This window comes from Streptomyces sp. NPDC006872 (assembly GCF_040635845.1).
Classification (GTDB): Bacteria; Actinomycetota; Actinomycetes; order Streptomycetales; family Streptomycetaceae; genus Streptomyces.
The window spans coordinates 83,598-139,094 of the sequence record NZ_JBEYIL010000003.1 but is presented as its reverse complement, the minus strand read 5'-3'; the positions used below and the strand labels follow the sequence as shown (position 1 = coordinate 139,094).

Here is a 55,497-nt window from a genome sequence, read left to right as displayed (position 1 = left end):
CCCCATGCCCCTCCGACTCCGCGGGACCTCCGCCCGACCTTTACGGAACCGGTGCTTCCGCTAAGAGTCGTGGATGAGGACGGTGGAAGGTCGGGGGTGCGCTGAATGCGAGCCATGCGAGACATGGAGCCATATGAGGCATGTGGAGTCACATGGAGGCTGCGGGGCCTGCGGGGCCTGCGGGGGCTGTGTCAGCGGGCGGCCGGGCGCAGATCGGGCAGCAGTGGCACGAGCCGGTCCCACCGCTCGATCTCACAGCCGTTGCTGCGGTAGTACGTGGCGTCGACCGGCCGTCCGGCCCAGCGTCCGGTGACATGGGCGGTGGCCGGCCCGCCGTACCGCATCGTGCAGACCCCGCCGCCCGGCACGGGCGCGAAGGCGTCCCGGCCCCACCGGGTGTTCCGGTCAACGGCCCGACAGGCGCTTCCCACGTCCGGGTGACTGCCACGGCCCGGGTGGCAGTACACCTCGAACGTCCCGTCCGCCCGCCCGCCGGCGTGCCGCACGGTGACCGTGAGGTGATCGCCGACGACCCGGTCCTCGTCCCGGACGGGCGGCGGCGCGAGCGAGACGCCGTCGGTGAGGACGCCGGTGGTCCCGGCGTACGCGACGGTTACGGGGCCCGCGGCGCACGAGGCGACCACGGCGGCGCAGACGGCGGAGGCGGTGACGGCGAGCCGTCGAAGCGGGGTGACCTGGAACATGACCGGACTAACGCCGCGCCGCCGACGACGTTGCGCCCGAAGAACGCCTTTGCCCTGCGGCCCGACTCCCTAGTACCGTGGACGCCGATTGGTGACACGACGCTTGGCTGTGTCATCATCTGCACGCACCACTCGCACACACGTGAGTGGCTGTGCTGGAGGCGTCGCCTAGTCCGGTCTATGGCGCCGCACTGCTAATGCGGTTTGGGACTTCAATCCCATCGAGGGTTCAAATCCCTCCGCCTCCGCGCGATCACCGAAGCCCCGGTCCGACCGACCGGGGCTTCGTCGTTTCCCCCACCCCTCCACGAGGCCTCCCGGAGCCGTTTCCGCAGGTCACAACGGGTACGGCAAACGGATTTCACATGACGGCGGCAGTCATGTAATGTTCTTCCTGTCGCCGCGAGCGGGCCAGAAGGGCCGGGAGCGAAGACAGAAAAACCGAATAAACAAGCACTCGTAGCTTAACGGATAGAGCATCTGACTACGGATCAGAAGGTTGCAGGTTCGAATCCTGCCGAGTGCACAGCAGACCAGAGGCCCCGCCGGTGAATCCGGCGGGGCCTCTGACGTCAACGGTGATGTCAACGCCTCCGGAAGAGGCCCCGGAAGGACTGTTCAGCCGCCGAGGATGCCGTTGGGCAAAAGCGTGCCGAGGGCGTTACCGCTCAAGATGCCCGACAGGATGTTGTTGACCTGCGGGATCAGGCTCCCAAGGGCCGGAGCCTCGGCAGCTTGGGCGCCGGCGACGCCGACGATCAGGAGTCCCGCTGTAAGAACGGCGACTGTCGTTGTGCGTACCGCGGTCCGCCGAGCGACGGTGGGGATGGTCATCTTTCCTCCACGTTGTTACAGGTTGCGGGCGACGTCCGCCCGACCTGATCAACCTGACAACTGTGTTGCGCGCCATGGGTTACTCCGGGCTCCGGCCCGACTCTCGGGTACCGGTTCAGGCGCACCCCTGCGGCCCGCTGATAACCGAGTGGCTCTCAGCGCGGTGAGGGGCAAGGTCCGTAGACAGGTCATCGCGTTGCCGGCGACTCAGCCCGTTCGAGGGTATGGCGCGTAGTAGGAAATGCGAATAAAAGTATTTACGCAGCATTGTGCGCTGTTTGTGTGAGCGGTAATTTCCCCCTGTCTCGTTGATGCCGGAGCAAGGATATTTCTGCTTAATATGCGGCAGCAGTGAAAAGGCTTCCCGGGTGATCGGTAGGGCCCGGTATGCCACGGCCCCCCACAGGAAATGGCCTTTTTATGAAGCTGAAAATCCCTCAAGGAGCTGCCCGCCGCACTCTGTTCGGCGTGCTGGCCTCCGCCCTCGCGGCGACGGTTTCCGCTGCGATGGTCTTCCTGACGCCGACGACGGCGTCGGCCATCGCATTGCCCGTACCTCTGGGCACAGCCGCCAGTTACTCCGTTCTGGCGGGTCAGGGAGTCACCAATACCGGTAACTCGGTGCTCGCCCACGACCTCGGGACGCACCCGAATGGGGCGATCACCGGATTCCCACCCGGCCTGGTGGGAGGCGCCATCCACCCTGCGGACGCTGCGGCCCTCCAGGCCAAGGCCGACCTGCTCGTGGCGTACAACAACGCCGCCGGCCAGGCCGTGGACTTCGCGCTTCCGGCGGGAATCGGCGGAGGACCGGCGCTGCTTCCCGGCGTTTACCACGCCACAGCGGGTGTCGGCATCACCGGCGACCTGGTCCTGGACGGTCAGGGCAGCTCCGACGCGGTCTGGGTGTTCCAGATTCCTGAATCCCTGACAACGGCGACCTCCAGCCGGATTCTCCTCACCAACGGCGCTTCGGCGTGCAACGTGTTCTGGCAGATCGGCGAAGACGCGTCGCTCGGCGTCACCACCAGCTTCGTGGGCACCCTCATGGCCGAGAACGCGATCACCGTGAACCAGGGAACGAACGTCGAGGGCCGGTTGCTGGCCTCAGTGGCTTCTGTGACCCTCAACAACAACAGGATCTTCCTCGGTCCGTGCGCGGCCTCCACCGCTGGTGGAGCGACGGCGGGAGCGACCACCGGCACCACCACCGGTACGACCACCGGTACGACCACCGGTACGACCACCGGTACGACCACCAGTGGGGGCCTCCTCGGCGGCGGCCTCGTCACGGGTGGCGTCCTGGGCGGACCCATTGTCGGAACCGGCGGCACCTCGGGCATCACCGCCGGTAACTCGTCTGGAAACACCGCGGGCAACACCGCCGGGAACAACGCGGGCAACACCGCCGGGAACACCACCGGCGGGAACAACGCGGGCAACAGCGCCGGGAACACCACCGGCGGAAACGGCCCCGGCGGAAACGGCCCCGGCGGGAACGACCACGCGCCGGGCGGACCGGGCGGACCGGGCCACGGTGGCAACGGTGGCAACGGAAGGCCGGATCACGGCGGCAAGCTCGACCTCGGGCAGTACATCCACCCCGGTCAGCCCGACCACGGCAAGTACGACCAGGGCCGGGAAGACCACGGCAAGTACGAGCACGGTCAGGACGATCACGGCAAGTACGACCACGGCCAGGATGATCACGGCAAGCAGTCCGACGAGAACTTCGGCTACGACGACGTGCCCAAGGGCCACGAGGGCCACGAGGGCGACGACCACGCCAAGGACTACGAGGGCTAGGCAGCGCACTGTGATCAGCCCGCTCACCGGATGACGGCGCGCGGCGGAACTCTCATCGAGTCCGCCGCGCGCCGTCGGTGGCAGCCGACGCAGAAAGCAGATGCGAGCAGCTGAAATGAGAAAGACAGGGTACGCGGTGTCGAGCGGAATTGACTCAGCGGATGCGAAGGAAGTTCAGCACTCCGAATCAGGCCCGGTCGGGCAGGAATGTCCTGACGCCACGGTCGCGCCGCCCAAGTTGCCGCGAGGTGCCCGTGCGCTGAAATCCGGACTGTGCACCACCGTTGTCCTGTGCCTGGCGGTGAGTGTCGTCCACGTGATTCTGATGTTTCTCCACGTGGCACCGGCCAACACCGTCTCCAAGCGATACAGCCCGCTGATCAATGCCTGGGTGTACCCCTTCTTCGAGCAGAATTGGCGGCTTTTCGCTCCGGACCCCGAATCCGTCAACCGGCAGATTCTGGCGAGAACCGCGCACACCGGTTCCGACGGATCGGTTCAGGTGAGTCCCTGGTTCGACCTGACCTCCGTGGACCGTTCCGCAGTCGTGCATGATCCGTTCCCGAGCCACACGGCACAGAACATGTTGCGCCGCGCCTGGGCCGGTTACGTCGACTCGCACGGAGGGGACGACAAGGCGCGCACCGAACGCGCCCTGATGATGCAGAAGTACCTGCGCAACATCGCCGCGGACCGCGCCGCCGCCCGCAACGGCGGCACCTTCGACTTCATCCAGCTCCGCGTCGTCACACTGCCCGTCCCCGCGCCCGGCCCCGCCGCCGGCGATCGCCCGCCGACGCCGGTCGACAACCGGCTCCTGCCCTGGTGGAAGGTGACCCGCCATGGAAACTGAGACGCAGAGGACCGCGTTCGCCGGCGCCGGCCGGTGGATCGCCGACCGGATCACCGCCGTGTGGGACCTCCTGACCGGCCGCCCGGTGTCTTTGTACGCGGCGTCGGTGCTGCGCATCGGCTACGGACTGCTCTACCTGATCTTTCTGCTGCGCGAGTTCCCACACCGTGACGAGATCTGGGGTCCGGGTTCCGCGTGGACGCCCGCCCTGGCACACCAGCTCTTCGAGCAGACGGGCTGGTTGAGCGTCCTGGCCCTGTCCGACAGCCGCGCCTACTTCGAGCTCTGCTATGTGCTGGCGCTGGTCACGGCCGCACTGTTCATGCTGGGCTGGCGGACCCGTGTCCTGTCGGTCCTCTTCGCCGTCGTGGTGACCTCGTTCCACGGCCGGGCGATCTTCATGACGGACGGGGGCGACAACCTGGTCCTGCTGATGTCCCTCTACCTCGCCCTCACCGCGTGCGGCCGACGCTGGTCCCTGGACGCGCGCAGAAACAGGCTGAAGGCGGTCGATGCGGGCACCGCGTCGCAGCCGGCCGGGAGTCTCACGCGGCAACTCCTTGATGCCCGGACCACTTTGATCACGGTGGCGCACAACTGCGGCATGTTCGTGATCGCGGTGCAGGTCTGTCTTCTCTACGGATCAGCCGGCCTGTACAAGGTGCAGGGAGCTTTCTGGGGCGGCGGCACCGCGCTCCACTACGTCCTGAACCTCGAACTGTTCCAGCCCTGGCCCGCCCTCTCCCACTTCGTGGACGAGCACACGATCGTGGTCGCCGTCGTCGGCTACATGACCGTGCTCTTGCAGGTGGCCTTCCCGTTCGTGCTCTTCGGCAGGCTCAAGTACCCCGTCCTCGCCATGCTGCTGGGTATGCACATCGGCATCGCCGTGCTGATGGGGCTGCCCCTCTTCTCCGGCGCGATGATCGTCGCGGACGCCGTGTTCCTTCCCGACCGCTTCTACACCTTCCTGCCTCATCTCTGCCGACGAGCGGCGCAGCGGACGGACAGCGGACGGCCGGCGCCCGGAGCAGCGGCAGGCCCCGGAGCCGTACCTGCGCAAGGCGGGCCCGGCGGCGTACCCGGCTCGAAGCATCGAGTCGCGCTCCCGGCCGGACGGAAAGACACCATGCCCGCCGCCGAGCCCGCGTCCCCCAGGCCTCCCTCGACAACGGCTGACTGACCCTGCCACGGCGACAGGGCACGCGTCGCCACCGTCAGTCGCTATCGGCTACTTCGGCCGGGTCATTGACGGCATGGCCCCGGACAGCCGTTTGGCTTGGGCGTGCCACTTGTTACACCGACACTGCTCCGTCGCAGGTCAGCCACGGAGCAAGCCGCAGATGCGCTTGGCTTCCCGAGCTCAGGGCCAACGGCGGGGCAAGCGCTGCCACTAGCCTGGGCCTGTGGTGATGGATCAAGGGGCAGCCGGGGCCCTTCAGGTGAAGTGGGAACTCGTGGGGCATGGTTGGGCGACATGCCGGCTGGTCGATGACTCTCGGACGGCTTCAGTGACCGCCAGTTACTGCACTGACGCGTTGGCGGATCTCGTGGCAGGCACGGGGGAGCTGTACGGGCAGCAGCGCTCGGCCCGGTTCTTCTTCGACGCCGAGCCCCAGGAGTTTCGCTGGGTGCTCCGCACGACGGATGACGCGATCAACGTGACTCTCTACGAGTTTCCCGACGTCGCCGTCAGCCCCGACTGTCCGGACTCCGACGGCACGGTCATGTGGCAGTCGACCCATCCGCGTCCGGTGTTCGCTCACGCTGTGTGGGATGCCGCCGACACCGTACTCAGGGAGCATGGCGAGGCCGGCTATCGCGCCAAGTGGGCGATGCATCCGTACCCCTTCGGACTGGTCCAGGACCTCCGCAGGCTGCATATGCGGGACGACGTCTGCGACCTGCCCCACGACCTGCCATGCCCGTAGACGGTCAGCTGGTGCGAGTGGCGGCAAGCCGCGTTCTCCAGACGTGTCGGGTGTTCGGGACCTCCGGGTGGTCCAGGAGCCAGAGAACATGGCCCGCGTGGAGCTGTGCCCATGAGTTCCCCGAGTCATGGGCCCTGTGGAGCCTGCCGCGCAGTTCGTCTCCGTCTATCGCCCGGGCCACACGTACGTACTCACGGTCCTTGCACCGATAGGGGCGTTGGACGGCGAGGTCGACCAGATCGACGAGTTTGGTTCTCACCTGGTCGTCGTGGTCGGCCGTGGCCAGCTGCCTGATCAGGTACTGCTTCGTACCCCACGCCTTCGCGTGCTGTGTCCACTCCTGTGGATACCGGGCCTCCCATTCCAGGAACAGCAGGGCGAAGGGCAGCCCCGCCCATGTGTTGATCTCCCCGGAGGCAGGCCTGCCGCACAGGGCTTCGGGCAGGCAGCGACTCGCGGCCTCGTCGTAGGCCTTCTGGGCGGCTGCCCGGTCCCGTGCCTTGAACCTCAGCCGAGGGGTCGGCAGCCAAGCCTTCTTGATCCGGAGAAGAGCAGACTCGACCTCTCCTTGGGCACTGGTCAGTCGCTCAAGGGCAGCGGCACGTTCGGCAGGGGTCGGCGCTATCAAGCCGTACGCCCACGCCAAACGCTCGGTCCACCCGTGGTCGTCGTCGACGCCCGAGCCTGCCATCTCTGTCACGCCACAGATCATCGCCTGATCGGCATGCCGGCGCGATCCCTATATAGATGCGGGGTCTCCAGCCGACCCGATCCCGTACCGCGCCCTCGGGCAGCCGCAGGAGGTGCCGCTGGCCAACAGGGCGAGAACTGCGGCAAGTTATCCGTCAGGATGTGAACCGATCCCGTCGCCTTCTGCGTGTATCTGATAGCGGTGCCGGGGCGGGCGGGCTCGCTGTCGAGCGCTGTGTGCGGGGGCACTGGGGTATGGGGATACGGGACAGCTACGCGGGGGCACCATCGGTGATCGCCCCTGCCGCCGCACGAGGAGAGGGAGAGCCGCGCGGATGCATGACAAGGAGGCCGTAGAGGTGCCACCGGACCAGGAGCGTAGGGTCGCGGGCCGCTATCGGCTGCTGTCGCGCCTCGGCGAGGGCGGCATGGGAACGGTGTGGAGTGCGCGCGACGAGACACTGCACCGCGATGTCGCCGTCAAGGAGGTGCGGGCCCCGGCCGGGCTGTCTGCCGCGCACATCGAGAGGATGTACACCCGGCTCGAACGTGAGGCCTGGGCCGCCGCCCGCATCCCCAGCCGCAACGTGGTGACCGTCTACGACGTGGCCACCGACGACGGCCGCCCCTGGATCGTCATGGAACTCGTGCGCGGACGCTCACTGGGAGACCTGCTGCGCGCCGAGGGACCGCTGGACCCGAGGCGGGCGGCGCAGATCGGCGTCGAGGTCCTGTCCGCCCTCCGCGCCGCGCACGCCGAGGGGGTGCTGCACCGCGATGTGAAGCCCGCCAACGTGCTGCTCGGCACGGACGGCAGCGTCGTGCTCACCGACTTCGGCATCGCCATGGTCGAGGGCGACTCCTCACTCACCATGACCGGCGAGGTCGTGGGCTCCCCCGAGTACCTTCCGCCGGAGCGGGCCCTCGGCCGCACTCCCGGTCCCGAGTCCGACCTGTGGTCGCTCGGCGTTCTGCTGTACGCGGCCGTGGAGGGCCTCTCCCCCTTCCGCCAGGACACTCCGCTCAGCACCCTGCGCGCGATCGTCGACGACGAGCCCCCGGCACCGCGCCGGTGCGGCCCGCTCGCTCCCGTCATCGAGGGGCTTCTGCGCAAGGTGCCCACCGAGCGCATGACCGCGGAGCAGGCCGAGCGGCACCTGCGGTCGATCGCGGCGGGCGATACGGCCGCGGCAGGCGATACGGCCGCGACGGCTACGGCAGCTACGGCGGTCTCGAAGCCCCCGACGGCTCCGACGGCCGCCGAGGATGCGCCCACGAGCGCCGCCTTGGATGCGCCCACGGCCGTCGACGCCCTGGAGGCCCCCACGGCCGGTGACGCTCCCACGGTCGGCGAACCCCTCACGGTCGGCGACGCTCCCACGGCCGGTGACGTACCGACCGTCGGCGTCGTACCGACCGTCGATGACACACCGACACCAACGGCGACACCGACACCAACGGCGACATCGGCACCGACGGCGACACCGACACTGACGGCGCACGCCCTGACCGTGACATCGCTCGCCCAGCCCGCCCACTCCCCTCAGCCCGCCCACTCCCCTCAGCCCTCTCAGCCCACCCAACCCGTACCCACACCCCCCGTGGCCGTCCCGGTCGGCGTCTTCGGGCCGCCCATCGGTTTCGAGCCGCCGGTTGCCGACGTCCCGCGCCGTGGTCGACGCACCGCGGCCGTGATCGCGGGCGCGGTCGCGTGTGTCCTGCTCATCGCCGGGCTGAGCTACGCGCTGGTCAGCCGCGGCCAGGACGACGAAGGGGACGACAAGGCCGCGGGCGCGGGCAGTTCGTCGCCGAGTCAGACCCAGCAGGACACCACGCAGAAGGTCCGGGTGACCGTGACCGGCGTCAACACGACCTACGTCGGAGCCTGTTCGCCGCCGGCCGACCAGGCCCCCACCTTCACGGCGACGTTCGCCGTGGACGAGGCGCCGGCCAAGATCACCTATCGATGGGTGTCCAAGGACGGTTCGGTGGTCGATCACGAGTGGCGTTCCGTCACGTTCCCGAGTGGCGGGGACCGTACGGGCCAGGACACCGTGCGGTTGACGGCGTACTCCAAGGCCGGAACCTTCACCAGTGAGATCGGTGTGGAGGTCAAGGGCCCCCTGGGGACGACCTCGAACACCGTGCCCTTCTCGGTGACGTGCGAGTAGCCCCTCGTCGATTTCGATCGCCATGGAATTTCGGTTGCCGTTGAAAAGGAGAACGCAGGTGCCGTCGGTCATCGTGGGACGTACGGGTCCCTTCACTGGTCAGAGTGTGGTTCTGGACGGCACACCGCTGACGCTCGGTCGCAAGGGCGACAACAGCATCGTGCTCGTGAGCGCCAACGCCTCGCGTCTGCACGCCGAGATCGTCACGGAGGACGCCGGGTTCGTCCTGTACGACCGGGACAGCCGCAACGGCACGTACGTCAACGACGAACGCATCACGCGGCACGTGCTGCGCCCCAACGACTGCATCCGAATAGGCGACGAGACCTTCCTCTACGAGGCGCAGGAAGCGATGGAGACGGTCATGGACCTCTCCCTGCTCAACTCGCCGCGCGTCGACCCGAACGCCGACCGCGGCACCCTGCGCGTCACGGTCACCGGCGGCGGGCCGGTCGGCCTCGCCTTCGCCCTGGCGCTGGACGAGCAACTCCCGGGACGTGCGCAGATCACCGTGTACGACGCCCGGTGGCGCAAGGAAGGCTCCGCCGTCGTCTGGAAGGACGAGCGGCACGGCAACGTGCGGCGTCAGCAGGTCGTGACCGTTCAGAGCCGGCAGTACCTGGCGCTGTCCGAGGAGGTCCGCTCGGCGCTGTTCGACGACGCGGACGGCTACTCGGAGATGTGGCCCGTCGGGCCGGACTCCGTGGACGGCCGTCCGCCGCGCAACATCCGCATCGCGCGTGTCGAGGACCAGCTGCTGGAACTGGCCAACAAGCGTGCGGCCATCAGGCTCGTCCCCAAGCGTTTCGACGTGGAGGAGCAGCAGAACCGGATCGCTCAGGACCATGTCCTCGTCATCGCGGAGGGCGGACGTTCCCGCACCCGCGAGCACTACGCCGACCGCTTCGGGGCGGCCGACGCCTCGATCTACTCCCTCGACGGCGAGCACCTGCGGGACGTCGTACTGGGGCTGCGGGTGAAGTCGACGCTGTCGGACCCGATGAGCGTCCTGCTCACCGTGTCCCAGAACCGTTTCCTGCTCAACTCGCTGCGCGGCGAGGGCTTTTTGAACATGCGGCTCACCCGCGAGGAGGCCGAGGACGTGATCGGCATCGATCCGGTCCGCAAGGTCTTCGAGGAGTGCATCGCCGCCCGCCCCTGTGTCATGACCCGGGGTGAGCACAACGAGTTCGTCTGTCCCACGCACGGCACGCTGTTCCTGCCGGCCCTGCTGCAGGGCTCGCCGCTGTGGAAGCGGATCCAGGAGGGGCTGAAGCTGTTCGGGGTGCCCGAGGAGGACCTGTCGGCGGTCACCTCGTTCCGGCTGGACATGGTGCAGCGCCCGCGCTTCTCGGCCCAGCTCAGCCGGCCCACCGCGAAGACCCCGGGGACCTTCGGCTTCCTGCTGGGCGATGCGGCGAACGCCATCCACTTCTGGCCCGGCCGAGGCCTCAACAGCGGTCTGGCGTCGGCCACTTCGCTCGCCCGCTCGCTCAGCCGCGTCTGGCAGGGCCGACCGCTGCGCGACGCCGACTTCATCCGGCACGAGGCGGCGATGTCGATGCTCCAGTACCGGCACAAGTCCCGGGCCTGGAACGCGATGGTGGCCACCGACGACGAGGGCATCACCCGCGCCATCAAGGACATCGTCGCCCGCAGCATGGATCCGGACGACGGCTCCGCGGCCCGCCGCTCCGATCTCGACCTGCTGCTCGACCGTATGAGCGCCATCCGCGAGCGCCTGTCGTCCCGCCTCCCGGGCATGCCGACCGACGACGAACTGCGCGCCCAGCTCGCCACGCTCGCGCCGGAGACGCTGCGCACGCTTCAGGAGAGCGGGGCGTGGGACACCCTGATCGTCAGCGGTGAGGAGGCCGACATCGACATCTTCTACCAGTCGGAAGTCCCCGTCTTCGTGCCCCGGCCTGCCGACCCCCGCACCGACCCCCGCGCCGACCTTCCGGCGAACGTGCCGCAGGAGGCCATGTTCCTCAACCCCCACAACGCGGGCCCGGCCGTCGCACCGTCGTAGGCTCCGCTCGTCGATCTTCAAGCTCTCGGCGTCGGCCTTGCTGAAGACTGCCGGCATGGAGTTCTTCTGCTGTCACCGATCCCGGACGGTGTCTCCCCGGCTCATTCCGCCGTGTCCTCCCGTAGCCGGAGTTCCTCGCGGTAGGCGTTCGCGAGTGTCGTCGCGCGGGTGAACCAGTCCGTGAGGACGGCGATCTCGTCCGGCGAGTAGTCGGCGAAGAGGGCGTCGAGGCGGGCGTAGTGCGGCTCGTAGAGGGCGTAGACCCGGGCCACCGCGGAGGGGACCGCCGCCACACGGACTCGGCGGCGGTCCTGGGGATCGGGGCGGCGGGAGACATAGCCGGCGCGTTCCAGACGGTTGAGGATGCCGGTCACCGCGCCCGTCGTGACATGGACGCGGGACGCGAGGTCGCCGGCGGTGAGGAGGTCCTCGCCGGCCTGGATGACGTAGGCGAAGCAGGTCAGGTCGGTGACGTTCAGGCCCAGGCGCTGGGCCATCTCCTGTTGGCCGACCATGCTGGCCGCGATGAGGTCGTCCATCGCCGAGAGCGCTTGTGCGGGGGTGGCGGCGGGGCGGGGCGGGAAGGGTGGTGGGGCGGGGGTCATCGCGGGGCCGGGTCCTCTCCGGTGCGTTGGTGCTGGGTCCTTGTTATCTGCTTTCCACTTGTCTTACCTTGTAAGAAGTTTTTGTCTCTAACTTCTTAGGTGGTGAGAGATTCTGTGGCTGGGCATCTGTACGACGAAGGGCACACGATCGCCGGGTGGAGCGGGGTGGCCGTCGCGACCGTCGGGGTCTCCCTGATGGGCGTGGGGGTGTGCGCCGTCTCCGTGCCCGCGCTGGTCGGCGGGGGCGTCGTCGCCGCGCTGGGCGCGCTGCTCACCTGGGGGCTGCATCTTGCCGGGTGGGGCAAGCCGCCGGGGGTGCGGCCGCGGGCGGAGTGGGGCATGCGGGTGCGGGATCCCGGGGCCCGGGCGGGGCATTCGGGGTGCGTGGCGTGCCGACTCGCGGGGCGCGGGCGGACGGCCGGGACCGCGTTGTCAGTGCCGGGGCCTACCGTTGCGGGTGATGGCACAGGCATGGAAGTGCGCGGGGCTGCGGTGGTCGGCGGAGAGCCCCGTGCTGATGTGGGACGGGGGGCGTCGTAGCCCGCTGGCCTGGGGGAAGCAGGTCTCCTTCCAGGTGGCGGTGGGGAGTGTGCGGAGTTGCGTCGGGGCCCGGGGGCATGCCTGTCCCCGGGGGACGGGGGTCTCCGGGAGGAGTACCGGGGCCCGGTGCGAGGAGTGCGCGCGGCTGGACCGGGCGCACTCCGTCGCGGCGGACGGGATCGCCGACGATCCGCGGCCGTACCGCGTGTATCTCGCCTGGTTCGGGCCCGGACTCGTCAAGGTCGGGATCACGAGGGTCGAGCGCGGGTCGGTGCGGCTGCTGGAGCAGGGCGCGGTCTCTTTCAGCTGGCTCGGCGCGGGGCCGCTGATGGCCGCCCGGCGCACCGAGGAGCTGCTGCGGGCCGCGCTGCGGGTGCCGGACCGGATTCCGTACGCCGAGAAGCGGGCGGTGCGGGCCGCGTTGCCGGGAACGGAGGAGGAACGGGCCGGTGAGATACGTGAGGTGTACGGACGGGCCGTGGAACTGGGCGGCTGGCCGGAGTCGTTGGAGCGTGCTCCCTTCCAATCCGTCGATCATGTGCGGGCGTTCGGGCTCACGGCAGCCCCGGCCGCCCTCGGGGAGGTGCGCGAGCTCGTCCCCGGCGGCTCGTTGAGCGGGCGGTTGGTCGCGGCCGCCGGGCCCGATCTCCATCTGGCCACCGCGGAAGGGGTGTTCGTGCTGGACACGCGACTGATGCGGGGGTGGGAGCTGGGCCCGGTGGCGGCGGACGCCGACGAAGGCGCCGTCCGCCTTCCCGTCCGCCGTTTCAAAGGCGACGACCATCGGCAGGACGGCCTGTTCTGAGCGGTCGGGCGGGTGCCGCTTCCTGTGCATCGCCCAGGTGGATCACAGGCGTCGTTCGAACGGTCGGCCCATGTGGTTTTCAGACAGGGGCGTCCGCGAGGGCGCAGAAGGTGAAATCTTCGGGCATGTCGCCCGGCGTTGTCGGGGCGGCGCAAGGAGTACCCAGGCGTTGCCTGAGAGGCGCCTGTGCGTTTCTTAGGGAAATCACAGATTAGGGAAAGGGTGTTCTCAGGGGACCCCGACAAGGTGTCCACCATGACCACGACCTCGCCCCAGGGGCGCACCGAACTGCTGAGGCCGGACGGGAGCCCCGTCCGAGTGCTTGTGGTGGACGACGAGCTGTCGATCACCGAACTGCTGTCCATGGCCCTGCGCTATGAGGGATGGCAGATCCGTAGTGCCGGAGACGGCACGGGTGCCATCCAGACGGCGCGGGAGTTCCGTCCCGACGCCGTCGTCCTCGACATGATGCTGCCGGACATGGACGGGCTGACCGTCCTGGGGCGGATGCGCCGTGAGCTGCCGGACGTGCCGGTGCTCTTCCTGACGGCCAAGGACGCGGTCGAGGACCGTATCGCCGGACTCACCGCCGGCGGCGACGACTACGTCACCAAGCCGTTCAGCCTCGAAGAGGTCGTGGCCCGGCTGCGTGGGCTCATCCGGCGCTCCGGCGCCGCCGACCGACGCTCCGACTCCGTGCTCGTCGTCGGGGACCTCACCCTCGACGAGGACAGCCACGAGGTCTCGCGGGCCGGGGACAACATCCATCTGACCGCCACCGAGTTCGAGCTGCTGCGCTTCCTGATGCGCAACCCGCGGCGCGTGCTGAGCAAGGCGCAGATACTCGACCGCGTGTGGTCGTACGACTTCGGCGGCCAGGCCAACGTCGTCGAGCTCTACATCTCCTACCTGCGTCGCAAGATAGACGCCGGTCGCGAGCCGATGATCCACACCCGGCGTGGCGCCGGGTACCTGATCAAGCCCGCCGCGTCATGAGCGGGCGACGACGGCCGCGTCCGCAGAAGCGACGAGCGGGACAGCCGCGCACCCTGCGGACGCGACTCGTCGTCGTGTCCGTGACCCTCATCGCCGTGGTCTGCGCGGTGATCGGCACGGTGACCACCCTGGTGCTGCGCGATCACCTGTACGGGCAGCTGAACGGCTCCCTGAAGGAGGTCGCGGCGCGCGCTTCGGGTGGGCCCGTCGGAGGGCCCGGCGGCAAGGACGGCAGCGACCCCAAGAGCGACGAACTCGACCAGCAGACGACCGAGATCGACAAGTTCGTCACCCAGGGTCCGCAGCCCGGCGGCAGCACGCTCGCAGCGAAGGTCGAGAACGGCTCCATCACCAGCGCCGTGGTCGGCGAGAAGAAGAACGACGACAACAACATCCCGCAGATGAACGCGGACCCCCTCTCCGAGGCCGCGATCAGGGCGCTCGGCTCGGTCGCGCAGGACGGGAAGCAGCACACCGTCGACATCCCCGGTCTCGGCACGTACCGGGTCCAGTACGTCGACGGCAACAAGGGCACCTACTACGTAGGGCTCCCCACCTCCGACGTCGACGGCACCATCAGTACCTTGATCCTGGTCGAGGTCAGCCTCACCGTCTCCGGCCTGATCGCCGCCACTCTTGCCGGCACCGTCATGGTCAGTGTCGCCACCCGCCCCCTCCGCAAGGTCGCCGCCACCGCCACCCGGGTCTCCGAGCTTCCCCTGCACACCGGCGAGGTGAACCTCAGCGAGCGGGTGCCGGAGTCCGAGACCGATCCGCACACCGAGGTCGGACAGGTCGGCGCCGCGCTCAACCGGATGCTGAACCACGTCCACGGCGCGCTGCACGCCCGCCAGGAGAGCGAGATGCGGGTCCGCCAGTTCGTCGCGGACGCCAGTCACGAGCTCCGCACCCCCCTCGCCTCCATCCGCGGCTACGCCGAGCTGACCCGGCGTGGACGCGAGGAGGTCGGACCCGACACCAAGCACGCGCTGGGCCGGATCGAGTCCGAGGCCAGCCGGATGACCCTCCTCGTCGAGGACCTCCTGCTGCTCGCCCGCCTCGACGCCGGACGGCCGCTGCAGTTCGAGCAGACCGACCTCGTCCCGCTCGTCATCGACACCATCAGCGACGCCCGCGCCGCCGGACGCGAACACGTCTGGCGCCTCGAACTTCCCGACGAGCCGGCCCTGGTGTCGGCGGACGCGGCCCGGCTGCAGCAGGTGCTGGTCAACCTCCTGGCCAACGCCCGTACGCACACCCCGCCCGGCACGACCGTCACCGCGCGCGTGCAGCGACGTGGGCCGTGGCTCTGCGTGGACGTCCAGGACAACGGTCAGGGCATTCCGTCCGACCTGCTCCCGCATGTCTTCGAACGGTTCGCGCGAGGCGACTCCGCGCGCTCCCGTGCCACCGGCTCCACCGGTCTCGGCCTCGCCATCGTGCAGGCCGTCGCGACCGCGCACGGCGGCGCCGTGACCGTCGACAGCGTGCCCGGACACACCGTGTTCACGGTGCATCTGCCCGCACTCGGCCCCGCTGTGCCCCAGCCGGCTCCCGAAACGAACTGGCAACTGGACTCACAGGTCGAGCACAGTGCCACCACATGGGTGCAACAGGGCGCCTGAGGAAAGTAGGTGGCATGCGAACCGACTCTTCTCCCGGCACCCTGCCGGCGCGGGAGCACCTCCCGGCCGACACAGCCGGTACGCCTGTCCTGGACGTAGTGATCCCCGTCTACAACGAGGAGAAGGACCTCCAGCCCTGTGTCCAGAGACTCCACGACCATCTGACGCGGACGTTCCCGTACTCGTTCCGCATCACGATCGCGGACAACGCGTCGACGGACACCACCCCGCAGGTGGCGCAGCGGCTGGAGGCGCGGATCCCGGAGGTGAAGAACTTCCGGCTCGAGCAGAAGGGCCGCGGCCGTGCGCTGCGGACCGTCTGGTCCGCCTCGGACGCCCCGATCCTCGCGTACATGGACGTGGACCTGTCCACCGATCTCAACGCGCTGCTGCCGCTGGTGGCGCCGCTGATCTCCGGTCACTCCGACCTGGCGATCGGCTCCCGGCTGGCCCGTAGCTCCCGGGTGGTGCGCGGGCCGAAGCGGGAGTTCATCAGCCGCGCCTACAACCTGATCCTGCGCGGCTCGCTCCAGGCGCGTTTCTCGGACGCGCAGTGCGGGTTCAAGGCGATCCGGCGTGACGTCGCACAAGTTCTGCTCCCCCTGGTGGAAGACACCGGCTGGTTCTTCGACACTGAGATGCTGGTGCTCGCCGAACGTGCCGGGCTCCGTATCCACGAGGTGCCGGTCGACTGGGTCGACGACCCGAACTCCACGGTGCACATCGTGAAGACGGCGACCGACGACCTGAAGGGGGTGTGGCGTGTGGGCAAGGCCCTGGCCACCGGTTCGCTGTCGTTGGACCGACTGACCCGACCGTTCGGCGACGACCCGCGCGACCGGGACATCCAGGACGTGCCCAGGGGTCTGGCCAGGCAGCTCGTCGGCTTCTGTGTCGTAGGCGGCCTCTCCACCCTCTTCTACCTCCTTCTCTACAGCGGTTTCCGCCAGTTCAGCGGCTCGCAGGTCGCCAACGCGCTCGCCCTGCTGGTGTCCGCCGTCGCCAACACCGCGGCCAACCGGCGCCTGACCTTCGGGGTGCGGGGCCGCGGCGGGGCCATCAAGCATCAGGCACAGGGCCTGGTCGTCTTCGGCATCGGCCTCGCGCTGACCAGCGGCTCGCTCGTCGCGCTGAACGCGGCGTCCGCCGACCCCGCGCACTCCACCGAGCTGGCGGTCCTGATAGCCGCCAACCTCGCGGCGACGGTGCTGCGCTTCCTCCTCTTCCGCGTCTGGGTGTTCTCCGACCGGCGGGACGACGGCGAGGAGCCGGCAACGACGTCGGCCACGGCCGCCGCTCACCCCCCGGTCCACGCTCCGGCCCACGCTCCGGTCCACCCCGCGGGCCCGTCCCCGGCGACGTACCCGACCGCGTCCTCGCAGGCCGGCGGCCCCTTCGTGCCGCTGCCGCAGCGCCAGGTCTCCCACCACCCCCAGCACGCGCACCACCCGCACCACCCGCACAGCGCCACCCACGCACACGGCGCCACCGACACGACGACTCAGTTCCGCGCCGGCGAAGCCGCGGACGGCACCTGGAGGGACGCCACCATGCAGCTGCAGCCGGTGCGCCCCCACGACACCGACCCGGGGGACGCCCGATGACCACGCACATCGACCAGCCGACGGCCGATCAGCCGACGGCCCACTGGGGGCCGTCGTCCGCGGCGCCCCCGCAGGAACCGCTCGTCCCGGCCCCCGAGTCGGGTGAGCCGAAGCAGCCCCTGCACCGCAGACTGTGGCGCGGCCGCCCCGAGGACCCCCGCTGGGCGCGCCCGGCCTTCCTCGGACTGCTGGCCGTCACCCTCGTCCTCTACCTCTACAACCTGAGCGCCTCCGGCTACGCCAACTCCTTCTACTCCGCGGCCGTCCAGGCCGGCAGCCAGTCCTGGAAGGCCTTCTTCTTCGGCTCGCTGGACGCGGGCAACGCCATCACCGTCGACAAGCCCCCGGCCTCGCTGTGGCCGATGGCGCTGTCGGTGCGGATCTTCGGCCTGAACTCCTGGGCGATCCTCGCCCCCGAGGTGCTGATGGGCGTCGGCACGGTCGCCGTCGTCTACGCCTCCGTGCGCCGCCGGTTCAGCGCCCCCGCCGGTCTGATCGCCGGCGCGGTGCTGGCGCTGACCCCGGTCGCCGCGCTGATGTTCCGGTTCAACAACCCGGACGCGATGCTGGCCCTGCTGATGGCCGTGGCCTGCTACTTCGTGGCCCGCGCGGTGGAGGACGGCCGGACGAAGTGGCTGGTGTGGGCCGGTGTCGCGATCGGCTTCGCGTTCCTCGCCAAGACCCTCCAGGCCTTCCTGATCCTGCCGCCGCTCGCGATCGTCTACGCGGTCTGCGCGCCGGTGAGCGTCAAGAAGCGGTTCGGGCAGCTGGCCATCGCCACCGGCGCGCTGATCGTGTCCGGCGGCTGGTGGGTCGCGATCGTCGAGCTGTGGCCCGCCTCCTCCCGCCCGTACATCGGCGGCTCGCAGAACAACTCCTTCCTGGAGCTGACCTTCGGCTACAACGGTCTCGGCCGCCTCAACGGCGAGGAGACCGGCAGCGTCGGCGGCGGCGGCACCACCGGCCAGTGGGGCGAGACCGGCTGGGACCGGATGTTCAACTCCGAGATCGGCGGCCAGATCTCCTGGCTGCTGCCGGCCGCGCTCGTCCTGCTGGTCGGCGGCCTGGTCGCCACGCGCAAGCTGAAGCGGACGTCGACCACCCGCGGTCTGTTCCTCGTCTGGGGCGGCTCGCTGCTGATCACCATGGTCGTCTTCAGCTACATGGCGGGCATCTTCCACCAGTACTACACGATCGCCCTCGCCCCCTACATGGCGGCCGTGATCGGCATGGGCGCCGGGATCCTGTGGGAGAAGCGGTCCGAGATGTGGGCCTCGCTCACCCTCGCGGCCTCGGTCGTCGCGGCGGCCGCCTGGTCGTACGTCCTGCTCAACCGCACCTCCGACTACCTGCCCTGGCTGAAGTGGCTGGTCCTCATCGGCGGCCTGGCCGCAGCTCTCGGCCTGGTCTTCGCGGGCCGGATCAACCGTCAGCTCGCCCTCGCGGCGGCCTCCGTGGGCCTGGTGGCCGCGCTGGCCGGTCCGACGGCGTACACCATCAGCACGCTGCAGGAGGGCCACACCGGCTCCATCGTGACCGCCGGTCCGGCCGGCGCGAGCATGATGGGCGGCGGCGGCCCGGGCGGTGGCGGCGGTGGCCGGGGCGGCAACGGCGGCGGCCCCGGCGGCCAGAGCCAGCAGAACGGCAACGGCAACACGCAGAACCAGCAGGGCGGCGGCATGGGCGGCTTCCCCGGTGGCGGCATGCCCGGCCAGAACCAGCAGAACGGCAACGGCAACACCAACGGCAACACCCAGAACCAGGGCCAGGGTCAGAACCAGGGCCAGGGCCAGGGTCAGAACCAGCAGGGCGGCATGCCCGGCGGTCAGACCGGTGAGGGCGGCGGCATGGGCGGCGGCGGTGGCGTCGGCGGTCTGCTGAACGGCGCCTCGGTCACCGACGAGGCCAAGAAGCTGCTGGACGCCGACTCCGGCAAGTACACCTGGGCCGCGGCCGCGATCGGCGCCCAGAACGCCGCGAGCTACCAGCTCGCCACGGGTGACGCGGTGATGGCGATCGGCGGCTTCAACGGCACCGATCCCTCGCCGACGCTGGCGCAGTTCAAGCAGTACGTGACCGACGGCAAGATCCACTACTTCATCAGCAGTGGCTCCGGCGGCGGTATGGGCGGCAGCAGCAGCGGTACGTCCTCGCAGATCAGCACCTGGGTCGAGGCCAACTTCAAGAAGGTGACGGTCGGTTCGGCCACCTTCTACGACCTGACGCAGAAGGCGACCAGCTGACCGTAGTGCTCTGAGTAAGGGCGGTGGCCCATTGCCACCGCCCTTACTCGTATCTCTGTTGTACGGCGTATAGGAACTCTTCTACGGTGTACAGCATGTCTATGTCCTCCCAGGGCCATCCCCGACGCTGGCTGATCCTCGCCGTGATCTGCCTCGCGCAGCTCACCGTGCTGCTCGACAACACGATCCTGAACGTCGCGATCCCCTCGCTCACCCGTGAGCTGGGCGCGACCACCTCCGACATCCAGTGGATGATCAACGCGTACTCGCTCGTCCAGTCCGGCCTGCTGCTCACCGCGGGCAGCGCCGCCGACCGCTACGGCCGGAAGAAGCTGCTGGCCACCGGCCTGGCGCTGTTCGGCATCGGCTCAGTGGTGGCCGGACTCGCCACCACCTCCACCCAGCTGATCGCGGCGCGCGCGGGCATGGGGGTCGGCGGCGCGCTGCTGCTCACCACCACCCTCGCCGTGGCGATGCAGATCTTCACGCCCGAGGAGCAGCCGAGGGCGATCGGCATCTGGGCTGCGGTGAACGCGCTCGGCTTCGCCACCGGCCCGCTGATCGGCGGGTTCATGCTGAACCACTTCTGGTGGGGCGCGATCTTCCTGATCAACCTGCCGGTCGCGGCCCTCGCCCTGGCGGCGGTGGCAGCCCTGGTCCCGGAGTCCAAGAACCCGCAAGGAGACCGTCCGGACCTGCTCGGCGCGGTCCTCTCCACCGTCGGCATGGCCTCGCTCGTCTTCGCGATCATCTCCGGCCCGGCGCACGGCTGGACCTCGTCGCGGGTGCTGGTGAGCGCGGCGGTGGCGGTCGTCGTCCTGGCGCTGTTCGCCTACTGGGAGAGCAGGATCCCGTACCCCATGCTCGACCTGGGGTTCTTCCGTGACCGTGGGTTCACCGGCGCGGTCGCCGGGGCGGTCCTGATCACCTTCGGGATGAGCGGCGCGCTGTTCCTGCTCACCCAGCATCTGCAGTTCGTCCTCGGATACGGACCCCTGGAGGCGGGCCTGCGGACGGCGCCGCTCGCGCTGACCGTCGTCCTGCTCAACTTCAGCGGGGTGGCGGCGAAGCTGACGGTGAGGCTGGGGGCGCCGAGGGCGGTCCTGGCGAGCATGGTCGTGATGTCGGGCGGGCTGGTGTCGATCGCGACGACCGGCGAGGCGTACGCCGGGACCGCGGCCGGACTGGTCCTCATCGGCATCGGCTGCGCGGTCGCCAACCCGGCGATGGCCCACGCGATCATGAAGGCGATACCGCCGGCGAAGGCGGGGGTGGGCGCGGGGATCAACGGAACGCTGGCGGAGTTCGGGAACGGGTTGGGAGTGGCGGTGCTGGGAGCGGTGCTCAGTTCGTCCGTCGCATCGGGGAAGTCGCTGTCGACCGCGCTCGGGGTCGGGCAGGCGGTGGGGGCGGTGGCCGTCCTGCTGGGCGGTGTCGTCGCGGCCGGGCTGCTGCGGCGAGCGGACCGCGCAGAGCAGAAGTCGGTGCTGGCCGCCTAGGTCAGGTCCTAGGACAGGTCCCTAGGTCAGGCCCCTAGGCCAGGTCCTAGGACAGATCCTGGGGAAGTCGCAGATCGGAGCGGTCCCGCGCGTCCCGCCGGCGGGACGCCGCATAGCATCTTCCTCAGCGACCAGTAGTTCAGGAAGGTGCCTCGCCATGGCCGAGACCGCCAGGGAAGCCGCGCACCACAGCGTGTGGGTGGAGGGCAGCGCGCGTCGGCGTGGGCGGGGCGCGGGGCAGGTGTCCGGGCTCGACCGGGACCGGATCACCGAGGTCACCGTGCGGCTGCTGGACGCCGAGGGGCTGGCCAGGTTCTCCATGCGGCGGCTGGCGGCCGAGCTCAACGTGACGGCGATGTCCGTGTACTGGTACGTCGACACCAAGGACGACCTCCTCGAACTCGCCCTGGACGCGGTCTTCGGCGAGATGAGCCTGCCCGACCCGGACTCCGGCGAGGACTGGCGCGGCCAACTGCGCACGCTGGCCCGGGAGTACCGCACCCTGCTCGTCCGCCACCCCTGGGTGTCGCCGCTGGCGGGCACCTTCCTCAACCTGGGCCCGAACAACCTGGCCTTCTCCCGGGTCGTCCAGCACCTCATCCGCCGCACCGGGCTGCCCGTCCACGGTCTGGCGGCGGCCACGTCCTCCGTCTTCCAGTTCGTGTACGGCTTCGGCACGATCGAGGGCCACTTCATCGCCCGCGCCAGAGCCGGGGGCATGACCCCGGACGAGTACTTCCGGCACGCCATGAGCACGGTGACGCAGGCCCCGCAGGCCGCCGACATCGTCAAGGAGTCGGAGGACATCATGGCGGCCCGGGGCGGCGGCACGGTCGAGGAGATGTGGGAGCGGGACTTCGACTTCTCCCTCGACCTGGTGATCGCGGGCATCGAGGCGATGGTCGAACGGGGTTGACCCGACGAACCGAACGGACCAGCGGGACGGACGGAGTAGCCGGACGGACCAGCAGGACGGACTACTGGTCGGCGACGAGCCGTGCCGGGAAGCCGCCCGTCGCGACCGGTCCCCACCGCTGCGGGGTGATCCGGATGATCGACTTGCCCTGCTTGAGCATGGCCTGCCGATACTCGTCCCAGTCCGGGTGCTCGCCCGCGATGTTGCGGTAGTACTCCACGAGCGGCTCGACGGAGTCGGGCGCGTCGACGACCTCGGCCGTGCCGTCGATCTGGACCCACGGCCCGTTCCAGTCGTCGCTCAGCACGAGGACGCCGACCCGGTCGTCCCGCTTGGCGTTGCGGGTCTTGGCCCGCTCGGGGTACGTGGAGACGACGATCCGCCCGGAGTCGTCGACCCCGCAGGTCAGCGGCGAGGCCTGGGAGCTGCCGTCGGTCCGCCGGGTCAGCAGGATCGCGCGGTGCCGGGGACGGACGAAGTCCAGCAGCTCGTCCAGGGAGACCTTGGTGTTCGTCGCGATGTTCGGTGCCATGGGGCCAGCCTAGGCGGCGGACGGCCGGGCGCACGTGATCCTGCCGGTCCTACGCCTGCGGCAGCGTGTCCCCCTGCACCGCCTGGACGTCGAGCTCCACCTTCAGGGCCGTGCCGATGGCCGCGATGCCCGCCTGGACGACCTGGTTGTAGTTCATGGCGAAGTCCTCGCGCCGCAGCTCCGTCGTCGCCCGGAAGGCCGCACGGGTGCCGCCCCAGGGATCGGAGCCGGTGCCGAGGTAGGCGAGGTCGAGGTCGACGGGCCGTACGACACCGCGCAGGGCGAGCTCGCCGTGGACGGTCCAGCGGTCCTGGCCGGCCACCGTCAGCCCGGTCGAGCGGTAGACGATCTCCGGGTGGGTCTCGGCGTCCAGGAAGTCCGCCGAGCGCAGGTGGGTGTCGCGCAGGGCGTTGCCGGTGTCGATGGAGGCCGCCCGGATCACCGCCTCCACCCGCGACTTGGCGACGTCGTCCGGGGCGACCTCGATCGCCGCCGAGAACTCGGTGAACCGGCCGCGCACACTGCTGATGCCCAGGTGCTGGGCGACCGCGCCGACCGTCGAGTGCGCCGGGTCCACGGTCCAGGCGCCGGGCGGGGGCAGCTCGGTGCCGCCCTGCCGGGACAGCGTCACGGTTCCGATCTCGGCCCGCCGGCTCGCCGTGACGATCGCGCTGGACGCCGTCGGCGCGTACCCGACCGCCGTGACGATCACCGTGTACGCCCCCGGGGCGAGCTCGGTCGCGTCCCGCACGGCGCCTTCCGCGTCGGCCTCGGCGCGCAGCACCTGGCCGCCCGTCATATCGGTCACCGTGACGACCGCGTGCGACACGGCCCACCCGTCCCGCGTGCGGATCTTCGCGGTCAGTCCCATCTCACGTACTCCTCAACTGGAACCGGCCCGGTGCGGGGCTAACCCCGCACCGGGCCGGAGCCGACAACTGGTGGACCGGTGGACTACTCGCCGGGATGGGCGAGTTCGATGTCGTGCCCGTCGACGCCGGCGCCCGCGACGGTCAGCGCGGTGGCCACCGGCGGGTAGCCGGTCGCGATGACCGTGTACTCGCCGCCGTCGAGGTCGGCGAAGGCGTACGCCCCGTCCGCGCCGGTGGTGGCCGTGCCGATCACGTTGCCCGCCGCGTCCACGAGCGTCACGCGCGCGTCGGCCAACAGACCGTACGGCGTCCGGACGACGCCCTGGAGCTGCGCGCCCGCGTCGAGGACGACCTCCACCCGGGTCACACCCGTGGCGCCGACCTCGACGGGCAGGGCGCGCGGCCGGAACCCGACGGCGTTCACCGCGACGGTCACGGCGCCCGGCACCAGCTCGGTGAAGGCGAACTCGCCCTGCTCACCGGTGGCCGCGGTGGCCAGCAGATCGCCGCGCACATCGGTGACGATCACCATCGCGTCCTTGACGCCGTCGCCCGACTCGGCGGCCCGCACGACACCGCTGAGCCCGCTGGTCCCGCTGAGCAGGATGTCGTACGCGACCGGCTCGCCGTTCACGACGACCGTGGAGGCCTGCGGCTGGAACCCGTCCGCGGCGGCGATCAGCACGTACGAACCCGTACCCGGCGCGTCCAGCCCGTAGGAACCGTCGGCCTGCGCGACCGACCGGCCGAGCTGCCGTCCCGCGAGCGAGATCAACGTGACGGCGGCCTGCGGGACGGGCGCGCTCTCCGCGCCGCGCACGAAGCCGTGCACCGGGATGCCGCCCGAGGGCGCCTGCGGCGCTTCGACGACGGCGACGGCGGAGAGCCGCTGAGCGCCCTCCGGACCGGCCGTGGGACCGGCATCCGCGGCCGACTCGGTGACGGCCCAGCTGGGGACCTTCTCCTCGGCGGCGACCGCGACCGCGGCAGCGCCAGTGGCAGTGGCAGTGGCAGCGGCCGGGGTCTGCGCGGCCGAGGTCTCCGTCTGGCCCGGAGTCTCCGCCGCCTGGGCGGGCGCGCCCTTCGTCCGCAGCGGGACCTCCTTGATGAACAGGGTGATCAGAAGGGCGAGCAGCGCCAGGCCGGCCGCGATCATGAAGACGTCCGCGATGCCGTGGCCGTACGCGCTCTCCATGACCGTGCGCAGCGGCGCGGGCAGCTTGTCCATGTCCGGGATCTGGCCGGAGGAACCGGAGGCGAGGGAGGCGTACTTGGGGTCGAGGTCGGCGATGCCGTCCTTGGCGTAGTCGGTGATGCGGTTGGCCATGACGGCGCCCAGCGCCGAGACGCCCATCGCACCGCCGAGCGACCGGAAGAAGGTGACGGTGGAGCTGGCGGAGCCGAGGTCCTTGGCGTCGACCTGGTTCTGCGTGGACAGGACCAGGTTCTGCATCATCATGCCGACGCCGAGACCCAGCAGCGCCATGAAGACGGCGGTCTTCCAGTAGTCCGTGTCGTAGCGGATCGTGCCGAGCAGTCCGAGGCCGGCCGTGATGAGCACACCGCCGCCGACCAGCCAGGCCTTCCACTTGCCGGTGCGGGTGATGAACTGCCCCGAGACGGTGGAGGAGACGAACAGGCCGCCGATCATCGGGATCGTCATGACGCCCGACATGGTCGGCGACTTGTCCCGGGCCAGCTGGAAGTACTGGGCGAAGAACACCGTGCCGGAGAACATCGCCACGCCGACGAACATCGAGGCGAGGGAGGAGAGGGTGATGGTCCGGTTGCGGAACAGCCGCAGCGGGATGATCGGCTCGGCCGCCCGCGACTCGACGAACACGAAGACGAGCCCGAGCAGGATCGAACCGGCGATCATCGTGTACGTCTGCCACGACAGCCAGTCGTACTTGTCACCGGCGAAGGTGACCCAGACCAGCAGCAGCGACACCGCCGCCGAGATGAAGAACGCGCCGGCCCAGTCGACCTTGACGTCCCGCTTCACGACCGGCAGGTGCAGGGTCTTCTGCAGCACGATCAGCGCGATGACGGCGAACGGCACGCCGACGTAGAAGCACCAGCGCCAGCCGAGCCAGCTGGTGTCGGTGATGACACCGCCGAGCAGCGGACCGCCGACGGTGGCGACGGCGAAGGTCGCGCCGAGGTAGCCGGAGTAACGGCCGCGCTCACGCGGCGAGATCATCGCCGCCATGACGATCTGCGCGAGGGCGGACAGACCGCCGACGCCGACGCCCTGCACGACCCGGCAGGCGATCAGCATCCCGGGGTTCTGCGACAGCCCGGCCGCCGCCGATCCCAGCACGTAGATGACGAGCGCTATCTGGACGAGCGCCTTCTTGTCGTACAGGTCGGCGAGCTTGCCCCAGAGCGGGGTGGTCGCCGTCATCGCCAGCAGAGTGGCGGTCACGACCCAGGTGTAGGCGGACTGCCCGCCGCCGAGGTCGCCGATGATCTCCGGAAGGGCGTTCGAGACGATCGTGGACGACAGGATCGCCACGAACATCCCGAGCAGCAGCCCGGAGAGTGCCTCCATGATCTGCCGGTGGGTCATCGGAGCGGCCTCGGCGGAGCCGTGGGACCCTCCGCCGTGCTTCGCATGAGCCCGCACACCGGCTGGTGTGGTCGTTGCCATGAGCTTCCTTCTCTTACGTTGCTTCTGCGGGTGTACGGGTGGTCTCTGTTCGTTCGCTTACGGGAACGGGAGGTGAGGGCACGGGCGGGGGCGCAGGCGGGGGCGGCGGTCGGTGCGCGATCGTCCGGCAGTCGCCGAAGCTGGTGCGCAGCCGGGTCAGCAGCCCGATGAGCAGGCCGACCTCGGCGTCCGTCCAGTCGCCCAGCCGCTCCGCCAGCAGATCGGCGCTCCGCCGGGACAGCTCGGCGAGCATCGCGTGGCCCGCTGGGGTGAGGCGCAGGATGCGGGAGCGTTTGTCCGCCGGGTCCGGGGAGCGCTCGAGCCAGCCCCGCTCGGCGAGATGCGCGGCCTGCCTGCTGGTCACCGACATGTCGACGGCGAGCAGCTCGGAGAGGTTGCTCATGCGCATGTCCCCGTGGCGGCCGAGCAGCGCCAGTACGGCGGCCGAGCCCGCGGAGCAGTCCTGCGGCAGGATCCGCCCGAGGTCCCGCTTCACGGCGCCGACGGCGCTGAGCTGTCGTGCCAGCTCCTCGTACTGGGCCTGCGCGGCCATCACACCTCCCGGTTCGTTGCTTAGGGCAACCATAGAAGCAGTTGGTTGCTGCAGGCAAATAAAACCGGTTGCGAGCGCCGCAAAAAGTTGGCAAAGGCAAGTATTGCGGGGGTAAACGCGCAGGTCGGATCGGCGGCCCCGGGGTCGGCGAACCCGCTGGTCGAAGCGGCCGGCCCGGTCGACCGCACGGTGCCTGTGGCGACCCCCACTTGGGCCGCACCCACCGTTTTCGCTAGTGTCTCGGCCCATGGCTAACACGCAGGGCCCCCAGGGCAACCACGACCCCGCCGGCAGCACCCAGATGTTCCGCGCGTTCGTCGACGAGGGCGCCCCTCGGGCCGCCCAGCCGGCTCCCGCGCCGGCCGGCCCCCGCATCGGCCTGATCGTCGGCATCGTCGCCGCGGTCGTGATCGTCGCGGCGGTCGCTTGGCTGGCGCTGAAGTAGGCAGTCCTAGAAGTAGGCAGTCCTAGAAGTAGGCAGTGCTCGAAGTGAGCAGTCCTTCTCGGTAAGGCCTTCTCACTCCCACCGCACGGAGACGTCCCGCGTCTCGACATGCATCCCCAGCGGGACGCGCCATGCGTCGACGCACACCCGCCAGGTCCGCTCTCCGCGCGCGCCGGCGGCGATCGGCGTCGGAAGCGGGGCCGTCGACTCACGGGTGGCCCAGTCGAAGCCGAGCAGGTCGACGACGTGTGTCCCGAAGGTGACCGTGCCGGAACCCACCGCCGTGCCGCCGGAGTTGTGGAAGGCGAGGGTCACGTCCTCGCACCACCGCTGATCCGTGCCCGCGCGGACGGGCGCGCTCACGGAGAGCGCGGCCGGTCCGGCGGGCACGCTGCCGGAAGGGGCCGGTGACGGGGCCGTGGGCGTCGGCACGGGGGAGCTCGGGGTCGTACGGCCGCCCCCGCCCCCTTGGCCGCCCTGGCCGCTCTCGCCGCCCTGGCCGGTCGAGGCCTGCGGTGAACCGGAACCGGGCTCCGTGAGGCGCGAGGTGCCGTCCCCCGCCTCTTGCGCAGTCGTCCCCGTCGTTCCCGTCGTCCCGGGATCGGGCTTTCCGTCAGGGGAGCCGCCGTCCAGCGGGACGAGCCGCACCCCGCCTGTCGGATCCGCGGAGTCGCCCGCATGAGCGCCCGGCGGCGCCGGGTCGCCCGCGGCGCCGATGGCGACGTAGTCGCGTCCATGGCCGCCGCCTCCGCAGCCGGCCAGCAGTCCCGCCGCTCCCACCACGACGGCGGCCGCCGACGCGCCCCATACGGCGCCCCGGCGGCCACGTGCCCGTGTCGGACTTCGCATCGCGACAGTGTCGCTGACACTCCGTCAGGATGGAAGTCCCCTGCCCGAGCGGGAAGTCGGGCGGGTCAGTCGGAGATCAGGCCCTCGCGCAGCTGGGCCAGGGTCCGGGTGAGAAGGCGGGAGACGTGCATCTGGGAGATGCCGACCTCCTCGCCGATCTGGGACTGGGTCATGTTGGCGAAGAAGCGCAGCATGATGATCCGGCGCTCCCGAGGCGGGAGCTTGGCCAGCAGCGGCTTCAGCGACTCGCGGTACTCCACGCCCTCCAGGGCCGTGTCCTCGTAGCCGAGGCGGTCGGCCAGGGAGCCCTCGCCGCCGTCGTCCTCCGGGGCCGGGGAGTCCAGCGAGGAGGCCGTGTAGGCGTTGCCGACCGCGAGGCCGTCGACGACGTCCTCCTCCGAAACGCCCAGCACCGCGGCGAGTTCGGCGACCGTCGGGGAGCGGTCCAGCTTCTGGGAGAGCTCGTCGCTGGCCTTGGTGAGGGCCAGGCGCAGTTCCTGGAGGCGGCGCGGGACGCGCACCGACCACGACGTGTCGCGGAAGAAGCGCTTGATCTCGCCCACGACCGTCGGCATCGCGAACGTCGGGAACTCCACGCCCCGTTCGCAGTCGAAGCGGTCGATCGCCTTGATCAGGCCGATGGTGCCGACCTGGACGATGTCCTCCATCGGCTCGTTGCGCGAGCGGAACCGGGCCGCCGCGTACCGCACCAGCGGGAGGTTGAGCTCGATGAGGGTGTCCCGGACGTACACGCGCTCGGGGCTGTCCTCGGCGAGAGTGGCCAGTCGCAGGAACAGAGAGCGGGACAGGGTGCGGGTGTCGATGGCCCCCGTGGCCGTGAGGGCCGGGGCTTCGGGGGCCTCGGGGGCCATGACGTCGTCGAGCACGTCGGGCTCGACAGGCACGACGGGCGCGGATTCGCTCTTCGTGAGCGTGAGCACCTTCGAGCTGCCCTGATCTGCGGACATGCCACCCCCTTTGGGTCGCGGGACGGTCGCGGCGAACGCTCTTGCTTGAGGAACGTCAGCCTTCACCTGAATACCGGAGCCGAGGCCCCGGCAAACGCGCTTCCGGCAGAATGTCACATGTCGGCAACACGCTGTAGTGACATGTCGACATGTGAGTAACGAAACAGCCCTGGAAAGAGGGGGTGTGACGGTTTTTCAGACCAGTTCGGCCGGGAACTGCTTTGTTGACCGATTCGCTCCCAGCGGTGACGACTCGCTCGTGCTTGCGATCACCGATCGAGCTACGTGTCCCGAGCCCCGGATCAGGTCCTCAGGTCCTCAGGTCCTCAGGGCCGGACTCCCGGCTCGCGCATCGATGGCTCACGCCTCGATGCGGTTGGCGGAGCGCAGTCGCTGGAAGCTGCGCGCGAGCAGCCGGGACACGTGCATCTGGGAAACGCCGAGCTCCGCGCTGATCTGGGACTGCGTCAGATTGCTGTAGTAGCGCAGGAGGAGGATGCGCTGCTCGCGCTCCGGGAGCTGGACCAGAAGGTGGCGGACGAGGTCGCGGTGCTCCACGCCGTCCAGCGCCGGGTCCTCGTAGCCGAGGCGGTCGAGCAGGCCCGGCAGGCCGTCGCCCTCCTGGGCCGCCTCCAGCGAGGTGGCGTGGTACGAGCGGCCCGCCTCGATGCAGGAGAGGACCTCGTCCTCGGCGATGCGCAGCCGCTCGGCGATCTCGGCCGTCGTGGGAGTGCGGCCGAAGGCGGTGGTCAGGTCCTCGGTCGCGCCGTTGACCTGCACCCACAACTCGTGCAGCCGGCGCGGCACGTGGACCGTGCGGACGTTGTCCCGGAAGTACCGTTTGATCTCGCCGACGACCGTGGGCATGGCGAACGTCGGGAACTGCACGCCCCGGTCCGGGTCGAAGCGGTCGATCGCGTTGATCAGGCCGATGGTGCCGACCTGGACGACGTCCTCCATTGGCTCGTTGCGGGAGCGGAAGCGGGCGGCCGCGTAGCGCACGAGCGGGAGGTTGGCCTCGATGAGCGCCCCGCGCACCCGGTGGTGCTCCGGCGTGCCCGGCTGGAGCTCCTTGAGCTCGGCGAACAGCACCTGGGTCAGTGCCCGGGTGTCGGCGCCGCGCCGCCGCTCGGGCGTCAGGACGGCTTCGGGGGCGGGCGTCGGCACGGTCTCCGGGGCGGGTGCCGGGGGTGCCTCTTCCTGAGGCGGCGCAGTACTGGCCGACACGGTCAACGCCACCTCTTCGTCAGGTCAACATCGGTCAACTCATCCGTCAAAAGCGGTCATAGCATCACAAGACATGTGCACTGTGTGCAAGCACCCCATTACCCCGTGTTGAGGGAGAAGTTGGGGTATTCATCGCTGTTCGGACGCGCAAAAGCCCCCCGCCGTTCCGGCGGAGGGCTCTGTACCGGCGAAGCGCCGACGGATTTCCGGCGACGGTCCACCGGTGTTCCGGCGGTGTTCCGGCGGTGGGGACGCCTCAGAACTCGTAGTCGGCGACCACCCAGGTGGCGAACTCCCGCCACAGCGCGACGCCCGCCTGATGGGCCGGGTGCTCGATGTACCGCTTCAGCGCGTCCGCGTCCTCGACGGCCGAGTTGATGGCGAAGTCGTAGGCGATGGGACGGTCGCTGACGTTCCAGCCCAGCTCCCAGAAGCGCAGTTCGTCGATCTGCCCGCCCAGGGCCCGGAAGGCCGCTTCGCCCTGTACGACCCGGGGATCGTCGCGCTCGACGCCCTCGTTGAGCTTGAAAAGGACCAGGTGGCGGATCATGGGCACTCCCGTAGGTGCTACTTCGCCCCGTCGGCGAGCCAGGTGAAGAAGTCCCCGATGGCCTTGGCGGCGTCCGATATGCCCTCGAAGCCTATCTGGACGTAGTCCGCCGCCTTGGACGGGTCCGTGATGATCACGTAGAGCACGAAGACCACGAGTACGTAGACGGCGATCTTTTTGGCGTTCACCGCCACCTGGCCTCCCCTGTATGTGCCCACTTGGGCCCCTGTTGACGGCGGCGAGTGTAACCGCAAGTGCGATTTTCACACCGCTTTTGATCGTGTGCGGCGAGTTCGTGAACCGATGCGTGAACCGATCGGGTGCCGTCATCCGATGAGGGGGAGAACGCGCCCGACGCGAAGGGCGCGAGGCCGAACGAGAGGGAAGAACAATGCTGGGAATGACGGACCTGCCGCTCGCCGCTCTGATGCTGCTCGCGGCCCTGCTGATCCTGTCGGCGATCGTCGACTGCATCCGCACCCCCGCAGAGCGGGTCCGGTACGTGCCGAAGCTGCTGTGGCTGCTCTTCCTGCTGCACGCCCCGGTCCTCGGCGGCCTCGTCTGGCTGTACCTGGGCAAGAAGCCGATACCGAACACGGCGAAGGGCCCGACCCCTGGGGTCGAGCCCTTCGCTCAAGCGCGGTAGCGGAGGGATTTGAACCCTCGGTGACTTGCGCCACACTCGCTTTCGAGGCGAGCTCCTTCGGCCGCTCGGACACGCTACCGAGAGAGACCTTACAGCACGGTGAGCCCCGGTTTGAAATCGGTATTCGGAGGGGGTCGGGCGAGGGCTCAGCGGTCGCGGAAGAACTCCGTGAGGAGGTCCGCGCAACTCTCTGCGAGGACGCCCTCGACGACCTCCGGGCGGTGGTTGAGCCGCCGGTCGCGGACGACGTCCCACAGGGAGCCGACCGCGCCCGCCTTGTCGTCGCGGGCGCCGTAGACGACCCGGTCCACCCGGGACTGCACGATCGCGCCCGCGCACATCGTGCACGGTTCGAGGGTCACCACCAGCGTGCAGCCGGACAGCCGCCACTCTCCGAGCGCGGCGGCCGCCCGCCGGACGGCGAGCACCTCCGCGTGGGCCGTCGGATCGCCGCCGGCCTCACGTTCGTTGTGGCCGGCGGCGAGGACCGTCGTGCCGTCCGGACCCAGCACGACGGCGCCGACCGGGACGTCTCCGCCGTCGCCGGCCAGCCTGGCCTCTTCCAGGGCGAGCCGCATCGCGGCCCGCCAGCGGTCGCGTACGGGGTCGGGCGTCCGACCCCGGTCGGGTGCGGTCAGCGGACGGTCTCCAGGACCTCCGAGGCGCCCAGGGCCTCGGCGATCTCGGTGACGGCGTCCTCGGACAGCGACCTCAGTTCCTTCTCGCCGACGCCGAGGTCGTCGAGGATGCGGGCGTCGCCGACCGGGCCGTGCGGCACGGCTTCGGCGGAGCCGGCAGCCTCGGTGCCACCGGAGTCCTCATCGTCGTTGTCGTTGTCGTTCTCACCGTCCTCGGTGCCGTCGAGGTCGAGGGCGTCCAGGTCGTCGTCGTCACCCGGATCCCTTCCGAGCAGTTCGTCGGTGAGCAGGATCTCGCCGTACGAGCTGCGGGCGGCGGCTGCGGCGTCGGAGACGAAGATGCGAGGGTCCTCCTCGCCGTCGATGCGGACGACCCCGAACCAGGAGTCCTCCTGCTCGATCAGCACGAGCACCGTGTCGTCGTCGGGAGAGGCCTCCCGGGCCAGGTCGGCCAGATCCGACAGGGTCTCCACATCGTCGAGCTCTGTGTCGCTCGCTTCCCACCCGTCTTCGGTGCGCGCGAGCAGTGCGGCGAAGTACACCGTGACTCTCCCACTGGTCATAGGCGTGCCGGTTGGGGGTCCCCCCGGCGGAGGTTACGGGCGGAGAGAGAGCTCAGGCTCCGAGCCCCACCCACTCGGAATCGTGGCAGAAACAAGGCGTTCAGGGGACGTCTTCGGCTCCCTGTGTCCGGTGGTTTTGATCGCACGTCCTTGGCGAGGTCCGTGCGCGACTCACCAGCACACTCGTTGCGGCCACGAGCGGATCGTACGCGGCTTTCCCGTGCGCCCACGCACGCCCACCCCATGCGACACCCGTGACGGTGGCGATCTTCCCCGTATGCCCCAAGTCCCGTACGGCTGCGGCTACCAGCGGAAGGTGCGCATGCGCATCGCGTGGCGCAGGCGAGCCGTCTTCGCGCGGCGCGGCGAGACCCGGTCGCGCAGTGCGCGGGCCTCGGCCGGCTCGGGCAGGAACCGGGCGCGCCGCCGACGGCGCTCGGCGTCGGTCTCGGCGGGCCCTGCGGCCCCCGGCACTTCGTCGTCAGGCAAGTCAGGCATCAGCACACCACCCCGGACACCCCGGTCCGTCTGCACACCTTTCCCCCGCTTTCCCTCCGACGGGCGGTTTGATGCGAGCGAACGGAGCAGGCCCGGGGGACGGCGGGGCGGGTGCGGCCCGGTTACTGTTGTGGCCATGCGTCTCCACGTCGTCGACCACCCCCTGGTCGCCCACAAGCTCACCACGCTGCGCGACCAGCGCACGGACTCCGCGACCTTCCGCCGGCTGGCCGACGAACTGGTCACCCTGCTCGCCTACGAGGCCACGCGTGACGTGCGCACCGAGCAGGTCGACATCAAGACGCCGGTCGCCTCGACCACCGGCGTCAAGCTCTCCTACCCGCGCCCGCTGGTCGTGCCGATCCTGCGCGCGGGCCTGGGCATGCTGGACGGCATGATGCGGCTGCTGCCGACCGCCGAGGTGGGCTTCCTGGGCATGATCCGCAACGAGGAGACGCTGGAGGCGTCCACGTACGCCACGCGCATGCCGGAGGACCTCTCCGGCCGCCAGGTGTACGTCCTGGACCCGATGCTGGCCACCGGCGGCACGCTGGTCGCCGCGATCCGCGAGCTGATCGGGCGCGGCGCCGACGACGTCACGGCCGTGGTGCTGCTCGCCGCCCCCGAGGGCGTGAAGATCATGGAGCGCGAGCTCGCGGGCGCCCCGGTCACGGTCGTCACGGCAGCCGTCGACGACCACCTCAACGAGCACGGCTACATCGTCCCGGGCCTGGGAGACGCGGGCGACCGCCTGTACGGCGCAGCCGAATAACCCTCGAGCCGACCGGTCGGCTCGAGGGTTACGAAGTCGGTCAGAGGCTGCCGGCAGGTCTGCTAGCAGCTCTGCTTCGTGGATGCTGTCGGGCGGGGTTCGGACAGGGCTGTCAGGGCCTTGGCCGCGGCTGCCTGCGGGGTCAGGGTCTTGAAGCCGTTGCCGATGATCAGGTCGACGGCCGTGCCCGTGCGGGCGGCGTCGGTGCGGCGCTCGGCGGTGCCCAGTTGTGTGGCGAGGACCGGCAGCGAGGTGTTCAGCGAGGCCGCGGGGCCGAGCAGTATCCCGGTGCCGGTGACCTTCTTGTCGTACTGCTTGCCGGCGTTGCCCACCTCGCCGATCTTGAAGCCGCGTTTCTTCAACTCGTCCGCGGTGGTCTTGGCGAGACCGCTGCGGGTCGTGGCGTTGAAGACGTTCACGGTGATCTGGGCGGGCTTGGGCACCGCGCCCGTGGCCGCGGCGGCACCCGCGGCAGCGGAGGCGGAGGGTGCGGCGCTCGCCTTCGTCGAGTTCTTCGCGCAGCCGGCGCCGGCGGCCGAGGCCGTCCCGCCGCCGCCCGTGAAGACGTCGATGAGCTGCAGAGTGCCCCAGCCGGCCACGCCGAGCACAGCACCGCAGCCGACGACCACGACGGCCAGCCTGCCGCGTCGTCGGTGGGGGCGCATGCGGGGGTATTTGTCCCCCGTGATCCGGTACTTGCCGCCCATGCCGGGGGGAGTCAGCATGCTCATGGGCGCAGCGTAGTGCGCCCGGGCGGCCGTGACTAATAAAGGATCATCCGACACTGCGCGGGGGCGCGAGAAAGTACCCGAACGGGTCAACCCCAGGGTTCATCAGGGGCCTGCGCCGGGGCTCGCGACGGGGTTCGCGGCGGGGCTCAGTCCAGCTCGAGCACGCGCGCGTGCAGCACCTGTCGCTGCTGGAGCGCCGCCCGCACCGCGCGGTGCAGCCCGTCCTCCAGGTACAGGTCGCCCTGCCACTTCACGACGTGCGCGAAGAGGTCGCCGTAGAACGTGGAGTCCTCCGCGAGCAGGGTTTCCAGGTCGAGCTGCTGCTTGGTGGTCACCAGCTGATCGAGGCGGACCGGGCGCGGCGCGACGTCCGCCCACTGCCGGGTGCTTTCCCGGCCGTGGTCGGGGTACGGCCGGCCGTTTCCGATGCGCTTGAAGATCACACGGAAAGCCTACCGGTCCAGACGTTCCGGGCGCAGCCATGGAGACGGAGTGCGACGCTGGAAAAGACGTGATGAACGGGGGTAAAACGGAATGAGGGGCTGCCGATGAGTGAGTCGACGGGCGCCGCTGACATCGCCGCCGGGTACGCCTTCACCGGCCCCGCCCTCGACCTGGGCGCGCTGTTGTGGGACGGCGAGTGCCTGCCCGACGTCCCCGTCCGCATCCCCCTCCCCATGCTGAACAGGCACGGCCTGGTCGCCGGCGCCACCGGCACCGGAAAGACCAAGACGCTCCAGCTGATCGCCGAACAGCTCTCGGCACAGGGCGTCCCGGTCTTCCTCGCGGACGTCAAGGGCGATCTGTCCGGGGTGTCGGCTCCCGGGGCGGCGAACGACAGGGTCCAGGGGCGGGCCGCGGAAGTCGGCCAGAAATGGACGGCGACGGGCTTCCCGGCCGAGTTCTACGCGCTCGGCGGCCTCGGTCACGGCATTCCGCTGCGGGCCACGATCACCAGCTTCGGCCCCGTGCTCCTCGCCAAGGTGCTCCAGCTCAACCGGACCCAGGAACAGTCCCTCGGCCTGGTCTTCCACTACGCGGACACCAAGGGCCTGGAGCTCGTCGACCTCAAGGACCTGAGGTCCGTCGTCGCCTTCCTCACCTCCGACGAGGGCAGGACGGAGCTGAAGAACATCGGCGGTCTGTCGACGGCCACCGCCGGGGTGATCCTGCGCTCCCTGACCGCCTTCGAGGCCCAGGGCATGGCGAGCTTCTTCGGCGAGCCGGAGTTCGACACGGCCGACCTCCTGCGCACGGCGTCCGACGGCCGCGGGATCGTCTCGGTGCTCGAACTGCCCGCCGTCCAGGACAAGCCGCAGCTCTTCTCGACGTTCCTGATGTGGCTGCTGGCCGACCTCTTCCACGACCTTCCGGAGGTCGGCGACGCGGACAAGCCGGGGCTCGTCTTCTTCTTCGACGAGGCGCACCTGCTGTTCAGCGACGCATCCAAGGCGTTCCTCGACTCCATCACACAGACCGTCCGGCTGATTCGCTCGAAAGGGGTGGGCGTGTTCTTCGTCACGCAGACCCCGAAGGACGTGCCCGGCGACGTCCTCGCCCAGCTCGGCAACCGGGTCCAGCACGCGCTGCGGGCCTTCACCCCGGACGACCAGAAGGCCCTCAGGGCCACGGTGAAGACGTTTCCCGACTCCGCCTACGACCTGGAGGAACTGCTCACCGGGCTCGGCACCGGGGAGGCCGTCGTCACCGTCCTCAGCGAGAAGGGCGCCCCGACCCCGGTCGCCGCGACCCGGCTGCGCGCGCCCGAGTCGCTGATGGGCCCGGTGGACGGCCCGGAGCTCGACCGGGCGGTGCGGGCGTCCTCCCTCCACGAGCGGTATGCACAGGCTGTGGACAGAGAATCGGCGTTCGAGAAGCTGGCGGCCCGGGAAGAGAGCGCGGCCGCCGCCCAGCCGGAGCCGAAGGAGCCCAAGGGGGCCAAGAGGGCCACAGCCAAGGAGCCCAAGGAGCCCAAGGCGGAACGTTCCGTGGTCGAGCAGGTCGTCGGCAGCGGCATGTTCAAGTCGCTGGCCCGGTCCGTCGGCACACAGATCGGCCGCGAGATCACCCGTTCGCTCTTCGGTACGGCCCGGCGGAGGCGGTAGCCCGCCTCCGCCGACCGGTCAGCGGTCCCGATTCTCCCGGGGCTGCTGCGGACGCTGCTCCTTCACCTGCGGCTTCGGCGCGCTGCGGGCGGCCTCCGCGCGCAGCAGGGCGCGCAGGACGGCGTACGGGTCTTGGGGCATGGCTCTTTCCCTCGCATGTTCCTTGCGTGAGTGCTGACGGGCCTGGGGGACGGCGTCGGTCAGCAGCGCAGGACCACGGTGCGCAGGGCGTGCAGGGCGTACGGGGTCCTCGGCGGCGCGGGGCGCGGCCGGTCCGCCGGGACGCCGGGCGCGGGGGCCGGGAGCGGCGCCGGGCGCAGGGGCGCGGCCGGACGGTGGGTGCCGGAGGCGGGTCGCAGCGCCGTGTCGAGGACGTCGTACTCGGCGATCTCGGCGGCGGCGACCGGCGCCGCCGAGATCGCGCCGGGCGTACCCGGCGCCAGCAGGGCGAGGAGCACGGCGAGCACCCGTAGCCAGGCGCGGCTGCGGGAGAGTCTGCGTGCGGTGCTCATGGGAGGTGATCTCCCCGCGACACGCCCGGCGTTCAGCACGCAGGACGGGAGAATCACCTGTTCGGAGCAGGGGGCGTACGCCCTCGGCCGGACCTACTTCGCTGCCGCCTTGGCGGCCTTCGCCGCCGCCTTCATCTCCTGCTTGTGCGCGCGCACCTTCGCCAGCGACTCCGGGCCGGTGATGTCGGCGACGGACCGGAAGGACTTCGCCTCGCCGTAGGCGCCGGCCGCCTCCCGCCAGCCCGTGGGCCGTACGCCGAGCTGCTTGCCCAGCAGGGCGAGGAAGATTTGCGCCTTCTGCTTGCCGAAGCCGGGCAGTTCCTCGAGCCGCTTCAGCAGCTCCTTGCCGCTGCCGGCGTCCTTCCAGACGGCCCCGGCATCGCCGTCGTAGTGCTCGACGAGGTACTGGCAGAGCTGTTGGATGCGCTTGGCCATGGAGCCGGGGTAGCGGTGCACGGCCGGCTTGTCGGAGAGCAGCGCGGCGAAGGCCTCCGGGTCCTGGGCGGCGATGTCGTGGGCGTCCAGGTCGTCGGCGCCGAGCCGGTCGGCGATGGTCCGGGGGCCCTTGAACGCCCACTCCATCGGAACCTGCTGGTCCAGCAGCATCCCGACCAGCGCGGCGAGCGGGGACCGCCCGAGGAGCTCGTCGGCCTCGGGGTCCTGGGAGAGGTGAAGGGTGACGTCCATGCGTAGATGATCCCGCCTGCGCGCTGAAGGGGCGCGGGGAACTGCGCGACCGGCCACGATGGCGCCGCGGCAGAACGACCGACGGCGCATCGCCGCACTTCCGGCGGAGCGCCTAGCTCGCGCGCCAGTACCCCAGTGCGTGCAGCCGGTCCTTCGGTACGCCCAGTTCCTTGCGGACGTAGGCCGACAGCGTCCTGGTGGTGCGGGTGTCGCAGGCGATCCAGACGTACGGGTCGGGGGTGGCCGAGAGCAGGTCGGGCAGCTCGGCCTTCACCCGTTCGACGAGGTGGGCGCCGGAGTCCTGCCGGGGCACGCGCCGTATCTCGTGGCGGTCCGGGTCGGTGCGGAAGGGGAGGTCCTCGGTGTGCTCCGGGGCGCCCTCGAACCAGACGGTCGCCGGTGCGCCGCCGAGCGCGCCCGCGCCGAGCAGGGAGTTGATGGCGGGCAGGGAGGCCGGGTCGCCGATCACGAGGACGTGCGAGGGGGCCGGGGCGGGCGGTTCGAAGCCGGTGCCCTGGACGGTCGCGCCGATCGTGTCGCCGGGCTGCGCCGCCCGCGCCCAGTCGCTGGCGGCGCCGTCGTGCAGGGCGAACTCCAGGCTGAAGGCGCCGGCCGCCGGGTCGGGGTCGACCAGGGTGTAGGCCCGCTGGTGCGGCCGGCCGGCGTTCTCGAACCAGAGCCGGACCCAGATCGTCGGGTGGACGCCGGTGGCGGCGAGCAGTCCGCCGTCCGAGAGGTGCAGTCGGCGGTAGTGACCGGTGACCTCCGCCACCCCCGTGACGGTGAGGGTGAAGTCTTTCGCGCGCATCAATTTGAGGACCGCGCCCTCCCAGCCCCGCCCCTGCGCCATGACGTCTTCACCCCTCGCGTACGATTTCGGCACAACCAACTTAGGCAAGCCTAACCTAAAGCAAAGAGGGGCCACAGGGTGACTGCCGAGATCTACCGTGACGCCTGGGGCGTCCCGCATCTGCGCGCCGACAGCGTCCACGCGCTCGCCCGCCTCCAGGGGCTGGTCACCGCCCGCGACCGGGCCTGGCAGCTGGAGGTCGAACGGCATCGCGCGCGGGGCACCTCGGCCGCCTTCCTCGGCCCCGAGGCCCTCCCCTGGGACAGATTCGTGCGCCGCGCCCGCCTCGACGACACGGCGAGACGCTGCTTCGACGAGCTGGAGAGACAGGACCCGGAGACGGCCGACTGGCTACGGGCGTACGTCGACGGCGTCAACGAGGGGCTGACCACAGGGCTGACCACCGGCGAAGCCGTCGCGCTCGCCCCCGAGTTCGCCCGCGTCGGCCTCGCCCCCGGCCGCTGGGAGCCCTGGACCCCGCTCGCCGTCTGGCTGGCCACGCACATCCTGTTCGCCGGGTTCCCCGCCAAGCTGTGGCGCGAGGAGGCCGCCCGGCACCTCGGCCCCGACGCGGTCGCACTGTTCGCCACCGACGGACCCGGCACCTCCGGCAGCAACGGCTGGCTGGTGAGCGGCGACCGCACGGTCACCGGACAGGCCGTCATCGCCGGCGACCCGCACCGCTTCATCGAGGACCCCGGCGTCTACCAGCAGATCCGCCTCGCCTGCGACGAGTTCGACGTCGTCGGCCTCGCCGTCCCCGGAGTCCCCGGCATCGCGCACTTCGGCCACACCGGCACCGTCGCCTGGGCCATCACCAACGCCATGGCCGACTACCAGGACCTCTACCGCGAACGGCTGCGCCGCACCGGCGCGGGCGTCGAGGCCCTGGGCCCGGACGGGACCTGGCAGCGCGTCGCCCGGCACACCGAACTCGTGCGCGTGGCAGGGGAGGAGACCGTCGAGGTCGAGGTCCTGGAGACCGAGCGCGGGCCGGTGATCGCCGGGGGCCCGGAGGGCCTCGACGACGGCGCCCCGCTCGCGCTGAGCCTGCGCTACCCGCCCCGCGTCACCGCCGACCTGGGCTTCTCCGCGCTCCTCCCGCTGCTGAGGGCCCGCCGGGTCGCCGACGTGGACCGCGCCTTCGACCGCTGGGCCGAGCCGGTCAACGTCGTCCAGGCCGCCGACACTTCAGGCGGCCTGCTGCACCGCGTCGCCGGCCGGGTGCCGCTGCGCGCCGAGGCCAACGGCACCCGTCTGGTCGCCGCCTGGGAACCCGGCCACGAGTGGACCGGCTGGCACGAGATGCCCCACGCGGGACTGACCGACGGCGTCGCCGTGATGGCCAACCAGCGAGGTCCGGCGGTGGAGTTGGGCGTCGAGTTCGCCGCGCCGTACCGCGCCGACCGGATCGGGGCGCTGCTGGCGGAACGCCGGCAGTGGTCCGCCGCCGACATGCCGGGGATCCACACGGACACCTATCTGGCCTCCGCGGAACCCCTGTTGGAGCACGTCGCAGCCCTGGACGCACTGACCGGACCGGCCGCCGAACTCCGCGACCGCCTGCTGCGCTGGAACCGCCGGATGGACGCCGACAGCCAGGAAGCGGCCCGGTTCGCGGCGCTGCGCAGCGCCCTCGTCCGCCGCCTCGCCGCGCACCCGGCCCTCGCGGCCCTGGCCGGCCCGCCCGCCTACCCGGAGGTCTTCCTCCCCTGGCTCGCCCTCGTCCCGCGGATCGGCTTCGCCCTCCAACACCTTCTGCGCGCCGAGGAGCTGTACGGGATCGACCGGCCGGAACTCGTCCGGGAGGCCCTCGAGGAGGTCGCCGGGCAGCCGGCCGCCCACTGGGGCGACACCCACCGCCTCGCCCCCTGGCGGGCGCTGCCCGCCCCCTCGGACGACCCCTCGGACGCCCCCTCGGACGAGCCCCCGGCCCTCGCCGGCGACCACGACTGCGTGCTCTGCACCTCGGCCGTGCCCGGCTGGACCGACCTCGCCGCCCGCGGCCCGGCCGCCCGTTACGTGTGGGACCTGGCCCGCCGCGAGGACAGCCTGTGGGTCGTCCCGTACGGCGCGTCGGGCGTCCCGGACCACCCCCACCACCACGACCAGCTGCCCCTGTGGCTCAAGGGCGAGCTGGCCCCGGTCGTCACCGACTGGGCGCAGCTGACGAAGGAGAGCGATGTCTGACCGGTATGTCCATGAAGGGCACGTCGACGGGTTCGGCGCCGTCCGGCTGAGGCCCCTCGACGCCGAGGCGGACGCCGGTGTCGTCCACTCCTGGGTGAGTGAGGAGCGGGCCGTGTTCTGGGGCATGAACGGACTGACGCGGGACCAGGTCGCCGAGATCTACGCCCATATGGCCGGCCTCGACACCCATCACGCCTTCCTGGTCGAGCTGGACGGAGTCCCGGTAGCCCTTCTCCAGACCTACGAGCCGACCGAGGACCGGGTCGGCGAGGTCTACCGGGTCGAGCCCGGAGACATCGGCATCCACCTGTTCATCGCGCCCGCCGGCGGACAGGGCACGCGGCCCGGCTGGTCGGCGGCGCTGATGGGCGAGCTCGCCGCCTACGTACTGGTCGGCCTCGACCGGCGCCGGATCGTGGTGGACCCCGATGTGGGCAACGAGAAGGCGGTCGCCCGCTTCCTGCGGCAGGGCTTCGAGGAGGGGCCGGTCGTCACCCTGCCGGAGATCGTCCTGCCGGACGTGCACCTGCCGGAGAAGAAGGCGCAACTGGCCTTCCTGCGCCGGGAGGTAGCGTTCCCCGGGTGACCTCACCCCTCACCCCCGAAGACCTCGTCGCGCACTACGGCCTGGAGCCGATACCTCGCGAGGGCGGCCTGTTCCGCCGCACCTGGGCGGGGCCCGAAGGGCCGGACGGCCGCCCCGCCGGCTCCGCGATCGTCGCGCTGCTCACCGCGGGCGACCACTCGGCCCTGCACCGCCTGCCCACCGACGAGATCTGGCACTTCTACCTCGGCGACCCGCTGGAGCTGCTCCTCCTCGCTCCCGACGGCACCTCCCGCACGGCGGTGCTCGGCCCGGACGTCCTCGGCGGACACCAGCCGCAGCTCACCGTGCCCGCCCGCACCTGGATGGGCGCGCGGGTGGCCGCCGGGGCCGCCTGGAGCTTCCTCGGCTGCACGATGGCCCCCGGCTTCACCTACGCGGACTACGAACACGGGGACGCGGCACATCTCACGGCGCGTTATCCGGACCGGGCGCCCCTGATCAGGGAACTGTGCCGTCCATGACGTTGCTGGCGGGCCGCGTGGCCCTGATCACGGGGGCGAGCGGCGGCATCGGCCGCGGCATCGCCCTGCGGTTCGCCCAGGAAGGCGCGGCGGTGGCGCTGCACTGCCGCACGGGCGAAGCCGCGGCCCGGGCGCTCGCGCGGGAGATCGGTGAGCGGGCCGTCGTGCTGCCGGGCGCGGATCTCACCGTCGAGGACGACTGCCGGAACGTGGTGACACAGGCCGCCGAGTGGGGCGGCGGACGGCTGGACGCCCTGGTCAACAGCGCGGGCGTACAACCGGTCCAGCCGCTGCCTCAGATGACCGCGGCGGACTGGCGGGCGGTGGTGGACACCAACCTGACCAGCGTGTTCGCCTGTACACAGGCGGCGGCGGAGGCGATGCGGGAGCACGGCGGGACCATCACCCACATCGCCTCCGTGGAGGCGGGCAGCCCGGCGCCGGGCCACGCCCACTACTCCGCGGCCAAGGCGGCGGTCGTGATGCACGCGCGGGCGGCGGCGCAGGAGTACGGGGCGTTCGGCATCCGCGTGAACACGGTCTCGCCCGGCCTCATCGATCGGGAGGGCCTGGCCGAGGCCTGGCCCGAGGGCGTACGGCGCTGGCGACAGGCGGTCGCGGTGCGCCGACTGGGCCGCCCGGAGGACGTCGGCGACGCCTGTGTCTTCCTGGCCTCGCCGCTCGCGTCCTGGATCACCGGGCACGACCTGGTGGTGGACGGCGGGGTGTCGGCCCGGCCGACCTGGTGAACCGGATGCCCGATGCATGCGTACGTATCTCCGAGCACGCGAGTCTCGAGTCTCAGGCAAGGCGGAGCGGTGACGTGGGCGAAGGGCGCGATGACGGACGACACGGCAGTGAGCGGCACGGCGGCGGGGCAACCGGCGGTCGGCGCCACGGCGGTCGGGGACCCGGTCGACCCGGCGGCCGGCACCGGCGACTTCAAGGGCTGGTGCTGCTGGGCACCGTGCTGGTCCTGCTCCTCCTCGGCGGCGGACCGGCCTCGGCGCACGCGGCCCTCCGCAGCGCCGACCCCGCCGACGGAAGCATCGTCAAGACCGCACCCGACTCCATCACCCTCACCTTCACCGAGTCGGTAGGCCTGCTCGACGACTCCTTCCGCGTCTTCGACCCCGACAACCAGCGGGTGAAGACGGGCAAGGCCGGGCACGCGGACGGCCGTGCCGACACCGCGCGCGTCACCCTCCCCGGCAAGCTCGCCACCGGCACCTTCACGGTCGCCTGGCGGGTCGTGTCGGCGGACAGCCACCCGATCGCCGGCGCCTTCACCTTCTCCGTGGGCGAACCGTCCGCGACCCCGCCGGTCCTGCCCAGCACCTCCGTGGAGAACCCCGCCACCAGCGGCCTCTTCAACATCGGCCGCTATGTCGCGTACCTCGCCGCGGCCCTGCTCATCGGCACGGCCGGCTTCATCGCCGTCTGCGGACCGCCGGACATCCGGCCGCTGCGCAGGCTGCTGAAGGCCGGCTGGTGGGCGCTCGCCGGATCGACGGTGTTCCTGCTGCTGCTCCGCGCCCCCTACGAGACCGGCACCGGCCCGGCCGAGGTCCTCGACCCCTCGGGTCTGACCCGAACCCTCGGCACCCGCCCCGGCCTCGCCCTGTTGGCGCGTCTCGCGCTGCTGGCGGCGGTCGCGGTTCTCCTCCTGCGGCAGCGGGGGCCGGCCGAGCGGCGGGAGCGGCCGTCCCGCGCGACCTTCCTGACCGGCGCCGCGCTGGCGGTGGGCCTGACCCTGACCTGGGCGGCCGCCGAGCACGCGTCGGCCGGCATCCAGGTGCCGGCGGCGATGACGTCCTCGGTGCTGCATCTGCTCGCGATGGCGGCCTGGCTCGGCGGCCTGACGGCCCTGCTCACCCTGATGTACCGCGCGTCCGTCCCGTCACGGGTGGTCGGCCGCTTCTCCCGACTGGCGGGCTGGTCGGTGACCGTCCTGGTGGTGACGGGCGTCTACCAGTCCTGGCGTGGCCTCGGCTCCGCGTCCGCGCTGACGGACACCACGTACGGCCGGATCCTGCTCGCCAAGCTGGCCGCGGTGACGCTGCTGCTGGTCGCGGGCGCGTGGTCCCGGCGGACGGTCACAACGGAAAGGACGGCGAGGAACGTGACGGCTGAGACGATCGAGACGGTTGAGACGGTCGAGACGGCTGCGGAGCAGGACGCGCGGGTCCCGGAGCCGGTGAGTGCCTTGGCAAGCGGTTCGGCGGGCGGTTCGGTGAGCACTTCGGTCGCCGAGAAGTTGCCCGAGAAGTCGCCCGAGCAAGGGTCTTCCGAGCTGCCGTCTTCCGAGGTGCCGTCTTCCCAGCAGCCGTCGGCCGGGAAGGGTCCGGCCTCGCCCGCTCTCACCCCCGCCGAGGACGCCCGACGCCGTGCGCTGCGCCGTTCCGTGCTGGTCGAGGTCGTCGTCTCGGTCGTCGTGCTCGTTCTGACGACCGTGCTGACGGGCACCCTGCCCGGCAGGGCGGCGGCCGAGGCGGCGACGGCGGAGCAGTCCGCCGGGCTGCCCGTGGCCTCCGTGACCGACGTCCCCTTCACCATCAGCTCCGTCGGCGGCAGGGCCGGCGACTTCAGCGGCAAGGTGCAGGTGACCCTCGATCCGGGCCGGGTCGGCGAGAACAACCTGCAGGCCGTGGTCTACGGCCCCGACGGCGGTTTCGTCAGCATCCCCGAACTGCGCGTCTCCTTCAGCCTCCCCGAGCAGGAGGTCGGTCCCCTGGACGCCAAGGTCACCGACCGGGGCGGCTACTTCGCCGCCGACGCGGTCAACCTGCCCATCCCCGGCGAGTGGGAGATGAAGGTGACCGTGCGGGTGTCGGACATCGACCAGGTGAGCGTGGAGAAGCCGGTGCGGATCGTGCGCTGACCCGTCAGCGTCCCGCCGGGTCGGGAGTGGCGTGGCGCGCCGCCAGCGCGCGCTCCGCGTCCTCGAGCCGGCGTGAGCACCGGGCGTCCGGATCGTAGGCGACGGCCGTGCTCACACAGGTGCAGAACACCTGGGTGTCGAGGGTGACGCGGCTGGTGACCCGGAAGGACGAGCGGCGCACATCGCCGATCGTGGTGGTGATGGTGACGGGCTCGGGCTGCACGACGAGCGGCTGCGTGTAGTCGAGCTCGTGGCGTGCGTAGACGAACCGGGGCCGGATCTGCTGTCCGGGAAGGCCCGGGCGCAGATAGAACATGTCGAAGTGGGCGTCCTGGATCATCTCCAGCAGCCGGACGTTGTTCACATGGTTCATGGCGTCCAGGTCGCTCATGCGTACCTGGCGGAGATAGAGGTGCGGACGGCTCTCCGGCAGCTCACGGGGCGTGCGCCCGGTGCTCGTGCGGCGGATGTCGGTCGCCAGGGCCTGGGTCAAGACGGTCACTCCTCGGATGTGCTGCGGGGGCTACGGGGACTGCGGGGCCAGGTCGTGTCCTGTGCGGGCACGGCCTAGAGGGCCTGCTCGATCAGGTCGGCCGCGGCGCCCGCCCCTCCCGCCTGCGTGATCTCCCGGCGCACGGCGGACACGCCCGCGCGGATGTCCCGGTCGGACGACACCCGCAGCACGGCCTCGCGCAGCGCCTCGGGCGTGAGCGTCTCGCGCGGCAGCCGGACCCCGAGCCGCAGCCGTTCGATCTGCGCCGCGTTGACCCGCTGCTCGGCCATCTGCGGGACCGCCACCATCGGGACGCCGTAGTGCAGCGCCTCCATCGTGCCGCCCATGCCTGCGTGGGTGACGAACGCGTCCGCATGGGCGAGAACGGCCAGTTGGGGCACGTGCGCATGCACTTCGACGGTGTCGGGGAGCGGCCCCAGCTCGTCCCGTGCGACCGCGTGGCCGACGGACATCACCACCTGCCAGGGCAGCTCCGCGAAGGCCTGCACACAGGACCGGTAGAACTCCGGCCGCCGGGTGAACTGCGAGCCCAGCGACACCAGCAGGACCGGCAGATCCGGGCGCGAGGGCTGCCAGGACCCCTGGTAGGAGCGGTCCCCGAGCACCGGACCGACATAGGCGACGCGCCGTGCCGCGACGGTGTCCGCCCGGCGCTGGAAGACGCGCGGGAAGAACGCGAGGGCGTGCTGCGGCGCCACCAGTTCGTGGATCCGCGCGCTGTCGACCCCGTGGTCCGCGAAGGCCGCCACCAGTTCCCCGAAGCCCGGGATCTGCGGCAGGCCGGGCACGTCGAAGAACTCGGGGACGATGCCGTCGTAGGCGAGATGCGTGGGCGACGCCACGACCGTCGGCACCTCCCACCGCGACGCCAGCAGCAGCCCCGCGAAGGCGTAGATGTCGCACAGCACCAGGTCCGGACGGTCCTTGCCGTACGCCCTGCTCAGGGCGGGCAGGGCGGCCAGCGCCCCCTGGACGACCCGGGCGAACCCCTCGCCCATCTCCTCGGGCGCCTCCGAGTCGTCCGCCGTGTCCGGGTAGAGCACGGGTTCCGCGCCGGCGGCCTTCACCTGGTGCACGAAGGGCTCGGTGACGGCGTAGGTGACCCGGTGACCCCGCCGTACGAGTTCCTCGACGACGCCCAGCGTCGGGTTCACGTGCCCGTGCATCGGAACGTTGAACACGGCGATGTGCGCGGGATTGCGCGCGGGACTGTGCGCGGGATTCGGATGAGTACCAGGCACGACACGCAACTCCTGTCCGGCGCGGAGCCGGGGCCGGGGGACTGATGGCGGGGGCGTCCGACCGTGGACGCGGAGTCCCGATTAAAGGCGCTCCGACACGGTTCGGAACCGTAAACCTGCTGCAGTGTCACCCCATCAGGGAGCCTCCACGGCCGTGCGTTGACACCTGCGGGGGCTCCTGGACGTGACCGCCGGTGCGATCCGCCGTTGGGGGTACAGGACGTCGTCCTCCAGCAGGCCCACGACAGGAGCAGTCTCATGCCCGGATCGCATCTTCCCTTGATGGAAGAGGGGATGGCCCGCTGGCCGTTCGGCCCGCCCAACGCCGGGATCGCGCTGGACTTCACGGGCGATCCGCCCGCGCTGCAGGAAATGCGGGCCCTGGCGGACGAACGCTGGAAGGCGCTGCCGAGGCTCACCCAGACCCTCGTCGCCCCCGGCGGCCCCCGGACCGGCCTGGCCTGGCTGACCGGCCGGCACCGCTGGGCGCGCGGCGACGGCCACGACCTCGCACAACAGGTCGACAGCGCGGACAGCACCCTGCGGGACGCGGTGCGCCAGTGGTTCCACACCCCGTTCCCCGCCGACCGCCCGCCGTGGAGCCTCCACCTCCTGCGGGGCACGACGGAGGGGGAGTTCTCCCTCCTGTTCCGGATGCACCACAGCCTGCTCGACGGCCGCTCCCTGACGACCCTGCTGCGCGCCCTCTTCGACGACGGCCGGCCGCTGGACGGCGCCGCCTCCCTGGCCGTGCCCGGCCCCCGGCGCCGGACGGCCCGCCCCGCTCCGACGGCGGGCGATCCGCCCGGACTGCTCACCGCGGGACGTGCGGTGCCCCTGCCGCACCAGGGCCCGCGGGAGCCCGCGTACACCGTGGTGCGGCTGCGCGCCGATGTCCTGCGGGCCGCGCGGGAAGCCGTCGGCGTGCGGACGGCGACCACCAACGAGGTGTTCCTGGCGACGGTCTCCGGAGTCCTGCGCTCCTGCCTGGCCGCCTCGGCAGCCGACCAGGGCGCTGAGCCGACGCAGCAGGTGTGGCTGTCGGTCCCGGTCGACGAACGCCCTGAGGACTGCGGCGAGTTCCTCGGCAACGCGTTCGCCAACGTCCGGGTCCCCGCGCCGGTGACCCTGTCCGACCCGGCGGCCCGGCTGACCGCGTGCACCGGACTGCTGACCACCGTCACCCGGCCCCGGAGCACCTCCGAGAAGCTCGTCGAGGGCACGCTCGGGGCGGTTCCCGGGGCGACCATGGCACTGGCTGGCGGCAGGATCTTCGCGCCCGCGTACGCGCCGGCGGCCTGCTCCTACGTCCATCTGCGCGAGCAGGTCCGGACCCTGGCCGGACGACCGCTGCGCCGGCTGACCATCGTTCCCATGGTGCCCCCGGCCGACACGGCCACCTTCGGGCTGGGCGGCTGCTCGCAGGGCCACACGCTGAGCGTCGCCACCAACTCGGGCGGCCGGGACGCCGCCCTGCTGGCGGAGGCCTTCCTGGACGAGCTGACCCTGCTCGCCGAGGGGCCGGCCGACCGGGGCTGACGAACGAGGGGAGGGCCGCCGGTCGACTGCCCGGCGGCCCTCCGCACTCACTTGCTCACTCGCTCACTCGCTCAGGTGTTCAGCTGCCCTGCGGAGCCCACCCGTCCGTGCCGGTCAGGATCGGCGTGCTGGTCCGGGAGGTGAAGGGGTTCTGACGATCTGTTGAGTCGCAAGCACGGCAACCTTCTTGGGCTCGTCGACCACTTGAGAACAGATTCAGCCCGGCCAGTTGCCTTGCACCAAGGAGATCAGTCACATGAGCGACCTCAACGAGCGCGGTCCCACGGACCAGGCGCCCGGCGGGACTCGACGGCCCTCGGGACGTCATCGGAAACGGTGGACGGCGACCGGCCTCATGATCGGTGTGCCTGCCGTGCTGGGCCCGTATCTGCTGCTCTCCCAGTCGGAGTCCGAGGCCGCGACGATCGACACGACCGCCTACTACCGACTGGTGTCGGTCGCCGGCGGCAAGGTGCTGGACGTCGCCGGGAAATCCACCGCGGACGGCGCTGCGGTCATTCAGTACAAGGACAACGGCGGCGCCAACCAGCAGTGGCGGTTGAAGACCGCAGGCGACGGCTACTACGAGCTGGTCAACCGCAAGAGCGGCAAGGTGCTCGAGGTCAAGGGCGCTTCGACGGCGAACAAGGCCGCGGTCGACCAGGCGGCCGACACGGGAGCCGCGCACCAGCAGTGGAAGATCGGTGAGTTGGACGGCGGCGCCGTCAAGGTGGTCAACCGCAAGAGCGGCAAGGTGCTGGACGTCGCCGGGAAGTCCACCGCGGACGGCGCTGCGGTCATCCAGTACAAGGACAACGGGGGCGCCAACCAGCAGTGGAAACTGGCGGTGGTCCCCGGCACGGCGTCGGCGACGCCTTCCGCGTCGGCCTCGGCGTCCGTCTCACCCTCCGTCTCTGCTTCCACCTCTGCTTCCGCCTCCGCGAGCCCGTCGGCGACGACGGCTGCCGGAACCTCCCTGGCCCAGAAGCTGACGACCTCCAAGGTGACGCTTCCCGCGGCCTTCGGCTACCTGGAGTCCGGCTACAACGGGCTCCCGCAGTGGACGAGGGTCGACACCCAGGCGGCCCCCGACGGTTCGGTGCGGGTGGCCTGGCCGGCGTCGGACGGCGTCCATGTGACCCCGCTGTCGCCGGCGCTGGCGCGACAGGGCGCGGACACGGTCGTCCCGGGCACCGAGGAGGTCAGCGGCCTGGTGGCGCACGACGACGGCTTCGCACTGCTGACCAGGGTCGCGGACACCAACAAGTGGGGCGACACGGCAGCCGCGCTGATCCGCTACCAGGACGGTTCCGTCCTCTTCGACAAGAAGCTGACCGGCACCGCGAGCAACGACACCTCCCCCGTGCTGGACGGCGCCCTGAAGTGGAACGGCAGCCAGTACGGCGCCTACTTCGTCGTGCACGGCGCGGGCGGCTTCGCCGACGGGCACTACGGCGACAAGCTGGCCTATGTCAGCGACGCCGGGACCGTCCAGTCCGGCGGCTGGGACTGGGGATGCAGCCACAACGAGGGCATAGCCCTGGCTCCGGGGACCTCCGGAGCCTTCCCGTCCCTGTGCTTCGACGACTGGCGGTCCGGCCTGTTCGTCAGCACCGGGATCTCCGCCCCGGACGACGCGCCCGTCGTACAGCGCGAGCAGTGCTGGGCGGGCTACTGCGGCGGCGCGTACCCCAGCTCCTCCGGTGACCTGGTGAAGACCTCCACCGGCGGGTACGCCACCGCCTTCGCCGACCGCGGAGCCGCCTCGGCGGTCAAGAACACCGCGGACAGCAGCGGCCGCGGCTGGACCGTCACCCCGAAGACGGACACCCACCAGGTGGCGGTCGCGCTCCTGAAGGACGCCTCGACGCCCGGCAGCACGGTGCTCCTCACCGACGACCCGACCACCGACCACGTCAACGTCCACATCGCTCCGTACGGCAAGAACCTGCTGGTCTCCTGGGAGAGCGTCGCCGGCGCCACCTGCAAGGACGGCACCTGCACCGGCAGGTTCACCGGCACCCACCTCCAGGTGATCGACCCCAGCGGAAAGCCGGTCTCCGCGGAGGAGGTGGTCGACGCCCACATCGCCGGCGATCTGGCGACCCTCCCGGACGGCAGCCTCACCTGGGCCTTCGCACCGGCCACCCCCGCCTACAACTCCGCGATGTCCGGCGCCTCCCCGACGACCACGACCCTGTCGATCGCCCGCCTCACCCCCTGATCCCCACCCAGCCACCACCACGCTCCGGCGATGACGAAGGGCCCCGCTGCGAACAGCGGGGCCCTTCGCGATCAGCGATCAGCGATTCGACGCGGGGCGGGCGCTCACTGACTCCGCTGGCCGAGGACACAGAACTCGTTGCCCTCGGGGTCTTCCAAGACGATCCACGACTGCTCACCCTGGCCGATGTCGACCCGCTTCGCGCCATGAGCCTCCAGGCGAGCCACCTCGGCGGCCTGGTCATCGGGCCTGAAGTCGAGATGCAGCCGGCTCTTGGCCTTCTTGCTCTCCTCGATCCGGACGAAGTCCAACCCCGGCACGCGATCCGGCTCCGGGCGGATCTCGAACTCGTCGTCGGAGGAGTGCACCACAACCCAACCAAGAGCCGTGGCCCACCACTGCCCCAGGGCCACCGGATCCACCGAGTGAACGATTACCTGTTCCCATTGCAAGGTCATTCGCCGAGCCTAGGCCCACCTCGCCAACTGAAACGAACAACGTGCGCGTGGCCGGGGTGCGGCTGCTCGCAGGCGGCGGGCGGTGCGGCTGAAGGCCATGGCGGTCGGCGGTGGCCTGGTGCTGGTTCTGCTGGCGATGTCCTGGTCGGACGTGTGGCCGTACATCACGGGAGCATTGATCCTCGGCGGCGTCGGAGCGGCGGGCTGGTGGCTGTGGCGTACAGACCGGCTCACCACGCGGTTCTCAAGGTGCTGACGTGGCCTCGTTCGCGCTAGCGTGCGCCGGTGATCAGTGAAGAGGGCACGCGTCTGGGTGCGGAGGCCGCCCGTCGTCTGGCGCAGACAGGTCTCTACGAGTTCGAGCCGGGGCTGACGGACGCCGAGTTCGCGCGCATCGAGCACGAGTACGGTTTCGAGTTCGCGGACGATCACCGCGCGTTCCTCGCGGCCGGCCTTCCGGTCAATGTTCCGCCTGAGGAGGGGCAGACCTGGTCCAAGCCCTGGCCCGAGTGGCGCAGCGAGGATCCGGCCGGGCTGCGCCAGCGGCTCGACCGGCCGGTCGAGGGAGTCCTCTTCGACGTCGAGCACAACGGGTTCTGGTGCGAGGCCTGGGGTGAGCGGCCGTCCGACGACGCGGCCGCTGTGGCCACCGCACGGCTCCGTCTTGCAGATGCGCCGGTTCTCGTACCGGTGTATGCCCACCGATACCTCCCCGCCGGCCGGGGAAGCTTCGGGCATCCGGTGCTCTCGATGTGGCAGACCGACGTCATCTACTACGGGCTGGACCTGGTCGACTACATGCACCAGGAGTTCGACGAGGCACGCGGCGACGTCGACGAGAGTTGGAACCCGAGAGCGACAGTCCCCTTCTGGCGGCACCTTCTCTGACCCGGGGGCTCGTGGACGGCAACGGGTGCCATCAGCTTGGGAAGCTCGGCTCTTCGGGCGGCAGTTGCCGCACTGACGCCGCGTACGCTCGCTCGACCTCGCCCAGGTATTGCTCCAGGCGGAAGCGAACCTCCTCGATGGGCCTGCCGTCGGGGCCCGGGTACATCAGGTCGGACCAGATGACTGTCTCGCCCCGGAGCCGGACCCGGCCATTCTGCTGTCGCTCCGTGCGACTACGTCGAGGCCAGCGACGAAGAGATACGTGTGAACGGCAGCACACGTTGGCGGCCCCGGACACGCGCTGATGAGCAGCGTGCTCACCGCGTCGTCGGTCTGCCCATGGGGCACGGTGGCCCTCACCTCGCGCGATGACCTGCGCGGCATCCGTCAGCGTTGGAGGTCAGCGAAACAGCTCTGGCACGGGGCAGGCTTCCAGCGGCGCATCTGGGCGATCGGCCCAGTTCCACCAGAAATGCCGGCCGGCGCATCTCCACAACGAACGGCAGACGCGCCGGTCGTCGTCCCCCCGCCTGGAGAGGACGAAGCCGCCGAACTCCATGGGCCGGCTGCACTCGGGGCAGGCAGGGGCGTCGTCGGTCACGAGGCGCACACTAACCGAAAGAGGCTGACGCCCCGGGGTCTCGGCTCAGCCGGTCGCGAGGATCAGGCTCAGGGCCAGGAGGGCAAAACTTGCCACGCCCATGACGCTGCCCATGAACTTGAAGAAACCGGGGCCGAGGCTCTCGGTGTCCGCGAGGCTCAGGTCGCCCGTGCGCTGGCCCCTCAGGGGAGGATCAGGACCCCTGTCGGGTCGGATGAGGCTGCGGCCGATGCGGTGGCGATCATGAGCATGAAGCGCAGCACTGCAGGCGGCTGAACCGGATGTCACCGCATCGGCGAACCGAGACGGAGACTCAGCCGGAAACTCAGCCGGAAACCGTGTTCTGACCTGCGGCGGAGTGGGGCATTGGGAGGGTGGTGCACGGTGCTGGACAGGGATGAATGAGACCAGAACTGAGACCAGAACTGAGACCAGGGCGCCGGGTCATACCTTCTTGACGACGATGGTGTCCGGGAGGAGCTTCTCCAGGTCGTCCACGTCCGAGGTGAAGACGGTGACCTGCCCCTTCTGCCGGCGTGCGATGACAGCGAGCACGGCATCGATCGCGTACTTGTGACCGTGCAGCTTGGCGTCGGTCAGGAGACGCCGGGCCTGGCGGGCCTCGTCCTTTCCGACGTCGGCGACCTGGAGCCGGGAGAGCACCCAGTCCCAGCGCTGCTCGGTCGTTCTGCCGTCGTACGCCTCGACCAGGGTCATGGGAGACGTCACCACCTCGGCCTCACCCCCGGCCGCGAGGTCGAGCCAGGCGATCATCTTCCGGTCGCCGCGCACGGCCAGGGACAGGGCCTCGCAGTCGAGCGCGAAGACGCGCAGTGGCCGCTGCCCGTGCTCACTGGCACGCTTCTTCACGCGGCTTCTCCGGCATCGTGTCCTGCGGCGGTGCGGCGGCGCTCGTGCTCGGCGTCGAGATCGTCCAGTTCCGCGAGGGCTGCCCCGCGCTCGTCCTCGGTGACCGGCCCGTGCTCCTGCTGCAGCCAGTCGACCAGCTCCAGCAGCCGGTCCCGATCGCGCTTGAACCGCAGCGCTTCGGCGACATATGCCGAAAGTCCCCGCTCAGCCGCTTCGGCGCGGATCTCGTCGAGGAGATCTTCGGGGATCGTCACCGTGACCTTTTTCGTCGCCATACAAGAGACCATACTCCTGGTGTAAGCGCCCTTACCAGGTCGCTGAACCAGTCAGGCTCAGGATGCGGATGGTTGATCCCGGAGTTTTCCCCACCGTTGATCGCTGGGCCACGTCGTTTCACTCGGTTGCCCCGTGTCGTTCGCTCCCGCCAGCGCAGGCAGCGGCTGGCGCGGATAGTTGCCCTTCGAGGCGGTGAGCCTCCTGTCGTCGGCGGGACCACAAGAGGAGGGGCCGTGTCCCTACTGCCTTCGGCAGACGTCTTCAGGTCGATCGAGCCAAAGGTTTCGCAGTTGCTCAGCGGACAGTTGGTCTGTCCACATGCGCCGGGGAGAGGTGTTCGGTGGGTGAGCACCTCACGCTCTCGGAGGCGAAGGATGCGGCGGCGAGAGATGCCACCGACGTTGCTCTTCGGGACGCGCTGTGGCGATGCGTAGGCCGCGATGCCCATAGTGACCTGCCGAACTTGGCTCAGCGTAGCCAGTTGCTCGCGCTGTATTTCGTCATCCCCTACCTCCGGAAGTCGGCCGGGAGAGTGTCGAGGAGGCTCTGCGTCGACGTCGCCGAGGTGAGGTCGGCTATGGCGTTCGGTGCGTTGTACGGTCTGGCGCTGGCCACCGAAGGCGACGATGTCCGTGACAAGGTCGTCCGATCCGCCAATGCGGCCGGCTGAGCGGTGGAACGGGCTGATCCGGCCGAGCGCACGACGGATCCGCACAGCCTTGTCGACCGCGACCCGTTCGACCTGCGCACGTGTCGTCCCGACACGGCTGGTTCACTCGGCAGCACAAGGATTGAGCGCGTCACCGTGGTACAGGTCGAAGACATACTTGGAGTCGAAGTTGCCCGTCCGCACCTCAGCCGACGACAGTCAGCCACGACGGCGGGCAGCCCTACCGACCACGCACGCGTGTGCCTCGCTGCACCCCCACCGGCCTCAGCCACGCTGCCGTGCCGTCGCCGTGAGCAAGCTACGCCGGCCGGGCCGTAGGACGCCTCGGGGTCCGCCAGCTCAAGGCCCTCAGCTTGGGAAGCTTGAGTCTCTTGGCGGCGATTGTTGCGCTGACCTGTGGTGGGGCGGCGTTGGAGCTCTGGCCGGGCCTGTAGCGAGTACCAACTGTTCCCCGTGCTTCCCCGCGGCATTTGGCACGCGAATGGCACGGTCCGTTCACCTCGAATCTTGGCGGAGCTGGGCCCGGCGTGCCTGAGCCTCAGCCGACGACAGTCAGCCACGATGGCGGGTCAGTCGACCGAGTAGGCGCGCGTGTACCTCGCTGCATCCCGGCCAGCCTGAGTCACGCTGCAGGCCGTCGACCACAGCAAGTTCCGACGGCGGAAGCGCGCATGCCTGGCGCCTGCGCGATGCCCTCTTCGTCCCGAAGCAACTCCGGCAGGGGCACTGCCTTGGGCTGAAGAGCCGCTCACGTGCGCTGATGGTCCGCACCTGTCCGGGCTCGTCCGCCGTTGTTCGTCGACGATGTCACGCAGTTAGACACTCAGGGCTGCCGCTCTAGTGCGGGGCCTATGGCACTCATTCGGTTCGGCTGACCGGGACGTGGGGCAGCCTCTACCTTGAGCGGGCCACGTTTCGGGCTAAGCGCATGCCGTGAACGCTGCGTGTTCCGCGTGCAGGGGGGAGGTACGTATGCCGGTCTGGCAGGCATGCCTGTGGGGGTTGCTTGGGTCAGGAATGATCGAGGCGTGGGATCTCTATGCCATGATCCGCAAATATCGGGATTTCCCGTGGCGCAAACGGGATCAGCTCCCTGCAAAACCCTATGCGGTCTCGGTAGTGCTCCGGCTGGGCTTAGGCGTGGGCCTGTGTGCGGCATTCGGGGCTTCGGGCCTTGCCGCAGGGCCGGTTGGCTTCCTATCGGTCGGCGTTGCCGCGGTGAAGGTTCTGGAGCAGATCTCCAGGTATGGGCTCAACTATCAGCTACCTCAAGCTACCGACCCTGGCCAGCAGCCTCCTACGGGAGGGCCGACCGTTGGGCCCTGACTCCTTCGCCGCTCAGGTCCGCGCCTGCGTCGGACGTACTGCCCCGGCGTTCCAACTCGACCAAGACCCCTCACTTCGCTCAGGGTTCCTCTCGCAGCTTCGCGCTGTGCTCGGACGCACAGCACCGGCCTTCCGAGCCAGTCCTGCCAGCCTGGCCAGCAGCCTCCTACGGGAGGGCCGACCGTTGGGCCCTGACTCCTTCGCCGCTCAGGTCCGCGCCTGCGTCGGACGTACTGCCCCGGCGTT

The 55,497-nt window shown here is 70.5% G+C and carries 56 protein-coding genes and 3 tRNA genes; 30 read left to right on the top strand and 29 right to left on the bottom strand.

Going from position 1 to position 55,497, the window contains the following annotated elements:
- Positions 1–191 precede the first annotated feature (191 nt).
- Complete coding sequence (locus tag ABZ725_RS09630; RefSeq protein ID WP_358802180.1) at positions 192–704, bottom strand: SSI family serine proteinase inhibitor; 513 nt, start codon at positions 702–704, stop codon at positions 192–194.
- Between the two features lie 157 nt (positions 705–861).
- Between ABZ725_RS09630 and ABZ725_RS09625 the strand changes: the two genes are divergently transcribed.
- Positions 862–952 (top strand) — tRNA-Ser (locus tag ABZ725_RS09625).
- 205 nt (positions 953–1,157) lie between these two features.
- Positions 1,158–1,230: transfer RNA gene (locus tag ABZ725_RS09620), tRNA-Arg, on the top strand.
- Positions 1,231–1,322: 92 nt separating this feature from the next.
- On the opposite strand, the gene ABZ725_RS09615 is transcribed toward ABZ725_RS09620, so the two are convergent.
- Positions 1,323–1,538: a hypothetical protein gene (locus ABZ725_RS09615; protein ID WP_358802179.1), complete on the bottom strand. Its 216-nt coding sequence runs from the start codon at positions 1,536–1,538 to the stop codon at positions 1,323–1,325.
- Positions 1,539–2,006: 468 nt separating this feature from the next.
- Between ABZ725_RS09615 and ABZ725_RS09610 the strand changes: the two genes are divergently transcribed.
- The 4 genes from ABZ725_RS09610 to ABZ725_RS09595 all read left to right on the top strand — a co-directional run bounded on the left by ABZ725_RS09610 (position 2,007) and on the right by ABZ725_RS09595 (position 6,128).
- The gene (locus ABZ725_RS09610; protein WP_358802178.1) at positions 2,007–3,344 is read left to right on the top strand and encodes an ice-binding family protein; all 1,338 of its coding nucleotides are present in this window, start codon (positions 2,007–2,009) and stop codon (positions 3,342–3,344) included.
- A gap of 115 nt (positions 3,345–3,459) precedes the next feature.
- Positions 3,460–4,197: a DUF5819 family protein gene (locus tag ABZ725_RS09605; protein WP_358802177.1), complete on the top strand. Its 738-nt coding sequence runs from the start codon at positions 3,460–3,462 to the stop codon at positions 4,195–4,197.
- Complete coding sequence (locus ABZ725_RS09600; protein WP_358802176.1) at positions 4,187–5,380, top strand: HTTM domain-containing protein; 1,194 nt, start codon at positions 4,187–4,189, stop codon at positions 5,378–5,380. Before ABZ725_RS09605 ends, ABZ725_RS09600 begins: the two co-directional genes overlap by 11 nt.
- 355 nt (positions 5,381–5,735) lie before the next feature.
- Positions 5,736–6,128: a hypothetical protein gene (locus ABZ725_RS09595; protein ID WP_358802175.1), complete on the top strand. Its 393-nt coding sequence runs from the start codon at positions 5,736–5,738 to the stop codon at positions 6,126–6,128.
- 4 nt (positions 6,129–6,132) lie between these two features.
- Here ABZ725_RS09595 and ABZ725_RS09590 read toward each other — a convergent pair whose 3' ends face one another.
- Positions 6,133–6,819 carry a hypothetical protein gene (locus ABZ725_RS09590; protein WP_358802739.1) on the bottom strand — a complete coding sequence of 229 codons (687 nt, stop codon included), beginning with the start codon at positions 6,817–6,819 and terminating at the stop codon, positions 6,133–6,135.
- A 334-nt stretch (positions 6,820–7,153) separates the two neighbouring features.
- On the opposite strand from ABZ725_RS09590, the gene ABZ725_RS09585 reads away from it, so the two are divergent.
- Positions 7,154–8,989 carry a serine/threonine-protein kinase gene (locus ABZ725_RS09585; RefSeq protein ID WP_358802174.1) on the top strand — a complete coding sequence of 612 codons (1,836 nt, stop codon included), beginning with the start codon at positions 7,154–7,156 and terminating at the stop codon, positions 8,987–8,989.
- A gap of 58 nt (positions 8,990–9,047) precedes the next feature.
- Positions 9,048–11,021, top strand: a complete 1,974-nt coding sequence (locus ABZ725_RS09580) for an FHA domain-containing protein (RefSeq protein WP_358802173.1) — start codon at positions 9,048–9,050, stop codon at positions 11,019–11,021.
- 101 nt (positions 11,022–11,122) lie between these two features.
- Here the strand turns inward: ABZ725_RS09580 and ABZ725_RS09575 are convergent, their stop codons facing one another.
- Positions 11,123–11,626: a MarR family transcriptional regulator gene (locus ABZ725_RS09575; protein WP_358802172.1), complete on the bottom strand. Its 504-nt coding sequence runs from the start codon at positions 11,624–11,626 to the stop codon at positions 11,123–11,125.
- Between the two features lie 114 nt (positions 11,627–11,740).
- Here ABZ725_RS09575 and ABZ725_RS09570 point away from each other — a divergent pair, with 114 nt between their 5' ends.
- From ABZ725_RS09570 to ABZ725_RS09535, 8 genes are all read left to right on the top strand, one after another.
- Entirely contained in the window at positions 11,741–12,166 is a 426-nt protein-coding gene (locus ABZ725_RS09570; RefSeq protein WP_358802171.1) for an HGxxPAAW family protein, read from the top strand.
- Entirely contained in the window at positions 12,087–12,971 is an 885-nt protein-coding gene (locus tag ABZ725_RS09565; protein WP_358802170.1) for a DUF2797 domain-containing protein, read from the top strand. Before ABZ725_RS09570 ends, ABZ725_RS09565 begins: the two co-directional genes overlap by 80 nt.
- A 255-nt stretch (positions 12,972–13,226) precedes the next feature.
- Positions 13,227–13,967 carry a response regulator transcription factor gene (locus ABZ725_RS09560; protein WP_351907830.1) on the top strand — a complete coding sequence of 247 codons (741 nt, stop codon included), beginning with the start codon at positions 13,227–13,229 and terminating at the stop codon, positions 13,965–13,967.
- A complete protein-coding gene (locus ABZ725_RS09555) occupies positions 13,964–15,592 on the top strand; it encodes a HAMP domain-containing sensor histidine kinase (RefSeq protein WP_358802169.1) in 1,629 nt (542 codons plus the stop codon). Before ABZ725_RS09560 ends, ABZ725_RS09555 begins: the two co-directional genes overlap by 4 nt.
- 14 nt (positions 15,593–15,606) lie before the next feature.
- Positions 15,607–17,196: a bifunctional glycosyltransferase family 2/GtrA family protein gene (locus ABZ725_RS09550; protein ID WP_358802168.1), complete on the top strand. Its 1,590-nt coding sequence runs from the start codon at positions 15,607–15,609 to the stop codon at positions 17,194–17,196.
- On the top strand, positions 17,193–19,439 hold the full coding sequence (locus ABZ725_RS09545) for a glycosyltransferase family 39 protein (protein WP_358802167.1): 2,247 nt from the start codon (positions 17,193–17,195) through the stop codon (positions 19,437–19,439). The genes ABZ725_RS09550 and ABZ725_RS09545 overlap by 4 nt, the downstream gene beginning before the upstream one ends.
- Before the next feature lie 101 nt (positions 19,440–19,540).
- Positions 19,541–20,938, top strand: a complete 1,398-nt coding sequence (locus ABZ725_RS09540; RefSeq protein ID WP_358802738.1) for an MFS transporter — start codon at positions 19,541–19,543, stop codon at positions 20,936–20,938.
- A 157-nt stretch (positions 20,939–21,095) separates the two neighbouring features.
- Complete coding sequence (locus ABZ725_RS09535; protein WP_358802166.1) at positions 21,096–21,854, top strand: TetR/AcrR family transcriptional regulator; 759 nt, start codon at positions 21,096–21,098, stop codon at positions 21,852–21,854.
- A 61-nt stretch (positions 21,855–21,915) separates the two neighbouring features.
- Here ABZ725_RS09535 and ABZ725_RS09530 read toward each other — a convergent pair whose 3' ends face one another.
- The 4 genes from ABZ725_RS09530 to ABZ725_RS09515 all read right to left on the bottom strand — a co-directional run bounded on the left by ABZ725_RS09530 (position 21,916) and on the right by ABZ725_RS09515 (position 26,464).
- Positions 21,916–22,386, bottom strand: coding sequence for a PPOX class F420-dependent oxidoreductase (locus ABZ725_RS09530; protein WP_351907840.1), 471 nt, complete (start codon positions 22,384–22,386; stop codon positions 21,916–21,918).
- A 49-nt stretch (positions 22,387–22,435) separates the two neighbouring features.
- Entirely contained in the window at positions 22,436–23,257 is an 822-nt protein-coding gene (locus ABZ725_RS09525) for a YceI family protein (protein ID WP_358802165.1), read from the bottom strand.
- 83 nt (positions 23,258–23,340) lie between these two features.
- Complete coding sequence (locus ABZ725_RS09520; RefSeq protein ID WP_358802164.1) at positions 23,341–25,911, bottom strand: MFS transporter; 2,571 nt, start codon at positions 25,909–25,911, stop codon at positions 23,341–23,343.
- Between the two features lie 13 nt (positions 25,912–25,924).
- Positions 25,925–26,464: a MarR family transcriptional regulator gene (locus tag ABZ725_RS09515; protein WP_358802163.1), complete on the bottom strand. Its 540-nt coding sequence runs from the start codon at positions 26,462–26,464 to the stop codon at positions 25,925–25,927.
- Between the two features lie 247 nt (positions 26,465–26,711).
- On the opposite strand from ABZ725_RS09515, the gene ABZ725_RS09510 reads away from it, so the two are divergent.
- Positions 26,712–26,909, top strand: a complete 198-nt coding sequence (locus tag ABZ725_RS09510; protein ID WP_351907849.1) for a hypothetical protein — start codon at positions 26,712–26,714, stop codon at positions 26,907–26,909.
- A 72-nt stretch (positions 26,910–26,981) separates the two neighbouring features.
- On the opposite strand, the gene ABZ725_RS09505 is transcribed toward ABZ725_RS09510, so the two are convergent.
- The 5 genes from ABZ725_RS09505 to ABZ725_RS09485 form a co-directional block, all read right to left on the bottom strand.
- Positions 26,982–27,758: a hypothetical protein gene (locus ABZ725_RS09505; RefSeq protein WP_358802162.1), complete on the bottom strand. Its 777-nt coding sequence runs from the start codon at positions 27,756–27,758 to the stop codon at positions 26,982–26,984.
- 65 nt (positions 27,759–27,823) lie between these two features.
- The gene (locus ABZ725_RS09500) at positions 27,824–28,726 is read right to left on the bottom strand and encodes an RNA polymerase sigma factor SigF (RefSeq protein ID WP_351907853.1); all 903 of its coding nucleotides are present in this window, start codon (positions 28,724–28,726) and stop codon (positions 27,824–27,826) included.
- Between the two features lie 360 nt (positions 28,727–29,086).
- The gene (locus ABZ725_RS09495) at positions 29,087–29,959 is read right to left on the bottom strand and encodes an RNA polymerase sigma factor SigF (RefSeq protein ID WP_358802737.1); all 873 of its coding nucleotides are present in this window, start codon (positions 29,957–29,959) and stop codon (positions 29,087–29,089) included.
- 250 nt (positions 29,960–30,209) lie between these two features.
- A complete protein-coding gene (locus ABZ725_RS09490; RefSeq protein ID WP_358802161.1) occupies positions 30,210–30,503 on the bottom strand; it encodes a Dabb family protein in 294 nt (97 codons plus the stop codon).
- Between the two features lie 17 nt (positions 30,504–30,520).
- On the bottom strand, positions 30,521–30,697 hold the full coding sequence (locus ABZ725_RS09485; protein WP_358802160.1) for a hypothetical protein: 177 nt from the start codon (positions 30,695–30,697) through the stop codon (positions 30,521–30,523).
- A 206-nt stretch (positions 30,698–30,903) separates the two neighbouring features.
- Between ABZ725_RS09485 and ABZ725_RS09480 the strand changes: the two genes are divergently transcribed.
- Complete coding sequence (locus tag ABZ725_RS09480) at positions 30,904–31,149, top strand: PLDc N-terminal domain-containing protein (RefSeq protein ID WP_358802159.1); 246 nt, start codon at positions 30,904–30,906, stop codon at positions 31,147–31,149.
- Here ABZ725_RS09480 and ABZ725_RS09475 read toward each other — a convergent pair.
- The 4 genes from ABZ725_RS09475 to ABZ725_RS09460 form a co-directional block, all read right to left on the bottom strand.
- Positions 31,144–31,228 (bottom strand) — tRNA-Ser (locus ABZ725_RS09475). The two genes, ABZ725_RS09480 and ABZ725_RS09475, sit on opposite strands and share 6 nt — an antisense overlap.
- Positions 31,229–31,295: 67 nt before the next feature.
- A complete protein-coding gene (tadA, locus tag ABZ725_RS09470) occupies positions 31,296–31,727 on the bottom strand; it encodes a tRNA adenosine(34) deaminase TadA (protein WP_358802158.1) in 432 nt (143 codons plus the stop codon).
- 56 nt (positions 31,728–31,783) lie between these two features.
- Complete coding sequence (locus tag ABZ725_RS09465; protein ID WP_358802736.1) at positions 31,784–32,329, bottom strand: hypothetical protein; 546 nt, start codon at positions 32,327–32,329, stop codon at positions 31,784–31,786.
- A 324-nt stretch (positions 32,330–32,653) separates the two neighbouring features.
- Positions 32,654–32,848: a hypothetical protein gene (locus ABZ725_RS09460; protein WP_358802157.1), complete on the bottom strand. Its 195-nt coding sequence runs from the start codon at positions 32,846–32,848 to the stop codon at positions 32,654–32,656.
- Between the two features lie 136 nt (positions 32,849–32,984).
- Here ABZ725_RS09460 and upp point away from each other — a divergent pair, with 136 nt between their 5' ends.
- Positions 32,985–33,620, top strand: a complete 636-nt coding sequence (gene upp / locus ABZ725_RS09455; RefSeq protein ID WP_358802156.1) for a uracil phosphoribosyltransferase — start codon at positions 32,985–32,987, stop codon at positions 33,618–33,620.
- A 62-nt stretch (positions 33,621–33,682) separates the two neighbouring features.
- Here the strand turns inward: upp and ABZ725_RS09450 are convergent, their stop codons facing one another.
- Both ABZ725_RS09450 and ABZ725_RS09445 read right to left on the bottom strand, forming a co-directional pair.
- Positions 33,683–34,327 carry a LytR C-terminal domain-containing protein gene (locus ABZ725_RS09450; RefSeq protein ID WP_358802735.1) on the bottom strand — a complete coding sequence of 215 codons (645 nt, stop codon included), beginning with the start codon at positions 34,325–34,327 and terminating at the stop codon, positions 33,683–33,685.
- A gap of 170 nt (positions 34,328–34,497) precedes the next feature.
- Entirely contained in the window at positions 34,498–34,794 is a 297-nt protein-coding gene (locus ABZ725_RS09445; protein ID WP_004943146.1) for a type II toxin-antitoxin system VapB family antitoxin, read from the bottom strand.
- A gap of 105 nt (positions 34,795–34,899) precedes the next feature.
- Here ABZ725_RS09445 and ABZ725_RS09440 point away from each other — a divergent pair, with 105 nt between their 5' ends.
- Positions 34,900–36,456, top strand: coding sequence for a helicase HerA-like domain-containing protein (locus ABZ725_RS09440; protein WP_358802155.1), 1,557 nt, complete (start codon positions 34,900–34,902; stop codon positions 36,454–36,456).
- A gap of 18 nt (positions 36,457–36,474) precedes the next feature.
- Here the strand turns inward: ABZ725_RS09440 and ABZ725_RS09435 are convergent, their stop codons facing one another.
- From ABZ725_RS09435 to ABZ725_RS09420, 4 genes are all read right to left on the bottom strand, one after another.
- Positions 36,475–36,597 carry a hypothetical protein gene (locus ABZ725_RS09435; RefSeq protein ID WP_358802154.1) on the bottom strand — a complete coding sequence of 41 codons (123 nt, stop codon included), beginning with the start codon at positions 36,595–36,597 and terminating at the stop codon, positions 36,475–36,477.
- A 59-nt stretch (positions 36,598–36,656) separates the two neighbouring features.
- A complete protein-coding gene (locus ABZ725_RS09430; protein WP_358802153.1) occupies positions 36,657–36,968 on the bottom strand; it encodes a hypothetical protein in 312 nt (103 codons plus the stop codon).
- 93 nt (positions 36,969–37,061) lie between these two features.
- On the bottom strand, positions 37,062–37,655 hold the full coding sequence (locus tag ABZ725_RS09425; RefSeq protein ID WP_358802152.1) for an HhH-GPD-type base excision DNA repair protein: 594 nt from the start codon (positions 37,653–37,655) through the stop codon (positions 37,062–37,064).
- A gap of 112 nt (positions 37,656–37,767) precedes the next feature.
- Positions 37,768–38,505: a siderophore-interacting protein gene (locus tag ABZ725_RS09420; protein WP_358802151.1), complete on the bottom strand. Its 738-nt coding sequence runs from the start codon at positions 38,503–38,505 to the stop codon at positions 37,768–37,770.
- A 78-nt stretch (positions 38,506–38,583) separates the two neighbouring features.
- Between ABZ725_RS09420 and ABZ725_RS09415 the strand changes: the two genes are divergently transcribed.
- The 5 genes from ABZ725_RS09415 to ABZ725_RS09395 all read left to right on the top strand — a co-directional run bounded on the left by ABZ725_RS09415 (position 38,584) and on the right by ABZ725_RS09395 (position 44,644).
- Positions 38,584–40,695, top strand: a complete 2,112-nt coding sequence (locus ABZ725_RS09415) for a penicillin acylase family protein (protein ID WP_358802150.1) — start codon at positions 38,584–38,586, stop codon at positions 40,693–40,695.
- Entirely contained in the window at positions 40,688–41,281 is a 594-nt protein-coding gene (locus ABZ725_RS09410) for a GNAT family N-acetyltransferase (RefSeq protein WP_358802149.1), read from the top strand. Before ABZ725_RS09415 ends, ABZ725_RS09410 begins: the two co-directional genes overlap by 8 nt.
- Positions 41,278–41,763, top strand: a complete 486-nt coding sequence (locus ABZ725_RS09405; RefSeq protein WP_358802148.1) for a cupin domain-containing protein — start codon at positions 41,278–41,280, stop codon at positions 41,761–41,763. The genes ABZ725_RS09410 and ABZ725_RS09405 overlap by 4 nt, the downstream gene beginning before the upstream one ends.
- Positions 41,760–42,512, top strand: a complete 753-nt coding sequence (locus ABZ725_RS09400) for an SDR family oxidoreductase (RefSeq protein ID WP_358802147.1) — start codon at positions 41,760–41,762, stop codon at positions 42,510–42,512. Before ABZ725_RS09405 ends, ABZ725_RS09400 begins: the two co-directional genes overlap by 4 nt.
- 203 nt (positions 42,513–42,715) lie before the next feature.
- Positions 42,716–44,644 (top strand): copper resistance protein CopC, encoded by a 1,929-nt coding sequence (locus ABZ725_RS09395; protein WP_358802146.1) that lies wholly within the window; start codon positions 42,716–42,718, stop codon positions 44,642–44,644.
- A 4-nt stretch (positions 44,645–44,648) separates the two neighbouring features.
- Here ABZ725_RS09395 and ABZ725_RS09390 read toward each other — a convergent pair whose 3' ends face one another.
- The gene (locus ABZ725_RS09390; protein ID WP_358802145.1) at positions 44,649–45,137 is read right to left on the bottom strand and encodes a thioesterase family protein; all 489 of its coding nucleotides are present in this window, start codon (positions 45,135–45,137) and stop codon (positions 44,649–44,651) included.
- Between the two features lie 74 nt (positions 45,138–45,211).
- Positions 45,212–46,399, bottom strand: a complete 1,188-nt coding sequence (locus tag ABZ725_RS09385; protein WP_358802144.1) for a macrolide family glycosyltransferase — start codon at positions 46,397–46,399, stop codon at positions 45,212–45,214.
- 258 nt (positions 46,400–46,657) lie between these two features.
- Between ABZ725_RS09385 and ABZ725_RS09380 the strand changes: the two genes are divergently transcribed.
- Positions 46,658–47,938, top strand: coding sequence for a wax ester/triacylglycerol synthase domain-containing protein (locus ABZ725_RS09380; protein WP_358802143.1), 1,281 nt, complete (start codon positions 46,658–46,660; stop codon positions 47,936–47,938).
- A 256-nt stretch (positions 47,939–48,194) separates the two neighbouring features.
- Complete coding sequence (locus ABZ725_RS09375; RefSeq protein WP_358802142.1) at positions 48,195–50,162, top strand: RICIN domain-containing protein; 1,968 nt, start codon at positions 48,195–48,197, stop codon at positions 50,160–50,162.
- Positions 50,163–50,266: 104 nt separating this feature from the next.
- Here ABZ725_RS09375 and ABZ725_RS09370 read toward each other — a convergent pair whose 3' ends face one another.
- Positions 50,267–50,620, bottom strand: coding sequence for a VOC family protein (locus ABZ725_RS09370; RefSeq protein ID WP_358802141.1), 354 nt, complete (start codon positions 50,618–50,620; stop codon positions 50,267–50,269).
- Between the two features lie 82 nt (positions 50,621–50,702).
- Between ABZ725_RS09370 and ABZ725_RS09365 the strand changes: the two genes are divergently transcribed.
- The gene (locus ABZ725_RS09365) at positions 50,703–50,876 is read left to right on the top strand and encodes a hypothetical protein (protein WP_358802140.1); all 174 of its coding nucleotides are present in this window, start codon (positions 50,703–50,705) and stop codon (positions 50,874–50,876) included.
- Positions 50,877–50,905: 29 nt separating this feature from the next.
- Positions 50,906–51,508 (top strand): hypothetical protein, encoded by a 603-nt coding sequence (locus tag ABZ725_RS09360; RefSeq protein WP_358802139.1) that lies wholly within the window; start codon positions 50,906–50,908, stop codon positions 51,506–51,508.
- Between the two features lie 400 nt (positions 51,509–51,908).
- Here the strand turns inward: ABZ725_RS09360 and ABZ725_RS09355 are convergent, their stop codons facing one another.
- The 3 genes from ABZ725_RS09355 to ABZ725_RS09345 form a co-directional block, all read right to left on the bottom strand.
- Positions 51,909–52,109, bottom strand: coding sequence for a dehydrogenase (locus ABZ725_RS09355; RefSeq protein WP_358802138.1), 201 nt, complete (start codon positions 52,107–52,109; stop codon positions 51,909–51,911).
- A 444-nt stretch (positions 52,110–52,553) separates the two neighbouring features.
- Positions 52,554–52,979, bottom strand: coding sequence for a hypothetical protein (locus ABZ725_RS09350; protein WP_358802137.1), 426 nt, complete (start codon positions 52,977–52,979; stop codon positions 52,554–52,556).
- A complete protein-coding gene (locus tag ABZ725_RS09345) occupies positions 52,976–53,254 on the bottom strand; it encodes a CopG family transcriptional regulator (RefSeq protein ID WP_358802136.1) in 279 nt (92 codons plus the stop codon). Before ABZ725_RS09345 ends, ABZ725_RS09350 begins: the two co-directional genes overlap by 4 nt.
- A gap of 341 nt (positions 53,255–53,595) precedes the next feature.
- Between ABZ725_RS09345 and ABZ725_RS09340 the strand changes: the two genes are divergently transcribed.
- The gene (locus ABZ725_RS09340; RefSeq protein ID WP_358802135.1) at positions 53,596–53,925 is read left to right on the top strand and encodes a hypothetical protein; all 330 of its coding nucleotides are present in this window, start codon (positions 53,596–53,598) and stop codon (positions 53,923–53,925) included.
- Positions 53,926–55,497: the final 1,572 nt, after the last annotated feature.

Excerpts from the sequence above, each read along its gene's own strand:
- tadA (WP_358802158.1), bottom strand. The coding sequence starts at position 31,727 with ATGCGGCTCGCCCTGGAAGAGGCCAGGCTGGCCGGCGACGGCGGAGAC.
- ABZ725_RS09585 (WP_358802174.1), top strand. The coding sequence starts at position 7,154 with ATGCATGACAAGGAGGCCGTAGAGGTGCCACCGGACCAGGAGCGTAGG.
- ABZ725_RS09630 (WP_358802180.1), bottom strand. The coding sequence starts at position 704 with ATGTTCCAGGTCACCCCGCTTCGACGGCTCGCCGTCACCGCCTCCGCC.
- ABZ725_RS09400 (WP_358802147.1), top strand. The coding sequence starts at position 41,760 with ATGACGTTGCTGGCGGGCCGCGTGGCCCTGATCACGGGGGCGAGCGGC.
- ABZ725_RS09450 (WP_358802735.1), bottom strand. The coding sequence starts at position 34,327 with ATGGGCGGCAAGTACCGGATCACGGGGGACAAATACCCCCGCATGCGC.
- ABZ725_RS09545 (WP_358802167.1), top strand. The coding sequence starts at position 17,193 with ATGACCACGCACATCGACCAGCCGACGGCCGATCAGCCGACGGCCCAC.
- ABZ725_RS09345 (WP_358802136.1), bottom strand. The coding sequence starts at position 53,254 with ATGGCGACGAAAAAGGTCACGGTGACGATCCCCGAAGATCTCCTCGAC.
- ABZ725_RS09375 (WP_358802142.1), top strand. The coding sequence starts at position 48,195 with ATGAGCGACCTCAACGAGCGCGGTCCCACGGACCAGGCGCCCGGCGGG.
- ABZ725_RS09380 (WP_358802143.1), top strand. The coding sequence starts at position 46,658 with ATGCCCGGATCGCATCTTCCCTTGATGGAAGAGGGGATGGCCCGCTGG.
- ABZ725_RS09410 (WP_358802149.1), top strand. The coding sequence starts at position 40,688 with ATGTCTGACCGGTATGTCCATGAAGGGCACGTCGACGGGTTCGGCGCC.
- ABZ725_RS09515 (WP_358802163.1), bottom strand. The coding sequence starts at position 26,464 with ATGGCCGCGCAGGCCCAGTACGAGGAGCTGGCACGACAGCTCAGCGCC.
- ABZ725_RS09565 (WP_358802170.1), top strand. The coding sequence starts at position 12,087 with ATGGCACAGGCATGGAAGTGCGCGGGGCTGCGGTGGTCGGCGGAGAGC.
- ABZ725_RS09575 (WP_358802172.1), bottom strand. The coding sequence starts at position 11,626 with ATGACCCCCGCCCCACCACCCTTCCCGCCCCGCCCCGCCGCCACCCCC.
- ABZ725_RS09370 (WP_358802141.1), bottom strand. The coding sequence starts at position 50,620 with ATGACCTTGCAATGGGAACAGGTAATCGTTCACTCGGTGGATCCGGTG.
- ABZ725_RS09605 (WP_358802177.1), top strand. The coding sequence starts at position 3,460 with ATGAGAAAGACAGGGTACGCGGTGTCGAGCGGAATTGACTCAGCGGAT.
- ABZ725_RS09550 (WP_358802168.1), top strand. The coding sequence starts at position 15,607 with ATGCGAACCGACTCTTCTCCCGGCACCCTGCCGGCGCGGGAGCACCTC.
- ABZ725_RS09490 (WP_358802161.1), bottom strand. The coding sequence starts at position 30,503 with ATGATCCGCCACCTGGTCCTTTTCAAGCTCAACGAGGGCGTCGAGCGC.
- ABZ725_RS09430 (WP_358802153.1), bottom strand. The coding sequence starts at position 36,968 with ATGAGCACCGCACGCAGACTCTCCCGCAGCCGCGCCTGGCTACGGGTG.
- ABZ725_RS09525 (WP_358802165.1), bottom strand. The coding sequence starts at position 23,257 with ATGGGACTGACCGCGAAGATCCGCACGCGGGACGGGTGGGCCGTGTCG.
- ABZ725_RS09510 (WP_351907849.1), top strand. The coding sequence starts at position 26,712 with ATGGCTAACACGCAGGGCCCCCAGGGCAACCACGACCCCGCCGGCAGC.
- ABZ725_RS09440 (WP_358802155.1), top strand. The coding sequence starts at position 34,900 with ATGAGTGAGTCGACGGGCGCCGCTGACATCGCCGCCGGGTACGCCTTC.
- ABZ725_RS09540 (WP_358802738.1), top strand. The coding sequence starts at position 19,541 with ATGTCCTCCCAGGGCCATCCCCGACGCTGGCTGATCCTCGCCGTGATC.
- ABZ725_RS09615 (WP_358802179.1), bottom strand. The coding sequence starts at position 1,538 with ATGACCATCCCCACCGTCGCTCGGCGGACCGCGGTACGCACAACGACA.
- ABZ725_RS09530 (WP_351907840.1), bottom strand. The coding sequence starts at position 22,386 with ATGGCACCGAACATCGCGACGAACACCAAGGTCTCCCTGGACGAGCTG.
- ABZ725_RS09460 (WP_358802157.1), bottom strand. The coding sequence starts at position 32,848 with ATGCCTGACTTGCCTGACGACGAAGTGCCGGGGGCCGCAGGGCCCGCC.
- ABZ725_RS09535 (WP_358802166.1), top strand. The coding sequence starts at position 21,096 with ATGGCCGAGACCGCCAGGGAAGCCGCGCACCACAGCGTGTGGGTGGAG.
- ABZ725_RS09520 (WP_358802164.1), bottom strand. The coding sequence starts at position 25,911 with ATGGCAACGACCACACCAGCCGGTGTGCGGGCTCATGCGAAGCACGGC.
- ABZ725_RS09505 (WP_358802162.1), bottom strand. The coding sequence starts at position 27,758 with ATGCGAAGTCCGACACGGGCACGTGGCCGCCGGGGCGCCGTATGGGGC.
- ABZ725_RS09420 (WP_358802151.1), bottom strand. The coding sequence starts at position 38,505 with ATGGCGCAGGGGCGGGGCTGGGAGGGCGCGGTCCTCAAATTGATGCGC.
- ABZ725_RS09600 (WP_358802176.1), top strand. The coding sequence starts at position 4,187 with ATGGAAACTGAGACGCAGAGGACCGCGTTCGCCGGCGCCGGCCGGTGG.
- ABZ725_RS09480 (WP_358802159.1), top strand. The coding sequence starts at position 30,904 with ATGACGGACCTGCCGCTCGCCGCTCTGATGCTGCTCGCGGCCCTGCTG.
- ABZ725_RS09425 (WP_358802152.1), bottom strand. The coding sequence starts at position 37,655 with ATGGACGTCACCCTTCACCTCTCCCAGGACCCCGAGGCCGACGAGCTC.
- ABZ725_RS09590 (WP_358802739.1), bottom strand. The coding sequence starts at position 6,819 with ATGGCAGGCTCGGGCGTCGACGACGACCACGGGTGGACCGAGCGTTTG.
- ABZ725_RS09560 (WP_351907830.1), top strand. The coding sequence starts at position 13,227 with ATGACCACGACCTCGCCCCAGGGGCGCACCGAACTGCTGAGGCCGGAC.
- ABZ725_RS09555 (WP_358802169.1), top strand. The coding sequence starts at position 13,964 with ATGAGCGGGCGACGACGGCCGCGTCCGCAGAAGCGACGAGCGGGACAG.
- ABZ725_RS09500 (WP_351907853.1), bottom strand. The coding sequence starts at position 28,726 with ATGTCCGCAGATCAGGGCAGCTCGAAGGTGCTCACGCTCACGAAGAGC.
- upp (WP_358802156.1), top strand. The coding sequence starts at position 32,985 with ATGCGTCTCCACGTCGTCGACCACCCCCTGGTCGCCCACAAGCTCACC.
- ABZ725_RS09435 (WP_358802154.1), bottom strand. The coding sequence starts at position 36,597 with ATGCCCCAAGACCCGTACGCCGTCCTGCGCGCCCTGCTGCGCGCGGAG.